The sequence below is a fragment of the Salinisphaera sp. PC39 genome (genome assembly GCF_040361335.1).
GTDB lineage: Bacteria > Pseudomonadota > Gammaproteobacteria > Nevskiales > Salinisphaeraceae > APNM01.
The window spans coordinates 168,047-223,235 of sequence record NZ_APNM01000004.1 but is presented as its reverse complement, the minus strand read 5'-3'; the positions used below and the strand labels follow the sequence as shown (position 1 = coordinate 223,235).

At 70.1% G+C, this 55,189-nt stretch carries 56 protein-coding genes (1 of these 56 only partly in view); 25 read left to right on the top strand and 31 right to left on the bottom strand.

The window, feature by feature from the left end; genetic code table 11:
- The 3 genes in view from PC39_RS06085 to PC39_RS06075 are tightly spaced (at most 28 nt apart) and all read right to left on the bottom strand, a layout consistent with a single transcriptional unit that may run on beyond the window.
- Nucleotides 1-679, bottom strand: the 5' portion of a protein-coding gene (locus PC39_RS06085; protein ID WP_353252472.1) for a DUF2157 domain-containing protein. 284 nt of this gene lie to the left of the window's left edge; the window shows 679 of its 963 coding nt (coding positions 1-679); the start codon lies at nt 677-679; its stop codon lies beyond the left edge, outside the window.
- Nucleotides 666-1,271 carry a hypothetical protein gene (locus PC39_RS06080; protein WP_353252471.1) on the bottom strand — a complete coding sequence of 202 codons (606 nt, stop codon included), beginning with the start codon at nt 1,269-1,271 and terminating at the stop codon, nt 666-668. Before PC39_RS06080 ends, PC39_RS06085 begins: the two co-directional genes overlap by 14 nt.
- Nucleotides 1,272-1,299: 28 nt before the next feature.
- Complete coding sequence (locus tag PC39_RS06075; RefSeq protein ID WP_353252470.1) at nt 1,300-2,487, bottom strand: M50 family metallopeptidase; 1,188 nt, start codon at nt 2,485-2,487, stop codon at nt 1,300-1,302.
- Nucleotides 2,488-2,982: 495 nt separating this feature from the next.
- Here PC39_RS06075 and PC39_RS06070 point away from each other — a divergent pair, with 495 nt between their 5' ends.
- Complete coding sequence (locus tag PC39_RS06070) at nt 2,983-3,375, top strand: hypothetical protein (protein WP_353252469.1); 393 nt, start codon at nt 2,983-2,985, stop codon at nt 3,373-3,375.
- A 207-nt stretch (nt 3,376-3,582) separates the two neighbouring features.
- On the top strand, nt 3,583-4,155 hold the full coding sequence (locus PC39_RS06065) for a YfaZ family outer membrane protein (RefSeq protein ID WP_353252468.1): 573 nt from the start codon (nt 3,583-3,585) through the stop codon (nt 4,153-4,155).
- Between the two features lie 37 nt (nt 4,156-4,192).
- Here the strand turns inward: PC39_RS06065 and PC39_RS06060 are convergent, their stop codons facing one another.
- Nucleotides 4,193-4,639, bottom strand: coding sequence for a hypothetical protein (locus tag PC39_RS06060; protein WP_353252467.1), 447 nt, complete (start codon nt 4,637-4,639; stop codon nt 4,193-4,195).
- A 72-nt stretch (nt 4,640-4,711) separates the two neighbouring features.
- Between PC39_RS06060 and PC39_RS06055 the strand changes: the two genes are divergently transcribed.
- The gene (locus PC39_RS06055) at nt 4,712-5,815 is read left to right on the top strand and encodes a PQQ-dependent sugar dehydrogenase (RefSeq protein WP_353252466.1); all 1,104 of its coding nucleotides are present in this window, start codon (nt 4,712-4,714) and stop codon (nt 5,813-5,815) included.
- 206 nt (nt 5,816-6,021) lie between these two features.
- On the opposite strand, the gene PC39_RS06050 is transcribed toward PC39_RS06055, so the two are convergent.
- Nucleotides 6,022-6,804, bottom strand: a complete 783-nt coding sequence (locus PC39_RS06050) for a helix-turn-helix transcriptional regulator (RefSeq protein ID WP_353252465.1) — start codon at nt 6,802-6,804, stop codon at nt 6,022-6,024.
- 80 nt (nt 6,805-6,884) lie between these two features.
- Between PC39_RS06050 and PC39_RS06045 the strand changes: the two genes are divergently transcribed.
- From PC39_RS06045 to moaC, 5 genes are all read left to right on the top strand, one after another.
- Nucleotides 6,885-7,382 (top strand): Mpo1 family 2-hydroxy fatty acid dioxygenase, encoded by a 498-nt coding sequence (locus PC39_RS06045; RefSeq protein WP_353252464.1) that lies wholly within the window; start codon nt 6,885-6,887, stop codon nt 7,380-7,382.
- Nucleotides 7,383-8,413: 1,031 nt separating this feature from the next.
- The gene (locus tag PC39_RS06040) at nt 8,414-9,766 is read left to right on the top strand and encodes a DNA recombination protein RmuC (RefSeq protein ID WP_353252463.1); all 1,353 of its coding nucleotides are present in this window, start codon (nt 8,414-8,416) and stop codon (nt 9,764-9,766) included.
- Nucleotides 9,753-10,622 (top strand): alpha/beta fold hydrolase, encoded by an 870-nt coding sequence (locus PC39_RS06035; RefSeq protein ID WP_353252462.1) that lies wholly within the window; start codon nt 9,753-9,755, stop codon nt 10,620-10,622. The genes PC39_RS06040 and PC39_RS06035 overlap by 14 nt, the downstream gene beginning before the upstream one ends.
- 40 nt (nt 10,623-10,662) lie before the next feature.
- On the top strand, nt 10,663-11,103 hold the full coding sequence (locus PC39_RS06030; RefSeq protein WP_353252461.1) for a molybdenum cofactor biosynthesis protein MoaE: 441 nt from the start codon (nt 10,663-10,665) through the stop codon (nt 11,101-11,103).
- Between the two features lie 7 nt (nt 11,104-11,110).
- Nucleotides 11,111-11,983, top strand: a complete 873-nt coding sequence (gene moaC, locus PC39_RS06025; RefSeq protein ID WP_353252460.1) for a cyclic pyranopterin monophosphate synthase MoaC — start codon at nt 11,111-11,113, stop codon at nt 11,981-11,983.
- 673 nt (nt 11,984-12,656) lie between these two features.
- Here the strand turns inward: moaC and apbC are convergent.
- Nucleotides 12,657-13,745, bottom strand: a complete 1,089-nt coding sequence (apbC, locus tag PC39_RS06020; protein ID WP_353252459.1) for an iron-sulfur cluster carrier protein ApbC — start codon at nt 13,743-13,745, stop codon at nt 12,657-12,659.
- Nucleotides 13,746-13,873: 128 nt separating this feature from the next.
- Between apbC and moeB the strand changes: the two genes are divergently transcribed.
- From moeB to PC39_RS06005, 3 genes are read left to right on the top strand one after another with little or no spacing between them, the layout of a single operon-like run.
- Nucleotides 13,874-15,034 carry a molybdopterin-synthase adenylyltransferase MoeB gene (gene moeB, locus PC39_RS06015; RefSeq protein ID WP_353252458.1) on the top strand — a complete coding sequence of 387 codons (1,161 nt, stop codon included), beginning with the start codon at nt 13,874-13,876 and terminating at the stop codon, nt 15,032-15,034.
- On the top strand, nt 15,015-15,644 hold the full coding sequence (mobA, locus tag PC39_RS06010; RefSeq protein ID WP_353252457.1) for a molybdenum cofactor guanylyltransferase MobA: 630 nt from the start codon (nt 15,015-15,017) through the stop codon (nt 15,642-15,644). The genes moeB and mobA overlap by 20 nt, the downstream gene beginning before the upstream one ends.
- A complete protein-coding gene (locus tag PC39_RS06005; protein ID WP_353252456.1) occupies nt 15,635-15,886 on the top strand; it encodes a MoaD/ThiS family protein in 252 nt (83 codons plus the stop codon). Before mobA ends, PC39_RS06005 begins: the two co-directional genes overlap by 10 nt.
- 84 nt (nt 15,887-15,970) lie before the next feature.
- Here the strand turns inward: PC39_RS06005 and moaA are convergent, their stop codons facing one another.
- Both moaA and PC39_RS05995 read right to left on the bottom strand, forming a co-directional pair.
- Nucleotides 15,971-17,008, bottom strand: a complete 1,038-nt coding sequence (gene moaA, locus PC39_RS06000; RefSeq protein ID WP_353252455.1) for a GTP 3',8-cyclase MoaA — start codon at nt 17,006-17,008, stop codon at nt 15,971-15,973.
- A 261-nt stretch (nt 17,009-17,269) separates the two neighbouring features.
- Complete coding sequence (locus PC39_RS05995; RefSeq protein ID WP_353252454.1) at nt 17,270-18,274, bottom strand: hypothetical protein; 1,005 nt, start codon at nt 18,272-18,274, stop codon at nt 17,270-17,272.
- 320 nt (nt 18,275-18,594) lie between these two features.
- On the opposite strand from PC39_RS05995, the gene PC39_RS05990 reads away from it, so the two are divergent.
- From PC39_RS05990 to PC39_RS05970, 5 genes are all read left to right on the top strand, one after another.
- Entirely contained in the window at nt 18,595-20,292 is a 1,698-nt protein-coding gene (locus PC39_RS05990) for a carbon starvation CstA family protein (protein WP_353252453.1), read from the top strand.
- Complete coding sequence (locus PC39_RS05985; protein ID WP_353252452.1) at nt 20,285-20,542, top strand: cory-CC-star protein; 258 nt, start codon at nt 20,285-20,287, stop codon at nt 20,540-20,542. The genes PC39_RS05990 and PC39_RS05985 overlap by 8 nt, the downstream gene beginning before the upstream one ends.
- 206 nt (nt 20,543-20,748) lie before the next feature.
- Nucleotides 20,749-21,693, top strand: coding sequence for an ArsA family ATPase (locus PC39_RS05980; protein WP_353252451.1), 945 nt, complete (start codon nt 20,749-20,751; stop codon nt 21,691-21,693).
- Entirely contained in the window at nt 21,686-23,470 is a 1,785-nt protein-coding gene (locus tag PC39_RS05975) for an AMP-binding protein (protein ID WP_353252450.1), read from the top strand. The genes PC39_RS05980 and PC39_RS05975 overlap by 8 nt, the downstream gene beginning before the upstream one ends.
- A 49-nt stretch (nt 23,471-23,519) precedes the next feature.
- The gene (locus tag PC39_RS05970) at nt 23,520-24,284 is read left to right on the top strand and encodes a VIT1/CCC1 transporter family protein (RefSeq protein WP_353252449.1); all 765 of its coding nucleotides are present in this window, start codon (nt 23,520-23,522) and stop codon (nt 24,282-24,284) included.
- Here the strand turns inward: PC39_RS05970 and PC39_RS05965 are convergent, their stop codons facing one another.
- The 11 genes from PC39_RS05965 to PC39_RS05915 form a co-directional block, all read right to left on the bottom strand.
- Nucleotides 24,285-24,680 carry a response regulator gene (locus PC39_RS05965; RefSeq protein ID WP_353252448.1) on the bottom strand — a complete coding sequence of 132 codons (396 nt, stop codon included), beginning with the start codon at nt 24,678-24,680 and terminating at the stop codon, nt 24,285-24,287.
- Between the two features lie 132 nt (nt 24,681-24,812).
- Nucleotides 24,813-25,208: a response regulator transcription factor gene (locus PC39_RS05960; RefSeq protein ID WP_353252447.1), complete on the bottom strand. Its 396-nt coding sequence runs from the start codon at nt 25,206-25,208 to the stop codon at nt 24,813-24,815.
- Nucleotides 25,205-26,365 (bottom strand): two-component system sensor histidine kinase NtrB, encoded by a 1,161-nt coding sequence (locus tag PC39_RS05955; protein ID WP_353252446.1) that lies wholly within the window; start codon nt 26,363-26,365, stop codon nt 25,205-25,207. Before PC39_RS05955 ends, PC39_RS05960 begins: the two co-directional genes overlap by 4 nt.
- 205 nt (nt 26,366-26,570) lie before the next feature.
- Complete coding sequence (locus tag PC39_RS05950) at nt 26,571-26,894, bottom strand: hypothetical protein (protein ID WP_353252445.1); 324 nt, start codon at nt 26,892-26,894, stop codon at nt 26,571-26,573.
- Between the two features lie 119 nt (nt 26,895-27,013).
- Nucleotides 27,014-28,195: a hypothetical protein gene (locus tag PC39_RS05945; protein ID WP_353252444.1), complete on the bottom strand. Its 1,182-nt coding sequence runs from the start codon at nt 28,193-28,195 to the stop codon at nt 27,014-27,016.
- A 107-nt stretch (nt 28,196-28,302) separates the two neighbouring features.
- On the bottom strand, nt 28,303-29,301 hold the full coding sequence (locus PC39_RS05940; protein ID WP_353252443.1) for a hypothetical protein: 999 nt from the start codon (nt 29,299-29,301) through the stop codon (nt 28,303-28,305).
- A gap of 34 nt (nt 29,302-29,335) precedes the next feature.
- Complete coding sequence (locus PC39_RS05935; protein ID WP_353252442.1) at nt 29,336-31,945, bottom strand: outer membrane beta-barrel protein; 2,610 nt, start codon at nt 31,943-31,945, stop codon at nt 29,336-29,338.
- Entirely contained in the window at nt 31,945-32,343 is a 399-nt protein-coding gene (locus PC39_RS05930) for a TraR/DksA family transcriptional regulator (protein WP_353252441.1), read from the bottom strand. The genes PC39_RS05935 and PC39_RS05930 overlap by 1 nt, the downstream gene beginning before the upstream one ends.
- 108 nt (nt 32,344-32,451) lie before the next feature.
- The gene (locus PC39_RS05925; RefSeq protein WP_353252440.1) at nt 32,452-32,889 is read right to left on the bottom strand and encodes a CBS domain-containing protein; all 438 of its coding nucleotides are present in this window, start codon (nt 32,887-32,889) and stop codon (nt 32,452-32,454) included.
- A gap of 62 nt (nt 32,890-32,951) precedes the next feature.
- Nucleotides 32,952-33,389 (bottom strand): host attachment protein, encoded by a 438-nt coding sequence (locus PC39_RS05920; protein ID WP_353252490.1) that lies wholly within the window; start codon nt 33,387-33,389, stop codon nt 32,952-32,954.
- Nucleotides 33,390-33,665: 276 nt separating this feature from the next.
- Nucleotides 33,666-34,121, bottom strand: coding sequence for a hypothetical protein (locus tag PC39_RS05915; protein ID WP_353252439.1), 456 nt, complete (start codon nt 34,119-34,121; stop codon nt 33,666-33,668).
- A 207-nt stretch (nt 34,122-34,328) separates the two neighbouring features.
- Here PC39_RS05915 and PC39_RS05910 point away from each other — a divergent pair, with 207 nt between their 5' ends.
- Nucleotides 34,329-35,108: a universal stress protein gene (locus tag PC39_RS05910; RefSeq protein WP_353252438.1), complete on the top strand. Its 780-nt coding sequence runs from the start codon at nt 34,329-34,331 to the stop codon at nt 35,106-35,108.
- 39 nt (nt 35,109-35,147) lie between these two features.
- Here the strand turns inward: PC39_RS05910 and PC39_RS05905 are convergent, their stop codons facing one another.
- A complete protein-coding gene (locus PC39_RS05905; protein ID WP_353252437.1) occupies nt 35,148-35,567 on the bottom strand; it encodes an Hsp20/alpha crystallin family protein in 420 nt (139 codons plus the stop codon).
- Between the two features lie 160 nt (nt 35,568-35,727).
- Between PC39_RS05905 and PC39_RS05900 the strand changes: the two genes are divergently transcribed.
- Both PC39_RS05900 and PC39_RS05895 read left to right on the top strand, forming a co-directional pair.
- On the top strand, nt 35,728-36,381 hold the full coding sequence (locus PC39_RS05900; protein WP_353252436.1) for a phosphoribosyltransferase: 654 nt from the start codon (nt 35,728-35,730) through the stop codon (nt 36,379-36,381).
- An 89-nt stretch (nt 36,382-36,470) separates the two neighbouring features.
- Nucleotides 36,471-37,721: an erythromycin esterase family protein gene (locus PC39_RS05895; RefSeq protein ID WP_502950854.1), complete on the top strand. Its 1,251-nt coding sequence runs from the start codon at nt 36,471-36,473 to the stop codon at nt 37,719-37,721.
- On the opposite strand, the gene PC39_RS05890 is transcribed toward PC39_RS05895, so the two are convergent.
- The 5 genes from PC39_RS05890 to PC39_RS05870 all read right to left on the bottom strand — a co-directional run bounded on the left by PC39_RS05890 (nt 37,703) and on the right by PC39_RS05870 (nt 44,840).
- Nucleotides 37,703-38,929 (bottom strand): cation:proton antiporter, encoded by a 1,227-nt coding sequence (locus PC39_RS05890; protein ID WP_353252434.1) that lies wholly within the window; start codon nt 38,927-38,929, stop codon nt 37,703-37,705. The genes PC39_RS05895 and PC39_RS05890 overlap by 19 nt on opposite strands.
- 97 nt (nt 38,930-39,026) lie before the next feature.
- Nucleotides 39,027-40,307, bottom strand: coding sequence for a TolC family protein (locus PC39_RS05885; RefSeq protein ID WP_353252433.1), 1,281 nt, complete (start codon nt 40,305-40,307; stop codon nt 39,027-39,029).
- Nucleotides 40,304-43,534: an efflux RND transporter permease subunit gene (locus PC39_RS05880; RefSeq protein ID WP_353252432.1), complete on the bottom strand. Its 3,231-nt coding sequence runs from the start codon at nt 43,532-43,534 to the stop codon at nt 40,304-40,306. Before PC39_RS05880 ends, PC39_RS05885 begins: the two co-directional genes overlap by 4 nt.
- Nucleotides 43,531-44,601 (bottom strand): efflux RND transporter periplasmic adaptor subunit, encoded by a 1,071-nt coding sequence (locus PC39_RS05875; protein WP_353252431.1) that lies wholly within the window; start codon nt 44,599-44,601, stop codon nt 43,531-43,533. The genes PC39_RS05880 and PC39_RS05875 overlap by 4 nt, the downstream gene beginning before the upstream one ends.
- 5 nt (nt 44,602-44,606) lie before the next feature.
- Nucleotides 44,607-44,840 carry a YgaP family membrane protein gene (locus tag PC39_RS05870; RefSeq protein ID WP_353252430.1) on the bottom strand — a complete coding sequence of 78 codons (234 nt, stop codon included), beginning with the start codon at nt 44,838-44,840 and terminating at the stop codon, nt 44,607-44,609.
- Between the two features lie 190 nt (nt 44,841-45,030).
- Here PC39_RS05870 and PC39_RS05865 point away from each other — a divergent pair, with 190 nt between their 5' ends.
- Together PC39_RS05865 and trxC are read left to right on the top strand one after the other, a co-directional pair.
- Nucleotides 45,031-46,305 (top strand): NAD(P)/FAD-dependent oxidoreductase, encoded by a 1,275-nt coding sequence (locus PC39_RS05865; protein ID WP_353252429.1) that lies wholly within the window; start codon nt 45,031-45,033, stop codon nt 46,303-46,305.
- An 11-nt stretch (nt 46,306-46,316) separates the two neighbouring features.
- Nucleotides 46,317-46,748: a thioredoxin TrxC gene (gene trxC, locus PC39_RS05860; RefSeq protein ID WP_353252428.1), complete on the top strand. Its 432-nt coding sequence runs from the start codon at nt 46,317-46,319 to the stop codon at nt 46,746-46,748.
- A 13-nt stretch (nt 46,749-46,761) separates the two neighbouring features.
- Here the strand turns inward: trxC and PC39_RS05855 are convergent, their stop codons facing one another.
- The 6 genes from PC39_RS05855 to PC39_RS05830 form a co-directional block, all read right to left on the bottom strand.
- The gene (locus PC39_RS05855; RefSeq protein ID WP_353252427.1) at nt 46,762-47,601 is read right to left on the bottom strand and encodes a universal stress protein; all 840 of its coding nucleotides are present in this window, start codon (nt 47,599-47,601) and stop codon (nt 46,762-46,764) included.
- Between the two features lie 43 nt (nt 47,602-47,644).
- The gene (locus tag PC39_RS05850; protein WP_353252426.1) at nt 47,645-48,373 is read right to left on the bottom strand and encodes a helix-turn-helix domain-containing protein; all 729 of its coding nucleotides are present in this window, start codon (nt 48,371-48,373) and stop codon (nt 47,645-47,647) included.
- Nucleotides 48,374-48,465: 92 nt separating this feature from the next.
- Nucleotides 48,466-48,873: a DNA-binding transcriptional response regulator gene (locus PC39_RS05845; protein WP_353252425.1), complete on the bottom strand. Its 408-nt coding sequence runs from the start codon at nt 48,871-48,873 to the stop codon at nt 48,466-48,468.
- Nucleotides 48,874-48,960: 87 nt separating this feature from the next.
- Complete coding sequence (locus PC39_RS05840) at nt 48,961-49,602, bottom strand: response regulator transcription factor (protein ID WP_353252424.1); 642 nt, start codon at nt 49,600-49,602, stop codon at nt 48,961-48,963.
- Nucleotides 49,603-49,699: 97 nt separating this feature from the next.
- Nucleotides 49,700-50,962, bottom strand: coding sequence for an MgtC/SapB family protein (locus tag PC39_RS05835; protein ID WP_353252423.1), 1,263 nt, complete (start codon nt 50,960-50,962; stop codon nt 49,700-49,702).
- Nucleotides 50,963-50,989: 27 nt separating this feature from the next.
- Nucleotides 50,990-51,421: a hypothetical protein gene (locus tag PC39_RS05830; protein WP_353252422.1), complete on the bottom strand. Its 432-nt coding sequence runs from the start codon at nt 51,419-51,421 to the stop codon at nt 50,990-50,992.
- Between the two features lie 150 nt (nt 51,422-51,571).
- Here PC39_RS05830 and PC39_RS05825 point away from each other — a divergent pair, with 150 nt between their 5' ends.
- From PC39_RS05825 to PC39_RS05810, 4 genes are all read left to right on the top strand, one after another.
- Nucleotides 51,572-52,018, top strand: coding sequence for a hypothetical protein (locus PC39_RS05825; protein ID WP_353252421.1), 447 nt, complete (start codon nt 51,572-51,574; stop codon nt 52,016-52,018).
- 34 nt (nt 52,019-52,052) lie between these two features.
- Nucleotides 52,053-52,970 carry a PPK2 family polyphosphate kinase gene (locus PC39_RS05820; RefSeq protein ID WP_353252420.1) on the top strand — a complete coding sequence of 306 codons (918 nt, stop codon included), beginning with the start codon at nt 52,053-52,055 and terminating at the stop codon, nt 52,968-52,970.
- Nucleotides 52,963-53,553 carry a pyridoxine/pyridoxamine 5'-phosphate oxidase gene (locus PC39_RS05815; RefSeq protein ID WP_353252419.1) on the top strand — a complete coding sequence of 197 codons (591 nt, stop codon included), beginning with the start codon at nt 52,963-52,965 and terminating at the stop codon, nt 53,551-53,553. Before PC39_RS05820 ends, PC39_RS05815 begins: the two co-directional genes overlap by 8 nt.
- A 106-nt stretch (nt 53,554-53,659) precedes the next feature.
- Nucleotides 53,660-54,943 carry an acyl-CoA dehydrogenase family protein gene (locus tag PC39_RS05810; protein ID WP_353252418.1) on the top strand — a complete coding sequence of 428 codons (1,284 nt, stop codon included), beginning with the start codon at nt 53,660-53,662 and terminating at the stop codon, nt 54,941-54,943.
- The last annotated feature ends 246 nt before the right edge of the window (nt 54,944-55,189 follow it).

The window sequence follows — 55,189 nt, the reverse complement described above, 5'->3', positions numbered from 1 at the left end:
ACAGCGCCGCCTGGGCCAGGGCGGCGCCGGCCGGATACCAGACCGTGGCGGCGCCGGCCAGGCCGTGCCGGTCCGCGTGCACCGCCAGCAGCAGGGCGGTGGCGCCCACGGTGAGGCCGGCGTGGGCCGGTGGTACCACCGCGATCAGGTCCAGGGCCAGGGTCGCGGCAGCGAGCGCGAACAGCGACGCCAGGAACCAGGGCAGGGTGCCGCCGTGCGTCCGACGCACCGCCATGAACTGCACGGCCATGGTCGCGGCCGTGATCAGGCCGGCCACGCGCGCGTCGCCGCCGCCGCCCAGCTCGGCGAAGGCGACCATCATGCCGGTGGGCTCCAGGGCCGCGGCGATCAGCAGCAGCGGGGCCGCGGCCCCGGCGTAGCGGGCGTCGCCCCGCGCCGCCAGCGCCAGCACGAAGGCCGCCACGCCGGGGCCCAGGGTGATGACGATGCGGGCGGCGGCATTGAGGTCCGGCCACTGGATCGCGGCCAGGGCCACCAGGCCGGCGAACACGAACAGCCCGCCCAGGTAGCCGAATACCCGCACCAGCACGCCGGTGCCGCCGGGTTCGGCGCCCGCCATGGCGTGCCGGATCTCGTCGGGCGTGAGGTCGTGCGCGGCGGCGAGCCGGGCGATCTCGGCCAGCGCCCGGCGCCGGGCGCCGTCGTCACGGTCCGTCATCGGTGACCCAGCCCAGGAATTGCACGCCGTAGTGGCGGATGTGGCCGTTCGGGGGATTGAGCGGCACCCGACGGCCGTTCTTGGCCAGGACGATACCGTCGCGTCCCCCGCCCATGCCGAACACGACGCCGAACAGCCCCGGATAATGGTTGTCGCCGGAACGGAACCTGTAGCCGTCGGGCGCCTGCGGGTCGTCATCGACGTGCAGCCCGGCGAGGGCCGCGACGGGGACGGTGCGTGTCTCGCCCTCGCCGGGCGGGTCCGCCGGCGGTGTGATCGTCACCTCGCGTGCGCGGCCGCTGGCGTGGTCATAGCGATAGAGGGTGGGATCGCGCGGATGCGTCCGGCCGTCGGTGCCGTGCCAGTGCGCCACCACCCGCCCGTCCTCGACAGCGTATTCGACGCGAAGGCCGCCAGGCCCGGCGGGGGACGCGACCGGCCGGGTCGCGGTGAACACCGCGTCGTGCGCCGGTGGCGCGACCAGCCAGCGGGGGATGGCCGTGGCCGCCAGGAAGAAGGCGGCCACCAGCAGCGGCAGCAACACGGCCGCCACCAGGAACGGGTTATCCACCAGGGCCTTCCTGACACTCATGCGCTTCTCCGTTGTTCGCCGACGGGCCCTATTCGAACGACTCGTCGTTGTACAGCGCCAGCCACTTGAGCACGTCCTCGCGCCGGACCAGGCCCTCGATGCCGCCCGCCGCGGAGACCACCGGCAACTGGTTGATCCCGCGCTCGCTGAGCCGGATCGCGGCCTCGCTGGCGGGCTCGTCGGCGCGGACGGTGACCAAGCGGTCGGTCGGCATCATCACGTCGCGCACGCGGGTATCGGCGCGCCGCTCGCGCGGCAGCCGGCGCACGTCCGTGAGCGTGATCAGGCCGGCGAGCCGGCCGTCCTCGACCACGGGAAAGGCACGCTGGTCGCCGTGCAACAGGTGCCGGTCGATCAGCTCGGCGACGGTGATGTCGGGCGCCACGGCGGTGAAATGCGTGCTCATCAGACGCCGCATGGCCACATCGGCCAGGCGCGAGCGCACTAGCACCTGGGTGTAGCTGCCGCGGGCGGCGTTGTTGAGGAACCAGCCGATCAGGGCCAGCCACAGGCCGCCCACCGCCCCGGTGCCGAAGAACGGCACCTGCACGCCCAGGATCATGGCGAAACCGGTGCCGATCAGCAGCCAGGCCACGAGCTGACCCATGCGGGTGGCGTGGCGCGTGGCCGCCTCCATGCGGCCGGTGAGCCCCCAGAGCGCCGCGCGCAGCACGCGACCGCCGTCCAGGGGGAAGCCGGGCACCAGGTTGAACAGGCCCAGCACCAGGTTCACCGGGGCCAGCCACATGCAGATGGTGGCGAACGGGCCCAGCGCCGCGAGGGTCTCGCGCGGCGCGGACGGGTCGATCAGGGCGGGGTCGACCGTGAGGTTGGCCAATACCGCGAACAGCAGACCCAGCAGAATGCTCGTGACGGGGCCGGCGATCGCCATCCAGAACTCCGCCTTCCAGTCGCCCGGCTCGTCCTCCAGGTGCGCCATGCCGCCGAACACGAACAGGGTGATCCGCGGCACGGTCATGCCGTAGGCCCGGCCGACCAGGGCGTGCGACATCTCGTGCACCAGGATCGAGACGAAGAACAGCACGGCGGCCGCGAGCGCGGTGCCCCAGACAGTGGCCGGCCCCCAGTCCGGGTGCCAGGTCGGCAGCAGGCCCAGACCCAGCGCGGCCATGATCAGGAAAAAGATGATGGCCAGGCTCCAGTCCAGGTAGATGTCGATGCCGGCCAGGCGTCCGACCCGCAAACCGCTCGTCATCGCGATCTCCTTTGATTGTCATCCGCCCATACGGGGGGTGTTCGCCGTCTCGTCCCGAAGGGTACCGTCGAGGTTTTAACCGATTATTCGTGATCCGCCCCGGATTCGACATTCACCGGATGGCTCTTGGCCGGCCTATTGTTTCACGGCGGCGCCGAGTCAGGGGAGCACATGCTTCGTTTTGCCGCCCCCGAAAACGGCTTCTTTGTGGTGCACGGCGCAATAATGGATTTCGCGTTCGTTCGCCGTCATCCGGCTGTAAAGGCCGGTGCCGTCCCACTCGGCTATAGTGCCGGTCTGCGCGATACCCGCGAAAGGCTGTCTTTCCGGGCTCCTACACATCGTAGGAGAAAGCAGGTATCCGTTGCCGACATGATTTTGGTACATAAATTGCTCGGGTATCGGCTAGTCTGTGGTCGGTTGCTGCTCCCCGCACAATCCGGGTGCGTGACGTAAGCCGTTCGGCGCCGACCCACATAGCCTGGAGTATTGGCCATGGAGCAAACCACGGACACGGAGGTCGGGCCACCGGGCGATGGCGCGTCGGACGCGCCGTCGACGGGCGAGCGTCTGGCCCGGCTTTACGGCCGGCTGCGCAGCGGTGGCCGGGCGCGTCATGTCTATGCACTCGCCTACGACTCGGAGAAGCTGGCGACCGGCGGCAACGCGGGACTGCAGGAGGAACTGCGGCGTTCGCCCGCCTGTTGCCGTCTGCTCGACCGGGTCTGGGGCGTCGCCAGCTCGGAGTCGGCCGACGAGCTCTATCGCCGGGTCATTCGCTACTTCGACGGCGACGACAGTATCCTGATCCTCCGGCTCACACCCGAGTACTGCGCCTGGCTGCCGGTGAACGCCGAGGCGCGTACCTGGCTGCGTCGCCATATGTGATCCCGCACGCCGCGGTTGCTTGCCGGCCGCCGGCATGGTCCAATCGGACGCCTGCGAGGGGATCGGTGGGCCGGCACGGTGTCTCCGCCAGGGGATGCGCCGCGGCCCGGCCCGGTCATGGGCGATGCCGCCGTTGCGCTGTTGCAATCCGGCCGGCGTGGCCCTTTAATGGCCGGCTTTTCCGACAACCACGCAGGTAAAACGACTATGTGGCAACGCATCCTGATCGCGGCGGCCCTCGCCGGCACCGCCGGCCATGCCGCGGCGATGGACCTCGACCTGAGCCTGAGCGACGAGACCGCCGAGATCGGCGTCGTCGGCAATCCCCAGACCGGCGCCAGCGACCGGGCCGAGGCCGGGGCGGCGCTGTTCTTCACCGACGACAGCGACTTCGTCGGCTCCGGCTTCTGGCATATCACCGGCCGTCTGCGCGAGGGCTTCGAGCCGCTGAAATTCGGTGCCGGCGTGAAAGTCTACGGCGCCGATCTCGACGCCGCCGACACCACCGTGGGGGCGCTCGCCCTGGGCGGCTCGTTGCGGTACGACATCCCGAACCTGCAGGTGCCGCTGGCCGCCACCGTGCAGGGCCACATGGCGCCCGACATCACCACGACCGGCCGCGGCGACGGCATGACCGAGCTGGTGGGCCGTGTCGAGGCGCGTTTCGCGCGCACCGCCTCCGCCTACGTGGGTTATCGCTATCTGCGCTTCGACGTCGAGCACGCCCGCGACGCGCGGCTCGACACCAACTTCCACGTCGGCCTGCGCATGCAGTTCTGACGAGTCCGGGGGGCGCCCGCGCCATCGGCGCGGGCGCTCAAGCCCCGGCGGGTCGGGGCGCCAGCCGGGCGAACACCCAGCCGCCCAGCGCGCCGCAGGCCGCCAGCGCCGCGAACCCGAACACGCCGCGCGCGGCCGCGATCGGCGTGATCTCGAACAGCCAAATCATGCTCTGGATGGCGACGGCCACGGCCGTGGCGCCCGCCAGGGCGTGCAGTGTCGTGCGTGCGCCCGGGCGTAGTCGCGCGAGCAGGCCGCTGACCACGAATGCCGCGAGGAAGCCGGCCGCCACGATGGCGGCGAAGTTGGGGCCGAAACCCACCAGGTCGGCGCCGGTGGCGCGCAGCCGCACCTCCGGCGGCATGGGCGCGTCCAGGGCCTGCAACGCCGCCAGATTGAACTGGGTCTGCACCACCGAGCCGAGCAGGGCGGTGGCGAGCACCGCCGCCGCGTAGGCCGCCGTCAATGCCAGTATCTTGCGCATGGAGGTCCCCCGCTCCGGTATGGTTTGTGTCTGGCAGGATCGATCGATTGCCGGACAGGGGGAACATAACCGATGGGACGGATCATGCGCAGCGCCGCCGTTGCCGCCGGACTCGCGCTGGCGTGCGTCGCGGCGGCCGCGGATCACCGGATCGAGACCGTGGCCGAGGGCCTGGACCACCCTTGGTCCCTGGCCTTCCTCCCGGACGGCCGCATGCTGGTCACCGAACGCGCCGGGCGCCTGCGGGTGATCGCCGACGGGGCGCTGCGGCCCGAGCCGGTGGCCGGGGTGCCGCCGGCCTACGTCGCCAGTCAGGGCGGGTTGTTCGAGGTACTGTCGGACCCGGATTTCGAGTCCAACGGCCGGCTCTATCTCACGCTGGCCCACGGCGGCCCCGACGCCAACGCCACGCGTCTGGTGCGCGCCCGGCTGGCGGACGGGCGTCTGCACGACGTCGAGGTGCTGTTCACCGCGAAGCCGCCCAAGGACACGCCGGTGCACTACGGCGGCCGCATGGCCTGGCTGCCCGACGGCACCCTGGCCCTGGGCCTGGGCGACGGCTTCGACTATCGCGAGGCGGCGCAGAGGCGGGACAGCCACCTGGGCACCATCGTGCGCCTGAACGCCGACGGCTCGGTGCCCGCCGACAATCCCTTCGTCGGCGAGCCCGCTGCCCGCGACGAAATCCTCAGCTACGGCCACCGCAACATCCAGGGGCTGGTGTACGACCGCGGCCGCGACGTCCTCTGGGCGCACGAGCACGGTCCCCGCGGCGGCGACGAACTCAACCGCATCCGCGCCGGCGCCAATTACGGCTGGCCATTGGCGACCCACGGCGTGGACTACAACGGTGCCCTGGTGAGCCCCTATACCTCGCGGCCGGGCACCGAGCCGCCGGTGGTCCACTGGACGCCCTCCATCGGCCCGTCCGGTATGGCCCTCTACCAGGGCGACCTGTTCCCCGAATGGCGGGGTGATCTGCTGGTGTCCACGCTGGTGGAGCAAAGCGTGCGCCGGCTGGTGATCGAGGACGGTGCCGTGGTCCGCCAGGAAATCCTGTTCCGGGATCTGGGCGAACGTATCCGCGACGTCCGTGTCGGCCCGGACGGTGCCGTCTGGCTGCTCACCGACGCCGCCGACGGCCGCGTGCTGCGGGTGACGCCGGCGGGGGAGTGACGGGCCGAGGCAGCCTTCTGTCGTGGGCAGCGATCCATGTAAGCCTTCTCCCCTCGGGGGAGAAGGTTCGGATGAGGGGCCGGACCATTCGTCAAGGGTTGTTCCCCAACCCTCACCCCGGCCCTCTCCCATGCTTGGGAGAGGGGGAAGGAGGTCTTTGCCATGCTCGGGGGAGGGGGCGAGTGAGGGTTGCCCCGTCCCTTCGCTCACGCCAGGCAGTTGTGCACCACCGTGCGTCCCGGATCCGCCAGTAGGGACGGCGCGATATCCAGCATGCGTTTCACGGTGCGGGTGAAATGGGCCTGGTCGTAGAAGCCGGCGGTCACCGCCAGGTCGCTCAGGGAGCGGCCCTCGTCCCAGAGCGCGGCCGCCTGCCGCAGCCGCCGCCATAGCAGGTACTGGCGGACCGGCAGACCGAGCTGGGCCTTGAACAGGGCCATGAAGCGGGATTCGGACACGCCCGCCACCGCGGCCAGCTCGGCCACCGGCGGCGGCTCCGCCAGGCGGTCCTCCAGGTGCGACAGGACCGTCCGTATCCGCGGGTCCAGGGCCGGCGGCCGCGGCCGGTAGTCGCACAGCGCCGCCAGGATCGCCTCGACCCGCGCGAAGGCCGTGCCGCAGTCCAGGGTGCCCGCGAGCATCGCACGCAGGTCCGGCTCGAACCCGGTCAGGCGCTCGCGGGGCGGGGCGATCACCGGCGCGTCCCCGAGCAGCGGCCGCAGGCAGGCGAAGGCCGCGCTTTCGGGGTCGATCAGGATATCCACCAGGGGCCGGCCGCCCGTATCCACCGCCGAACGGGCGTTGGGCGCGATCAGGGCGAGCCGGTAGTCGCGTGGCCCCACGCCGTCCACGTCGAGGCGGAAGGGGCCGTCCACGGCGATGTGCAGCGAGGCCGGGTGATGGCGGTGCTTGCCGTTGCGCAACGACGGCGTGGCGTACAGCAAGAGTCCGTCCCAGAGATAGGCCTGGCTGCGGGGCGGGTCGTTCATGCGCAATAGATTCGTACAAGATTCGTGTTCGCAATAGGCGCAGAATGCCATGGCATCGGCTTCAAGAGGAGACACGAGACATGCGCGACCTGACCGAGCTGATGCGGGAATACCGCAAGACCCACCAAAACGCCACCAACCGGCGTATCCACATGATCTGTGTGCCGTTCATCGTCGCCAGCACCATCGGCCTGGGCTGGCTGGCGGGGCCGGCGCTGTTCGGGCTCGGCGGCGAGGTCGGGCGCTGGCTGAACGCCGGCACCGTCGGCGCGGCCCTTACCCTGATCTTCTATGCCCGTCTCGGCATCCGGCCGCTGATCGCCATGGTGTGCTTCTTCGCGGTCGCCATCGCCGCGGTCTGGGCGGTGGACGTCTCGCCGGCGCCGCTCTGGGCGGTGGCTGCCGGTATCTGGGTGGCGGCCTGGGCGGCCCAGATCGTGGGTCACGAGATCGAGGGCGCCAAGCCGTCGTTCACCGACGACATGGTGTTCTTCCTGATCGGTCCGCTGTTCATTCTGGAGGAGCTGGGCCTGCGTCTGCGCGGGCCGCGTGTGGAGAGCGCCACCGCGCGCGTCTAGGAGGGTGTTTACAAAACGTGGCGAGCAAAGGCAGATCGTAGGCCGGGATAAGCGAAGCGTTTCCGGCATCTCCCTGTCGAATATCACGACGGCGGAAAGCGTCTCGGCAAATAGCCAGCCAGAAAATTAACCACAGAGGCGCACAGAGGAACGCAGAGGAAACTGATTGTTGTCCCGGAAGCCGTAAAGAAGCCTGCCCCGGACACGATCACGGGTTTCAAGCGGAAGAGGCGGATAGCCCGCCAAGGTCCGTTGCCAACCCGGCAATTTGGTCGCCGGGGTGCTGCGCGGTCGGTGCCGTGCCGAGTCAAGGCATTTGTTTTTATCCGCAGATGGACGCCGATTAACGCAGATTGGTTGGAGACGCTCTTTAATCTGCGTATATCTGCGTAATCTGCGGATTATTTCTTTCAGGAACCACCCGCCAAGGTCTGTTGCCAATCCGGCAATTCGGTCGCCGGGGCGCTGCGCGGTTGGCGCCGTGCCGAGCCAAGGCATTTGTTTTATCCGCGGATGGACGCCGATTAACGCAGATTGGTTGGAGACGCTCTTTAATCTGCGTATATCTGCGTCATCTGCGGATCGTTTCTTCCGGGAACCACCCGCCAAGGTCCGGTTCTGGCTCGGCGTTTCGGTCGTCGGAGCGCTGCGCGGTCGATGCCGTGCCGAGCCAAGGCATTTGTTTTATCCGCGGATGGACGCCGATTGACGCAGATTGGTTGGGTTGTTCTTTAATCCGCGTACATCGGCGTCATCTGCGGATTCTTTCTTCCGGGAAGCGCCTCGGCAAGCGGCCAGCAAGAACCTCTGCGCGCCTCCGTGCGCCTCTGTGGTTTCATGTCCCGCGCCGATCAAGCATGCAAGTGCTTGGTGGGCGAAGCCGGGACCGGATCTGCACCGGGCTCGGCGTGCTGAAAGATGACAGGATAGTCCTTTTCCGGCATCGGCCTATGGCGCGCCGATCGCCCTGGGCTTCGCGCCATCACCCTATCCCCTTATAGTAGGAGGTTTGCCGAACCCGAAGGCGCGAATTGAGCCCGGACCTCCTGCTGCATCCCCTTTTCTGGCTGGCCTTGGCGATCGCCGCGGCGCTGGGCGCCGCGGGCGCCTGGGTCTGGGCGCGGCCCGCGCGCGCCGACCTGGCGGCCAGGCTCGCGGCCGCCGAGCGCGAGGCGACGGCGGTCGGCGAGCGGGCCGAGGCCGTGGCGGCCGAGCGCGATGCGCTGCGCACCGAGAACGCCCGCCTGGAGGAGCGCCTGGCGGCCGAGCGCAAGCAGGCCGAGGAAAAGCTCCAGCTTCTGACCCGGGCGCGCGAGGACTTGACCCACCAGTTCAAGGCGCTGTCCCAGGACATCCTGGAAGAGAAGAGCAAGCGCTTCACCGAACAGAACAAGAGCAGCCTGGAGCAGTTGCTGAAGCCGCTCGGCGACAAGATCGGCAACTTCGAGAAGCAGGTGCGCGAGGCCTACGAGAAGGAAGGCAAGGAACGCTCGGCCCTGGCCCAGCAGGTGCGCCAGCTCGAAGAGCTCAACCGGCAGATCGCGGACGACGCGGTCAACCTGACCAAGGCCCTGAAGGGCGAGTCCAAGACCCAGGGCAACTGGGGCGAGATGATCCTGGAGACGGTGTTGGAGCGCTCGGGGCTGCTCAAGGGCCAGCACTACGACACCCAGTTCTCGGCCTCGGGCGAGGACGGCGGCCGGCGGGTGCCGGACGCCGTGATCCACCTGCCCGAGGAACGCAGCATCGTGGTGGATTCCAAGGTCTCGCTCACCGCCTACCTGCGCCTGCAGGAGGCCGAGGACGAGGGCGGCCGCCAGGCCGCGCTCAAGGAGCACCTGGAGTCCGTGCGCCGCCATCTCAAGCAGCTCTCCGACAAGGATTACCACGCGTTGCCGGAGGTGGCGACGCTGGACTACGTGTTCATGTTCGTGCCGTCCGAGGCGGCCTACGTGGAAGCCCTGCGCGGCGATTTCTCCCTGCAGCGCCACGCCCTGGAGTCCAACATCGCGATCGTGTCGCCGACCACGCTGATGCCCATGCTGCGCGCGATCGCCAACCTCTGGCGGCTGCAGAGCCAGGAGGAGAACGCCGCCGAGATCGCCCGCCGGGCCGGGCAGATGTACGACAAGTTCAAGTCGTTCCTGGACGACATGGACAAGCTGGAGCGGGGTCTCAAGAGCGCCACGGGCGCCTACGACGAGGCGCGGAAGAAACTGGTCTCGGGCCGCGGCAACCTGGTCAACCGGGCGGAGAAGCTCAAGGGTCTGGGCGCCTCGGCGGGCAAGCGCATCGGCCGCGACTGGCGCACGGCCGCGGCGATCGGCGCCGGCGAGGATGCCGCCGACAACGACGAGGAGACGGGAGACGATGGCGACGCATGACATCCAGACCCTGCGCCTGTCCGGCAACGGCCTGCGCTTCACCGCCCGCGCCTGCGGCGAGGGACCGCTGGTGCTGTGCCTGCACGGTTTCCCCGATTCCGCCCATACCTACGACGAGTTGCTGCCGCGGCTGGCGGACGCGGGTTACCGCGCGGTGGCGCCCTTCATGCGCGGCTACGCGCCCACCCAGGTTCCGGCGCGCGGCGACTATTCGCCCGCGACCCTGGGCCGTGACGTGCTGGGTCTGGCGGATGCCTTGCGGGCCCGACGCTTCCGGCTGATCGGGCACGACTGGGGCGCGGCGGCCGCCTACGCCGCCGCGGCGTTCGCGCCGGACCGCGTCGAGCGTCTGATGGCCGCCGGCCTGCCGCCGCTGCGGCGTTTCCTGCTGAACATGAACCCGGCCCAGATCCGCCGCTCCTGGTATATCGGCTTCTTCCAGTTGCCGTGGCTGTCCGAGGCCCGGCTGGCCCGCGACGACTGCGCCCTGGTGGAGCGCCTGTGGCGCGACTGGTCGCCGGGCTGGCACTTCGACGCCGACGACATCGCCCCGGTCAAGGCGATCCTGTCGCACGCCCCCTCGCGGCGGGCGGCCCTGCGCTACTACCGGTCGCTGCCGGCGGCCATCCTGAGCCCGCGGCGGCGCCAGGACCGGCGGCGCGCACTCGGCCGCATGGAGACACCGGCGCTGGTGGTGTCCGGCACGGCGGACGGCTGCATCGGATCGGAGATGTTCGCCGGCACGGAGGACTGTTTCACCGGCGATTGCCGGTTGGTCTATCTGGACGCCGGGCATTTCATGCACCGCGAGGTACCGGCGCAGTTCACGCGTCTGGCCCTCGATTTTCTGGCCTGATATGGACGCCCCGCGAAGCGGGTATTAGGCTTGTCGGGCCATGCCCGAGATCAGCGACCGACCCCTGGACCTGGACGCCCTGCTGGCGGCCACCGCCGACGACGAATGCGGCGCGCTGGTGGTGTTCGGCGGCACGGTGCGCCGCCACAACCACGAGCGCGAGGTCGCCGGCATCGAGTACAGCGCGCACGGCCCCCTGGCGGAGAAGACCCTGGCGGAGATCGAGGCCGAGACCGTCGAGCGCTTCGACGTGCGCCAGTGCCGCCTGGTGCACCGGGTGGGCGACCTGGCCGTGGGCGACGTGAGCGTCTACGCCGTGGTCCGGGGCATACACCGGGGCGAGTCATTCGACGCCGCCCGCCACGCCATCGAAGCCCTCAAGCACCGGGTCGCCGTCTGGAAGCACGAGCGCTACACCGACGGCAGCGACGCCTACCTCGAGGGGTGCAGCCTGGTATCCCATCAGGAACCTGAGTCTTGATCCCACAGTGAAGGACGTCGGCGGCAAACCCGAGACCCTGCGCACGGCCCGTGCGTCGGCGCGCCTGTACGTGCCGGCGCACTGCCTGGAGCTGATGCGCACGGGCGAGACCGAGAAGGGCGATCCCCTGGCCACGGCGCGCATCGCGGGCATCCTGGCCGCCAAGCGCACCGACGAGATCCTGCCGCTGTGCCATCCGCTGCCGCTGCAGCGGGCGGATGTCCGTTTCGAGTTGACCTCGGAGGCAGTGGACATCCGCACGGAGGTCGAGACCATCGGTCCCACCGGCGTGGAGATGGAGGCCCTGACCGCGGCCGCGGTGGCCGGCTTGACCCTCTACGACATGCTCAAGCCCTACGCCGAGCCGCCCGAGTTGACGCTGACCGGGATCAAGCTCGACGAGAAGACCGGCGGCAAGTCGGAATACCCGCGCCACCTGGACAGCCCCGTGCCCGCGGCCGTGATCGAGCTGCCCGGCGCGGAAGCCGGGGACGCCGTGGCCGGCGCCCTGTCGGCCGCCGGCTTCGGGCCGCTGGAGCGGATCGAGCCGGGCGGCGAGGGCGAGGCGCTGACGGCGGCGCTGGAGCGTCGGCTGGCGGGCGGACCCGGCCTGATCGTGACGGTCGGCGGCACCGGTCCGGCGGGCGAGACCGCCGCCAGGGTGTCGCCGTTTTTGACCACCGAGCTGCCGGGCCTGATGGAGACCGCCCGCGCTTTCGGCCAACGCCGCCGACCGCAGGCGATGCTGTCGCAGGGCGTGGCCGGCCTGGCCGGCGAGAGCCTGATCGTCACCCTGCCGGGCGACGCCACCGGCGCCGACGACAGCCTCGCGGCCCTGCTGCCGGGGCTGGTCCAGCTCTTCGCGATGCGCTCGGGCTGAAAGAGCGAGAATCCACCGATTTCACGGATTACACGGATTTCCTTTTTGAATTCCCCGTCTGTGTAATCGGTGTAATCCGCGGATCGCTTCGCTCTCCGGTGATGTCGCCACAGTCCCGCATGAAGAAAGCGATCCGCCGATGAACGCCGATTAACGCAGATAAAAAGACCGGCAATTCGTTCTTGCCGAATCTGCGTTAATCGGCGTCCATCGGCGGATTAATACTCTTCGCGGAATCCGGTCGTCGGACGACGGTTAAACAATCCACCGATTACACGGATTGCACAGACTGTTGGTCTTTAAATCGGCGCAATCGGTGTAATCCGTGGATTATGTTGTTCCCTGACGGTGTCGTCACGGCCCGAAGAAGGTGATCCGCAGATACACGCCGATGGACGCAGATGAGAAAAGGCTCTTGCTTCTGAATCGGCGTTAATCGGCGTTCATCTGCGGATTAGTACGCTTCGCGGAACGTGGTCGTTGAGCGACGGTTAAACCATCCACCGATTACACGGATTACACAGACTGTTGGTCTTTGAATCCGCGTAATCGGTGTAATCCGTGGATTTTTTGTTTCCGCATAAATCAGCGTTAATCGGCGTCCATCTGCGGATTAATACGCTTCCTGCTTGTCTGTAAACCTGTGCGATCCGTGTAATCGGTGGATTATCCCTCACTCCACCACGATCTTCGGGAACTTGCGGGCGTAGTCCTTGCCGCGGCGGGCCAGGGTGGCCGTCATGCGCAGGGCGATCTCGGTGTAGCGGCGGGCGGCGTCGCCCTCGGGGTCGGCGACCACGCTCGGACGGCCGCCGTCGGCGTGCTCGCGGATGTCCGCGGCCAGCGGCAGCGACCCCAGCAGCGGCACCCCGTAGTCGTCGGCCACCCGCTGGCCGCCGCCCTCGCCGAAGATGTGCTCCTCGTGGCCGCAGTGCGAGCACACGTGCAGGCTCATGTTCTCGACGATGCCCAGCACCGGGATGTTGACCTTGCGGAACATCTGCAGGCCCTTGCGGGCGTCCAGGGTGGCGATGTCCTGCGGGGTGGTCACGACCACGCCGCCGGCCACCGGCACCTTCTGCGCCAGGGTGAGCTGGATGTCGCCGGTGCCCGGGGGCATGTCCACGATCAGATAGTCCAGGTCGCCCCAGTTGGTGTCGTAGAGCAGTTGCTGCAGGGCCTTGGTGACCATCGGCCCGCGCCAGACCATGGGCTGCTCCTGGTCGATCAGGAAGCCGATCGAGATCGCCTGCAGGCCGTGGCCCTCCAGCGGCTCGAAGGTCTCGCCGTCATGCGATACCGGCTTGCCGCTGATGCCCAGCATGCGCGGCTGGCTGGGACCGTAGATGTCGGCGTCGAGCACGCCCACCCTGGCGCCCTCGGCGGCCAGCGCCAGCGCCAGGTTGGCCGCCACCGTGGACTTGCCCACGCCGCCCTTGGCGGAGGACACGGCGATGATGTTCTTCACCGACTTCAGCCGGGAGGCATCCTGGCTGACTTCGTGCGCGGTGATGCGGCTGGCTACGTTCACTTCGGCCCGGTCGACGCCGGGCAGGGCCTCCAGCGTGCGCGTCAGGTCGTCGGCTAGCCGCCGGCCGTAGCGCGCGGCCGGGAACCCCAGGGACAGGTCGACCGCGACACGGCCGCCGTCGATCCGCAGGTCGCGCAGCGTGCCGCGTTCCGCCAGGACCGGGCCGAGCAGGGGATCCTCGTGGGCCTCAATGGCCGCCTCGATCTCTTGCCGCGGGGTGTCGTCGCTCATGGTCGGTGTTCCAGCGTCGTCGGTATGGGTGTCGGCGGGCCCCATTGTACGCCCCCGCCGGCAGTGGCCGCCCCGCGGAACCGCGTGAGATAATGACCATCCGCCTACGCCCGGAGGGCGACCCCCGAATGTCCGTCCAGCAACGTCTGCAGGAACTGCGGGAGCACATCCCCGAGATTGCGCCGGCGGACGCGCGCGAGCTGCGGGACGCCGGGGCCGTGCTGATCGACGTGCGCGAGCGTCACGAGATCGCCCAGGGCACGCCGGAGGCGGCGCACGCCCTGGGGCGCGGCTACCTGGAGATGCGTATCGCCGAGGTCGCGCCCGAGCGCGGGCGCACGGTGTTGCTGATGTGCGCCAGCGGCAGCCGCTCGCTGCTGGCGGCCGACGACCTGCGGCGGCTGGGCTATACCGATGTGCGCTCCGTGGCCGGCGGTTTCGACCGCTGGAAGGACGAGGGCCTGCCGTACACCGTGCCCGAGCTCGCCGATCCCGACGCCAGCCAGCGCTATGCCCGCCAGGTCGTGCTGCCGGAGGTGGGCGAGGCCGGCCAGGCCGCCCTGGGGCGCGCCCGGGTGCTGCTGATCGGGGCCGGCGGCCTCGGCTCGCCCGCGGCCCTGTACCTGGCCGCCGCCGGCGTGGGCACCCTGGGGCTGGTGGACCACGACCGGGTCGACCGCAGCAACCTCCAGCGCCAGGTGCTGCACCGCGACGATCGCGTGGGCCTGTCCAAGACCGACTCCGCGCGCGCCACCCTGGAGGCGCTCAACCCCCGGGTCGCGGTACGCACCCATGCCCTTCGGCTGGCCGCGGACAACGTCGAGTCGGTGCTGGGCGATTACGACATCGTGGTCGACGGCAGCGACAATTTCCCCACCCGCTACCTGGTCAACGATGCCTGCGTGCGCCTGGGTCTGCCTAACGTGTACGGTGCGGTGCAGGGCTTCGAGGGCCGGGTCGCGGTGTTCGGCGCCGGCGGCCGCCCCTGCTACCGCTGCCTGCACCCCGAGCCGCCCGCGCCCGGCACCGCGCCGCCCTGCAGCGAGGCGGGCGTGCTGGGGGTGGTGCCGGGCGTGATCGGCCTGCTCCAGGCCAACGAGGCGCTCAAGCTGATCCTGGGCTTCGGCGAGCCGCTGGTCGGTCGCCTGCTGCTGTTCGATGCCGGCGCCACCCGCCTGCGCGAGGTCCGGCTGCGGCCCGACCCGGATTGCGCCTACTGCGCCCCGGGCCGCGAGTTCCCCGGCTACGTCGACTACGAGCGCTTCTGCGATGCCGTGGCCGGTACCTGAGCGGGACGCGATCACCGGCGTCGTGCTCGCCGGCGGCGAGGGCCGGCGCATGGGCGGCGTCGACAAGGGCTGGGTGGACCTGGCCGGCCGCCCGCTGGTCGAACGGGTCCTGGCGACGCTGCGGCCGCAGGCCGGCGCGTTGTTGATCAGCGCCAACCGCTCGCTGGCGGCCTATCGCGGGCTGGGGGTGCCGGTGGTGACGGACCGGCTGACCGGCGGGTTGGGCCCGCTGGCCGGCATCCACGCGGCGCTGGCGGCGACGGAGACCGACTACCTGCTGGCCGCGCCCTGCGACACCCCGTGCCTGCCGCCGGACCTGGGAACGCGCCTGGGCCGGGCGCTGGCCGCGGCCGACGCCGCGATCGCGGCGGTCGAGGTGGAGGGGCGGCTGCAGCCGCTGCACGCCCTGATACGGGCGGATCTCGCGGACGACCTGGCGGCGGCCCTGGCGGCCGGCGTGCGCAAACCCTCGGACTGGTACGGCCGGCACCCGTGGGTGCGGGTACCCTGCGATGATGTCGCGCCGGCCTTCGCCAACCTCAACACCCCGGCCGAGTGCGCGGCGCTGGCCGCGGAGATGGAACGGAACCGGAGCGGATCATGCGCGTGACCATCGAATGCCACGGTGTCTTCCGGAGCCTGTGCGGCGCCGAGTACACGGTCGAGATCGGGGGCGGTGCCGCGACCGTGGCCGACGCCCTCGCGGCGCTGGCCGACGCGGTGCCCGAGACCGCCGGGCATCTGCCGCGCACGGCCTGCGCGGCGGGCGACACGCTGGTCGATCGCGACACGCCGGTCGAAGACGGCGACCGTCTGGCGTTGATTCCGCCAGTGAGCGGCGGACAGAAATAAGGGGACGGTATACTTAATTCATAAATATTAAGTATACCGTCCCCTTATTTTTCGGTTGGACCTGATTCCGACGGTCAGCGGCGGTCAGCCGCCGATATAGGACATCTCCGCCTTGCCGCGGCGGGCCGCGGACTCGGCGGTGCGCTCCTCGGAATAGCGGTCGCGCCGGCGGCCCCAGATGCCCGCCAGGGTCTCGGCGACGGCGTCGTCGTCGGCCCCGTCGCGCAAGAGCTGCCGCAGGTCGTGGCCATGGCCGCCGAACAGGCAGGTGAACAGCTTGCCTTCGGCGGACAGGCGCGCCCGGGTGCAGCCGCCGCAGAAGGGTTGGGTCACCGAGGCGATCACGCCGATCTCGCCGGCGCCGTCGGCGTAGCGCCAGCGGTTGGCGGTCTCGCCGGGGTAGTTCGCGGGCAGCGGCAGCAGGGGCCAGCGCTCGCCGATGCGCTCGACGATCTCGCGCGCCGGCACCACGTCCTCGAAGCGCCAGCCGTTGCTGGTGCCGACGTCCATGTATTCGATGAAGCGCGGGATGCAGCCGCTGCCGCGGAAGTGCCCGGCCAGCGGCACGATCTGGTCGTCGTTGAGACCGCGCTGGACCACGGCATTGACCTTGACCGGCGTCAGGCCGGCGGCGCGGGCGTTGTCGATCGCCGCCAGGACGCGGTCCACCGGGAAACCGACATCGTTGATCCGCCGGAAGGTGGCGTCGTCGATCGCGTCCAGGCTGACGGTGATGCGGGTGACGCCGGCGTCGGCCAGGGCCCGCGCCCGGTCACGGTCGAGCAGGGCGCCGTTGGTGGTGAGCGCGATGTCCTCGATGCCGGGGATCGCCGCCAGGCGCGCGATCAGCGTCTCGATGTCCCGCCGCAGCAGGGGCTCGCCGCCGGTCAGGCGCAGCTTGCGCACGCCTAGTTGCGCGAACAGCCGGGTCAGGCGCTCGATCTCCTCGAAACTCAGGATCTCGCGGCGCGGCAGGAACTCGTGCGCGCTGCCGAACAGGTGACGCGGCATGCAATAGGTGCAGCGGAAGTTGCAACGGTCGGTCAGCGAGATCCGGAGATCGCGCAGCGGCCGGCCGAGGACGTCGGCGGGCGCCGTGCTGGCTGTGGCGTGCGTGGGCATTGCGCGGTGTGGCGGCAATGAATGCCCGCCCATGGTATCGCATTGCGCCGGGGTTGAAGAGTGATCCACGGATGACGCGGATGGCACGGATTGATTGATAAGAATTCCCTTGAAAACAATCCGCAGATGAACGCAGATTGACGCAGATTCATAAGAAAGAATTTCCAGTTCTTTTATCGGCGTCCATCGGCGTTCATCCGCGGATAAAATTCTTCAGTAGAAATCCGTGCCATCCGTGCAATCAGTGGATTCCTGAAAAAGTCAGGCGCGGATATGGATGCCGTGCGGGGCGTCGGTGGTCGGCGGCATCAGCTCGAACAGGGCGCGGTGTTCCGTGGTCAGGGTGGTGGTGAGCCCGTTGCGCTTGTCATTGATGCGCAGTTCGCACTGGCCGATCTTGGTGTTCAGGCAGTGCTTGTCGCCGCCCGGCGGGTTGTAGTAGCGGAAGCCGATCACACGTTCGCGCGGCGCCGAGATGCGGCCGATGAGCCGCACGTCCCGGTTCTCGGTGACGAAGTGCCACTCGAAGAAATCGATCGAGGCCGCCGCCCGCAGCATGCGCCAAGGGCCGTTCAGGCGATGCTCGCGGCCGTCGTGGCGCAGCACCAGCATGGTCAGGAACGGGGTCCACAGACCGCCCAGGCGCAGGCGGGCCGTGGCCATCTCCAGGAAGCTGTCCGGGGCGTTGTCGAAGCCGGCGACCTGGCCGAAGGCGTAGTGATCGGTGTGCTTCACGCCCCAGTTGTGATTCTGGCTGCCGGTCCAGTCCTCGACCGCCAGGGTTTCGCCGTCCACGGTCAGGCTGCCGGCGAAGCGGGCGAGGGGCCGCGGCACGAGGCTCTGGGCCTTGGCCAGGCGGCCGTCGTAGGCCCAGTCCGGCAGCAACAGCAACGGCTCGCCACCGCCTTCGTAGCGCAGGTCCCAGGCCAGGCGCCGGCCGCCGGTCGCCGCCTCGCCGGTCAGCGTGGTCCCGGTCAGGCGGGCGTCGCCGACGGTCACGTCCGGCCCGTCGCCGAAACGGCAGCCGGCCATCGGTTCCTCGCGCTTGACCACGCAGTGGTCGTTCGTCTCGCCGTCGAAGAACACGCCCCAGAGCTCGCCGATGGCGTCGTCCGGGCGGCCACGCGGCACGAAGACGGTGTAACGGATCCAGAACGCCAGCGGCCGCGTCGGGTGGTTGGCGCGCAGGTAGAAGCTCTCGTAATGCCCTCCGGTCATGCCCGGCCGGTAGCGGACCCGGTTGGCGCCTGCGGCGACATCGTTCATCGTCGGTGCTCCTCCCCTTGGCGTCGATCTTTTGGGCACAGTGCCGATTGCCGACGGCAAATGAAACCACAGAGGCGCACGGAGGCGCACAGAGGTCCATGTTTGTTGTCATGCCCGACCGACGCTTCGCGCCGGTCAGGGCATACGGCAAGTCGGCCACGAAGCCTGTATCCGAACCCCGGATAGCTGCTCGGCCATTTCCGGATCGGTGTCCGAACAATCTTCTCCTCGGTGCGCCTCTGTGCGCCTCCGTGGTTTATTGAACACCGGTGAATCTTGGCGCAGGCTAAGCGCCTTCGGCAGCGGCATGGAGGAGGTTGATGCCGGCGATCGCGATCGCGGTGGGGTGCCTGGTCGTGTTCTGGCTGGGTTACCGCTGGTATTCCCGCTATCTCGCGGAACGGGTCTACGCGCTCGATCCGGATTTCCGCACGCCCGCGCACGAGCTGCGCGACGGCGTGGATTTCGTGCCCACCAACCGCCACGTGCTGCTGGCCCATCATTTCACTTCCGTGGCCGGCGCGGCGCCGATCGTGGGGCCGGCGATCGCGGTCTACTGGGGCTGGCTGCCGGCACTGCTGTGGGTGGTGCTGGGCACGGTGTTCGCCGCCGGCGTGCACGACTTCGGCTCGATCGTGGTCTCGGCGCGCAACCGCGGCCGCAACATCGGCACTTTGGCCGGCAGCGTGATCGGGCCGCGGGCCTCCACCCTGTTCCTGCTGATCATCTTCTTCCTGGTGACCCTGGTGAACGCGGTATTCGCGGTGGTGATCGCGATCCTGTTCGAGAGCCATCCGGGGGTGGTGATCCCGGCGCTCGTGGTGATCCCGATCGCGGTGTTCATCGGCCAGTGGGCCTACCGCTGGCGGCGGCCGATCCTGGTGCCGTCGTTGCTCGGCCTGGCCCTGCTGTACGCCGCCATTCCGGTGGGCCAGGCCTTGCCGCTGCACCTGGACGGGCTCGCCGCATGGGCCGGCCTGGAGGTGCGCACCACCTGGATCCTGCTGATCTTCGCCTATACCTGGGTCGCCTCGCGGCTGCCGGTGTGGCTGCTGCTGCAGCCGCGCGACTACATCAACGGCCACCAGCTCATCGTGGCCCTGGCGCTGATCTTCCTGGGCGTGGCCGTGGGTTTCGACCGGATCGCGGCGCCGGCGGTCAACACCGATCTGGCGGCGGACGCGCCGCATTGGTTCCCGTTCCTGTTCGTGACCATCGCCTGCGGCGCGATCTCGGGGTTCCACAGCCTGGTCGCCTCCGGCACCACCTCCAAGCAGTTGGATCGCGAGACCGACGCGCGCTATGTCGGCTACGGCGGCGCCCTCGGCGAAGGCGCCCTGGCCGTGGCCGCGATCCTGGCCTGCACCGCGGGTCTGGGCGGCGCCGGCGAATGGGCCGCGCGCTACGCCGATTTCGGCGCGGCCTCCGGCGGCGGCCTGGGCAACTTCGTGGACGGGGTCGGGCACTTCCTGGGCAACCTCGGCATCCCGGCGTCGCTGGGCGCGATCTTCGCCGCGGTGGTGGTGATCACCTTCGCCGGCACCACCATGGACACCGGGGTGCGGCTGCAGCGCTATATCCTCCAGGAGATCGGCGAACTGGCGGGTTTCCGCGGCCTGGCCCGGCGCCTCAACCTGCTCACCACCCTGGCGGTGGTTATCCCGCTGGGGCTGGCGCTGGCGCCCGGCGGCGAGGGCAAGGGCTTTGCCTTCGGCCGGCTCTGGACCCTGTTCGGCACCACCAACCAGCTCACCGCCGGTCTGGCGCTGGCGGTGATCGGCGTGTGGGTCGCCCGGCGCGGGCGCAATCCGCTGGCGGCCCTGGTACCGCTGGTCTTCCTGCTGGCGATGACCGCCTGGGCCCTGTTCCTGAATCTGGGTACGTTCCACGACAAGGGCGATTGGCTACTGCTGGGCATGGACCTGGCGATCTTCGGCCTGGCCCTGTGGCTTATGGCCGAGGCGCTGGTGGCCCTCGGGCGTTTCCGGCGGACGCCGGACGGGGGCGGGGATGAGTGAGCGCGAGAGCGTCTGGCGCCGGATCGAGCGCTTCCACGACGAATTGTTCGTGGTGCCTTGGCGCGCGTCCCTGGCGCGCGAGACGCGGCGCGAGGAAGAGGTGCTGCTGGCGCTGCTGTTCCTGGAGGGCCTGGGCGTGCCGGGCCCGGCGGACTACTACGCCCTGGAACTGTACCCCGACCTGATCCAGGCCTTCCACGACTGGCACCGCCGCCAGGGCATCGACCGCTTTCCCGGCGTCTGCTGTTGAAGGGGGACATGATCCGCAGATTGACGCCGATGCACGCAGATTGCGAAGGCATCCCCGGTCCATGGGATTCTCCAACAGCTTCTTGGGACCGGCTATTCACGATTCGCTGAGGTGTGACTTGCAACGCCCAAAACCAACAAATCAGCGTCCATCTGCGTTCATCGGCGGATCGCCTTTCTTTCCAATCGGCTTATCGAGGATCGGGTTTGGAACGGGCTAGGCCGATACGGTTGTTCGGCGGCAAGGGCGGGGTCGGCAAGACCACGCTGGCCGCGGCCACCGCGCTGCACCTGGCGGAGGGGGGCGACGGCGACGTGCTGCTGGTGTCCACCGACCCCGCGCACTCCACGGCCGACCTGCTGGGCGTGGTCCTGGGCGGGGCGCCCACGCGGGTGCGCGATCGTCTGTGGGCGATGCAGATCGATCCCGAGGCCGACGCCGCCGCCTATGTCGCGGGCATCCGCGAGGACGCCGAGGACGCGGTGAGCCCGGAGGTTCTACCGTCCCTGGAACGGCATCTGAAGCTGGCGGCGCAGGCGCCCGGCACCGCCGAGGCGGCGCTGTTCGACCGTTTCGCCGGGATCATGGACTGGTGCCCGGACCGTTTCGCCCGGATCGTGTTCGACACCGCGCCCACCGGGCACACGCTGCGCCTGCTCACCCTGCCGGACATGCTCACCGCCTGGGTCGAGGGCCTGGCCGCGCAGCGGCGGCGGGTGACCCGGCTGCAGGGCATGTGGCGCAATCTCGCCGGGGTGTCGGAACCGGCGCGCGAGGACCGGGTGCTCGCGCGGCTGCGCCGTCGCGCGGAGCGCTTCGGCATCGCCCGCCGCCGCCTGCGGGACGAGGCCCTGTTCCACCCGGTGCTGGTGCCCGAGCGCCTGGCGGTGCTGGAGACCCGGCGTCTCTGCGACCAGCTCGACGATGCCGACGTGCCGGTGGGGGCGGTGCACGTGAACCGGCTGCTGCCGGCGGACGCCGGGGCGGGCGGTTTCCTGGCCGAGCGGGTGGCACAGCAGCGCCGCTACCTGGACGAGATCGAGACCGCCTTCGGCGGGCGCGGTCTGGTGCGCGTGCCGCAGATGGCGCGCGACGCCGAAGGCTACGACGATCTCGCGGCCCTGGCCGAACGGTTGCCCGCCGATGCCTGAGACCGGGGCGCCGCTGTATCGCCGTTTCGCCGATGCCGCATCGGCGTACCCGACGCGGCCGGCCTTCGCCTTCGGCGACGGCGACCGGACCTATGGCGAATTGCATGCCCGGGCCGAGGCCCTGGCCGCGGCCCTGATCGTTAAGCGTGGCATCGCCGCCGGCGAGCCGCTGGCCCTGGTCGGCGAGGACTGCGCGGACTGGCCGACCGCCAGCCTGGCGATCCAGGCAGCCGGGGCCGTCGAGGTGCCGGTGTCCGGCTTCGGCGATGCCGATGCCGCCAACGCCTTCCTGGAGAGCGAGGCGCCGCGCCTGGTTTTCGTCTCCGGCGACGGACTCGCCGGCGCCGGGGCAGCGGACAGCGTCCGGCTGGATGCCGGACACGGGGCCGGTGACGGCCTGGCCGCGCTACTGGAGTCCGGCCGCGCCGCGCTGGCCGCCGATCCCGACGTGGTCACGCGCCGGCAGGCCACGATCGGGCCGGACGACCCGGCCGCGATCATCCGTACCTCCGGCACCACCGGCCCGGCGAAACGGGCGCGGCTGTCCGGCCGCAACCTGGTCCATGCCTGTAGGCACCTGCCGGACCTTCTGGCCGTCGGCCCCGAGGATGTGTTCCTGTCCGTGTTGCCGCTGTGGCACCTGTACGGCCGGCTGGTGCTGTACACGGCGCTGGGCAGCGGCGCGCGGTTGGTGCAGGCGCCGCCGCGGGACCTGACGCGCCTGCTGCCCGTGGTGCGGCCCACGTTGCTGCCCGGCTTTCCCCTGATGTGGGAGCGGGTGCATCACCAGACCCTCGACCGCCTGGCGACCCTGGGTTGGCGCGGGCGGATCGTGCGCGCGGCGATCGCGCTGGCGCGCGTTTACCACGCCGGCCGCGACCGCGCCGCCCGGGGCGGCATCCCCGTGCGCGCGGCGGCTTGGGGCGCCGCGGCTTTGCTGTACCCGCTCTGGCGCGCCGCCGACGCGCTCCTGCTGCGGCGCCTGCGGGCGCCGTTCGGCGGGCGCCTGCGGGCCGCCATCATCGGCGACGCGCCGCTGCCGCGGGCGATCGATGTCGACCTGCGGGCCATGGGCTTCACCCTGCTGGAGGGCTACGGTTCGACCGAGCAGGGCGTGTCCACGATCCGTACGCCGCATCGCAATCGACCGGGCACGGTCGGTCGGGCGCTGCCCGATGTCATGTTGCGCCTGGTCGACGACGACGGTCGCGCCGTGACGCCGCCGGGACCGGGCGAGATCGCGGTGGCGGGGCCCCAGGTCTTTCCCGGCTACGCCGGCGACTCGCGGCCGGCCCGGTTCGCCGAGATCGACGGGCGCCGCTTCTACCTCACCGGCGATATCGGCTGCCTGGATGACGCCGGCGACCTGAGTTTCGTGGGTCGGCGCGCGAATCGCCTGAGGCTGCGCGGTCACGAGGCACCGGTGCAGCCGGAGCCGGTCGAGAGTACCGTCCTCGCCAGCCGCTACATCGCCCACGCGATGCTGGACAAGGGCCCCGACGGCTCGCCCTGGCTGCTGGTAGTGCCGGATTTCGCCCAGCGGGCATTGGCGCAGCCGGGCATGCCGCCGGGCGATCCCCGCTGGGTGGCCTTCTACCGGCGTCTGCTGCGCCGGCTGCTGCGGCGCCAGGAGCGGCAGCTACGGGTCCGGGTCGCCGGCTTCTGGCTGGCGGACGCACCCCTGGTGTCCGGCGAATCCCTGACGCCCACCCTCAAGCTCCGGCGCGGCCACATCCGTGCCCGCCTGCTGCCGCGGCTGTCGCCGCATCCGCTGTGATCCGTCGGGGCTGGGCTATCATGACCGCGGACGTTGCGGAAATGCGGACATGAGCGATTGGGACGAGCAAGACCGGCGGGCGCTGCATGCCTCGCACACCCCGGCGGCGGTGGCGCGCCGGCTCGACGGCAACACCACGCCCCGGTCCACCGGCGATGCCGTGCTCGGCGGTATCGACGGCTGCGTGACCACCCTGGCCGTGGTGGCGGGTGTCTACGGCGCCGGTATGAGCGCGACCGCGGCCTTCGTGCTGGGCTGCGCCAACCTGTTCGCGGATGGTTTCAGCATGGCGGTGAGCAATTACGAGGCGGTGCGCACCGAGCACGACCGGCGCGCGCGGCTGCGCGAGATCGAGCAACGCCACATCGACGCGGTGCCGGAGGGCGAGCGCGAGGAAATCCGCCAGATCTTCCGGGGCAAGGGCTTCGAGGGCGAGACCCTGGAGCGCGTGGTGGATGTCATCACCCGCGACCGCGAGGTCTGGGTCGAGACCATGCTCACCGAGGAGTATGGGCTGCAGCGCGAGGACCGGCACCCGCTGCGGGCGGCTTTGGTCACATTCGGCGCGTTCGTGGCGGTGGGCGCGGCGCCGTTGCTGGCCTTCCTGATCCCGGCGATCACGGTCGGGACGCGCTTCGCGGTCAGCGCCGCCCTGGGTGCGGCGATGTTCTTCGCCATCGGCATGCTCAAGGGCACCCGGCCCGGCGAGACTCGCGTGGGCGCCGGTTTCAAGACGCTGCTGACGGGCGGCGCGGCCGCCAGCCTGGCGTTCGCGGTGGGTCGCGGGCTGAACGCCCTGATGGGCGTGGGCTGATCAGGGCGCGTCCATCGCCCGTCGCAGCTTAAACAGCAGAACCGATCCCGGTAGCGGTTTTTCCGCGTAATCGGCGGCGCCGGCGCGCATGGCATGGACCGCGTCCGTCAGGTCCGGGTCGTAGGCGATCAGTACCACCGGTGGCCGGTCGCCGGCCGCCGTCACGCTCAGAAGCTTCAGCCCGAGCGCCTCCGGCGGACTGGCGTCGGCGACGATGCCGTCCGGACGCCGCTCCGCCAGGCGCGAGAGCAGTTCGGAAAGGGAATCGAAATCCGCGACCTCGTAGTCGGCCTCGATCAGCAGGCGCACCAGATAGGCGCGCGTGTACGCATGCGGCTCCAGTACGAAAACGTACCTCGGCGCCGCCGGTTCCGTAACGGTTCTGTCGGTTTGCACATGCCTCTCGATCTCATGACGCGGCCATGATGTGGTTGTGTTCGTTGTAACCGTCCCGCCTCATCCTCGGTCCGATGACGATGAGTTGGAATACGCAAATGTACCTATGCGGTCGGCCGGACGGACGCCGAGTCAATCGGGGTGGTCCGTGTCGCCGGACAGGGCCTGGCGGACGCGGTCCAGGAGGTCGTCGTCGTCGAAGGGTTTCTGGAGGAAGTCCACGGCGCCCTTGCGCATGGCGTCCACCGCCATGGGCACGTCGCCGTGGCCGGTGATGAAGATGATGGGCGTGGTCAGGCCGTCCGCCTCCATGCGTGCCTGGAGTTCCAGACCGCCGGTGCCCGGCATGCGCACGTCGCAGACCAGGCAGCCGGGACGGCCCCGGTCCAGCCCGGCCAGGAATGATTCGGCATCGGCGAATATCCGCACCGGCATGTCCACCGACTTGAACAGCAGCCGCAGGCTGTCGCGCACGGCGTCGTCGTCGTCGACCACGTAGACCAGGGGGCCGGTCTCGCCGCCGCTCATGACGTGTGCCCGGCGCCCGCGGGCAGGGCGGGCAGCACGAAGCGGGCGACGGTGCCGGCCGGTTCGTTCTTCTCGAAGGCGAGCCGGCCGCCGTGGGATTCCACGATCGAGCGGCAGATGGACACGCCCACGCCCAGCCCCTCCGGCTTGGTGGTCAGGAAGGGCTCGAACTGGCGCTCCACGACATGCGCCGGAATGCCGGGCCCGCTGTCGACGACCCCGATCTCGACGCAGTCGTCGGCGGTGAGACCGGATGTCACCACGATGGTGTCGTCGGCGCGCCACTCGCCCATGGCGTCGACCGCGTTGCGGATCAGGTTCAGGACCACCTGCTGGATCTGGATCGGGTCGACCTCGATCGGCGGCAGGCGTTCGGCCAGATCGGCGCGGATCACCAGTCCCTGAGCGCGGCTATCCACCTGCGCCAGGTGCAGCAGATCCCGGATCAACTCGTTGACATCCGTCACCTCGGTCTCGCTGTCGCGCTGCTTGACCAGGCGCCGCAGATGCCGGATGACTTCGCCCGCGCGGCGTGCCTGGACCCCGATCTTGCCCAGGGTGTCGGCGAGTTCGGCGTCGTCGCTCGTGCCGGCCCGCAGCATCCGTTCGCATGCCTGGGCATAGGAACTGATCGCGGTCAGCGGCTGGTTGATCTCGTGGGCGATGGCGGTGGTCATCTCGCCGATGGTGCCGAGCCGGGTGAGATGGGCGAGCCGTTCGCGCTGCTCGACCATCTCGTGCTCGGCGGCCTTGCGCTCGGTCAGGTCGCGCAGGATGCCGACGAAGCGTGCCGGGCCGGTGTCGTCGGCGATCTCGCCCACCGACAGATCGATCGGGAAGCAGGTGCCGTCCTTGCGCCGGGCGGTGACCTCGCGGCCGACGCCGATGATCCGCGGCTCGCGGGTGCGACGGTAGCGCTGGATGTAGCTGTCGTGCTCGGCCCGGTAGGGTTCGGGCATGAGCATCCGGACGTTGCGGTCCATGACCTCGGACGAGGTATACCCGAACAGCCGCTCGGCGGAATGGTTGAAGCCGACGATCAGACCGTCCCGGTCGATCAGGACAATGGCGTCGACCGCCGCGTCCAGCAGCGCCTGGAATTGGGCGCGCGCGCTGTATACCTCGCGCGCGAGCCGGTCGTCTTGGGGGTCGCTCATACCGTTCCCCCGGCCGGGTGCGTCCGCCGGCCGGGTCGTTGGGTTCTGCGGATGACGGCAAATATAACGCGCTCTCGGTCACGGCGCTAACGGTGGGCCGGCAGTGCCGCGCGCCTGGATGTCGCCCGGCTATTGCTGGTGCCTGCGGGAGCGGGAACCCCGTGCTTCACGCGCCGCCGCCGCGGCGCTGTCCCGGTCCGGGTGGTCAGCGTCCGGGACCGTTGCCTCCCGACGATTGGCGCTTGGCGCCGCCGCGCACGGCCGGCGGTTCTTCCGGCAGGGATACGCCGCGTTCCGCGGCGCGCTGTTGCATCCGCTCGTGATGTTCCCGGCGCAGGCGCTCGCGCTCCTGGGCGGTGGCCGCGTTGCGCATGCGCTGACGGTGTTCGGCCCGTTCCTGCTCGGTCATGAGTTGCCAGCCGTACACTTGGCCTTCGCCGCCGCCCTGCGGTCCCGGCTGCGCGTTGACGGCAATCGCCAGGCCGAGGCCGAGAATGCCGGCGACCGCGATGATCAAGACGTTTCTCATGGTGTCTTCTCCCGGAGTGGCGGGCCGGCCGGCCCTGCCCGGAGGCGGCGCCGGCCCGTCGGCTTCTGTCTGTCGGAACGATGGCGAAAGGGACCGTCCCTGGTCCCTCCCGGCATCACCTAGTGCGAGACGTCATCCAGCGAGTCGGCGGGAATCTCGTACTCGTGGATGTAGTTGATGACCGCGCGGGCGTCGTCGGCCGCCTGCGTGAAGCTGGCGATGCCGCCGTCATCCTCGAAGTCCTGACCGCCGAAGATCGCCTCCAGGACGTTGACCTCCTCGGCCTCGTAGCTGCCGTCGTCCTGTTTGATCAGCACGGTGACGGTCATGTCCCCGTACAGGTCGGAGCGGTCGTAATCGAAGCCCGAATAGTCGATGTAGGTATTGCCATCAGGACCGTTGATATCACCCTCCAGACCGAGGATGGCGGCGTAGTAGGCGATCATGTCGATAGTGATCGTGCCGGACTTGTCGGCCGCCGCCGCCAGCAGGGACGCAGCCGATTGATAGTCCGCCTCCGTCAGCTTGCCGTCGGAGAGATGCGCCAGGTCGCCGCTGAACGAGACACCCTCGATACTGCCGTCGCTTATCAGCGAGACGTACAGCGCGAGGTTTTCGAGCGGGGAGTCGACGGTCTTGGCGACGCCGTCGATGACGAACACCAGCCGGCCCGCGGGATCGAGGTAGATTTCCTCCGCTGCGTTCAGGTTGGCGATCACCTCGCTCGTGCGGCGGTCGAGGACGCTGGAGGGCGACCGGCCGACGTTGAGCCGTCCGAGTTCGACTTCCTGCACCTGATCCTCGTACTCGGTCGGCAATTCGCCGTCCTCGGTGAGCTGGATCACGGTGCCGTCGGCCAGGATCGGCTGGACGTAGCCGTTGTTATCGAGCACGGGCACGCCATTCTCGTCGCGGAGGATGACCCAGAGATCGCCATACAGGTCGCCCCGCTTCGATCCGGCGCCCGCCGGCTGGCCGGTGCCCGGCTTGCCGCCGCCGCCCGCCCAGTCCGGGCGGTCGGAGTCTTCCTCCTCGTCCTCGCCGTGGATCACTTCGTCCAATGTGCGGCCGCCCCAGGCGCCCTTGCCCTCGCCGTGGGCGCCTTGTCCGGCGCCGCCACCGCCACGGCGGGCACCTTCGCCGCCGTGCCCCTCTCCCTGGGCCGCGTGCGCCGTGCCGAGTACGCCGAACGCGCCGTCACCGACGGCGTCGAGCGCGGCACCGCCCATGATCAAGGCCGTCGCGCAGGCACCGGATATCCCGGCGCGGCGCACGATCGTCTCCAAGGTCTTGCTGGTCATGTCCTCGTCTCCAGAATGTTGTATTCCCATCGGCATGCCATGCATGCCGTATCTTGTTACGCCGGTCCGATAGTGACCGGGTTTCGCGCGCGCGTTTGTGATCCAGATCAATCGGGGACGGCGCGTGCCTGCCGGTGGTCGTTGACCAGCCGCACGAAGCCCTCGATCCCGGTCGCGGATGTCTCCGCGGGCGCGTCCGAGGCGCGGTAGGTGAAATCGGCGAATGCCGCGTGGCCCTCCGGCGAGACCGCGTTGATGCCGAGCACGTCGTTCAGCAGGACGACCTGGTCGACCGTGACCGGGTCGCTCGCCGCGCCGGCGAGGAACCGCGCGGCCTCGTCCCGGCCGACACCGTCCGCGACCATGGCATGGGTGTAGAGCACGAGGCTGACGCGCCGGGTTGCCGGGGCGGGCTGCTGCTGCCGTGGCGGCGTGCCGGCGGTGGCCAACACCGTTTCGAACTCGGCCCGTAGAACCGGCGTCGAGGCCAAAGCCTCCCCGAAAGGTGCCAGGGTCACGCGGCTGACGCGTCCGATACAGTCGCCGGGGAGCCGGCCCGTGGCGGTCAGGTTCGCGATCCGGCCGGTCTCCAGCACCGGCCGGACGTGACCGTTGGCATCCAGCACCGGGACACCGTCGGCATCGCGTGCCACCGCCCAGGAGGTTACCGCGGAGGCCGGTGCGGCCCCCGCCGCATGGGCGTCGTGGCCGTCATCCCCGCCGCCGTGGTCCGAATCCAGCGCGTCATCGCCGTGGCCGCTTCCGGCCCAGGGCGGACGACCGCGATCGAGGCTGGTCGGATCATGTCCGCCGCCCGCGTGATCCTCGTGTCCGTGCAGGACTCGATCCTCCAGGTGTCCGCTCGGACCGCCCCCGCCGGCATGGCGCGGCGAACCGCGACCGCCGCCGCGCATGCCGCCGCCACCGCTGTCATGTCCGCCGTCCTCGTGACTACCCTCGTCGTGGCCGCCGCCGCAGGAGCCGCCGGGATGATCGCCCGCGGCGTACGTGCCGACCGGCATCGCCAGGACCGGGATCAAGACCAGCGTGCCGGCTGCCGTGATCGCGGCGAGTCGGCTTTTGGCACTCCCTCTGATTCGCGTCATGTCGTCGTTCCTCTTCTGCGGACGGAGGGACGGCTCAGAACCGCAGTCCGAGTCCCAGCCGGAACAGGGTCTCGGCGTTGTCGAATGCCACCTCGTCCGTCTGGCTGTGGGCCGTCGTGAATCCATAGCTGTCGTAGTCGGTGTGGCTGTACTCCATGCGCATGAAAAGGTGGGCCAGTAGCGGCATCTCCGCCCCCAGGGCGATGCGGTCGCCGTCGATCTTGTCCTGCCGGTCCACCCAGTTGTCCGGGTTGTTGCCCTTGACGTACTCGGTGTCGAACTTCGTCTGGATTTTCCCGCGACGGACATAGACCAGGGTGCCGTCCTGGAAGGCCCAGCCCACGCGGACGGAGGCGCCACGGCCGCCTTTCTTGCGGACGCCGAAGTCGCGCCCGCCGGGATCGCGCACATGCCGCCAGTCGGAGCTGCCCGAGTCGTCCTCCAGCTCCACGCCGAGATAGAGGTTTTCCAGGGAGATGCCGTAGCCCGCGAAGTAGCCGGCGGAATAGCCCTGGGCGGCGAACGGCGCGTCCAGGTAGGTGGGGGACGGGGGGTTGGGTTGCCGGTGCACGGCATCCAGGTCCGTGACCAGCAGGCCGTAGCCGACGGCGGCGCCGGCGTAGAAGCCGTCCGGCGACTGCCGCCGCGACGGCGCGGCGCCGGGCCAGTGTTCGCCGGCGCGCCATCCGAAGCCGATGCGGAACAGCGTCTCGCGGTTGTCGAAGGTCTCGACGTCCGAGCCCGTGGCGATGTCGAAGTCCTCGTAGTCGGTGATGCTGTAGTCGAAACGCCAGAACGTCTCGTCGTTCACCGGTATCTCCAGGCCCAGGCCGTAACGCAGGCCGTCCAGGCGATCGGTCTGCTCGACGGCGGGCGTCGCGTCGTCCTCCTTGTAGTAGGTCTCGAATTCGCCGCGGGCATATCCGAGCCGGGTATACAGCAGCGACTGGTGCCCGGCGAGCCAGCCCAGGCGCAATCCGGCGCCGAAACCGTCGCCGCGCTCGTGCGAGAAGACGCGCCCGTCCGGCGTCTTCGCGTGCCGCCATTCCTCGCCGCCGACTTCGGCCTCCAGTTCCACGCCGGCATGGAAACGCTTGCCGCCGATGCCGTAGCCGATGAAGGGGCCCGCGACCGTGCCCAGGTCGCCGAAGTCGCCGTCGTCCGTCCCGCTGCCGCGGGCTCCTTCGGTGTGCGTGGCGAGGGCGCCGTGGCCTATCTGCATGCCCATGTAGAAGCCGTCGAAATCGGGCGTCGGGCGGATGGCCGCGGCCACCGCCTCGGCCAGCGTGGGGCTGTGACGGGGCGGCAGCGGGTAGAGCATCGCCCGCACGCCCAGCAGGACGCGGTTGCGGAAGTAGTCGGCCGATTCGACGCTGGAGTCGCGATGCCGGAAGTCATAGTCGGCCTCCAGCACCAGATGCCGCGTCATGCGGTATTGCATGCCGAGCCCGGCGTAGACGATCTCGTCGCGGCGGTCGATGCCCTGGTAGTCGGAGTCCGCGTAGCTGACGTAGGCGTCGGCCGCGAGGTTGGGCGTGAGCCGCCGGTCGAAGCCGACGGTATAGGCCGTGTTGAGATACGAGGAGGCGGGGGTCCCGGTAGCGGGATCGAAGACCGTGGTCTCCTCCAGGGTGCGGTCCACGCTCGCGGACAGGCGCGTGAGCGGCGTCGCCCACCAGTGCAGGCGCCCGCCGATATCGAAGGCGTCCACGTCCTGCAGCCGGCTGTCCTCGTAGTTCTGGTCCAGGCGCCCGGCCAGTATCTCGGCCCGGCCGCCGCGGAATTCGAACTCGGCGCCCGCGGCCAGCCGCTTGCCGGCGGAATCGCGGTCCACGCCCAGGTCGTCGACCGAGGCGTCGTAGCTGCGGACATCGCGGGCCGCCTGCAGGAACAGCGTCGTCCCCGGGCGCACCTCGACGTTGCCGCGCACGCCCACCGCGTGCTGCCGGCGGTCGCGATCGTCGTTGTTGATCCGGCCGTTGGTGGTCGGGACATCGTCGAAATCCAGCTTGGAGACGGTGCCTCCCAGACGGGCCGAAAAGGGACCGAGGCCCGCCTCGCCGCCGAGATGCGCGGTAGCGTTGTCGAACGTGGTCGGCTCCTTGCCGTCGACGTCGTCGGGCGAGAACCGCTCCTCGTGCCCGCGGCGCCATCCCGCCCCGCCGAACAGGTTGACGGCCTCGGAAACGTCATAGCGGCCGTCCGCCTCGGCCCAATAGTCCTCGTAATCCTCGTTCTCGAAAATATGATGGCGCGCCACCCGGGCGCCGGTGCGCGCGGCGAGCCGGTGCCGGGACCAGTCCGATTCGAGACCGAGCGTCGGCGAGAACAGCAGGAGGGTGTCGTCCTCCTCGTCGTCGGGTGCGGCGAACAGGTTGTCGTCGTAGCCGCCCCGCAAGGTCGCATCGGGATAGAGCAGGAACCCGCCGAGGGGAATGCCGGCATCGGTGGGCGCGGTATCCGGCTCCCCGGTCCCGGCCGGGCTGGCCGGGGTCCGCGCATCGTCCGCCATGCCGGTGCTCTTGCCGGCGTCGGGCGGCGTCTGCGCCCAGCCGGCACCGTGCCAGCCGGCGAGCCCGAGGAGCAGGGCCAGGGTCGCGGCGCCGGCCGTGCGCCGGGACGGGATTCGAATCGTTTGTCGCATCACAGTGTCGCCGCGTTTCCTGGTGTGTGGGTGCGCTCGTAACGCCGTTGGCAGTCGATGCAGCGCTTGGCCGTGGGATAGGCTCGCAATCGCTCGACCGGAATGGCCTCGTCGCAATCGATGCAGATGCCGTAGCGGCTCTCGGCGATGCGCATCAGCGCGGCGTCGATGTCGCGGATCTCCTCGACGTCGCGATCGATTTCGGCGAGATCCAGGTCCACGATCAGGTCCGCCAGCGCGGCGTCCTCCATGTCGGTGACCTGGCCCGCGATGTCCGCGTAATGTTCGTCGTCGTTGCGCAGCAGCGCATCCTGGATCTCGCCGCGCAGCGTGAGGAAACGATCGTTCAATAGCGCCTTGAACTCCCGGAGCTGTTGACGGGTGAGGGGACTGGTCATGGCGAGGCTTGCGTCGTTTGTCTGGAGCGCCAAAGTTAGTCTGGCGCGGGGGCGGGGCTATTGATCTGGATCAGTTCCCGACCGCGCCGCCTTCGCCCGCCGTCGCGGTCACCTGCGCCGGTAGGTCTCGCGCCAGAGTTCCTGGCCCAACACGGAGCGCAAGCGATCGGTGAGCTCGGCGTAGCATTCCAGGATGTCGTCGAGCGAGACCATGCCGACGAGGTGGCCGCGGGCGTCGACCACCGGCAGCCGGCGCGCGCCCAGCTCCGCCATTTTCACCAGGGCCTCGGAGAACCCTTCATCCTCTTCGATGACGCCCACGTCCTGCGTCATGACGTCGCCGATCGTGAGCTTGTCGTCGGACACGTCTCCGGCCAGAACCTCGATCACCAGATCGCGGTCGGTGACGATACCAACGGGCCGCCCGCCGTCGACGACCACGAGCGCGCCGACATGATGCGTGCGCATCGATCGGGCGGCCTCGCGGATCTCGGTGTCGCGACGGACGGTGACCGGGTCGCGGTTGCAGAAACTACCCACTTTCATGATCGATGTCTCCGCGTCGGCGTTGCAGTCGGCTCGTTTCAAGCGGCACGGCGGCCGTCGTTCTACAGAAAGTCGGGCAGGTGGGCCCGGATCGTCTCGGCGGAACGGGCGCTCAGGTCCTTGTCCACCTCGCCCGCCACCAATGTCCGCGTGGTGGTGTCGAGGGCGTCCCGCAATTGCCCCAGCAGGCGCGGCTCGGCGAGTAGGTACAGACGCGTGTAACGTCCCTCACGGCGGCCTTCGTCGAGAACGTCCGCAATCTCGGCCGCGAAATGCCGTGCCCGTTCGCGTGTGGGGTCTTGGCGCGGGACCATGGCGTGACGGCCGGGTCCGCGGCGGTCGAAACTGCGCCCGGGGGCGTCGGCCTGGATGTCGCCGCTGCGCTGGCGCACCGCGGTATCGGTCAGGGTCCGAATTTCATGCAGCGGCGCGTTGCGGCCGTCGGCCTCGAACAGCCGTGCCTTGCCGCCGCCCGCCGCCAATATCCAGATGTTTCCCATCACAATTCTCTCTCGTTGTATTCCGGGCCAGCCGAGACGGTTGTGATAGCCACGGCCGCTTTGGGGTGCCAGGGATGATCGTAGTTCGAGAATCGCCGTTATCGGTTGATTTGGGTCAATCCGGATTACACCGGGATCAAGTCCGGGACGGATTTCTCCGCGGTTACGGGGGTGGCTGTCGAGTCGGCTGGAACAACGGACGTGTCCGGCGGATGATCGCCATGAGAAAGCCCCGGGCGTACGGCCCGGGGCGGAGAGCAAGACCGGCGACGATCGTCAGTTGCCGCTGTTGCCGCCGGCGCCGCGCTGGTCCTGGTATTCCCACATGTGACGCATCATGTTGTGCATCTCGTTCATGCGGTTTTCCATGTGTTGCATGCGCTCCTGCTGGGTGGCGTTGGGACCGGGGCCGGACCGGTTGTCGAGATTGCGCATGCCCTGCTGGATGCGGTTGTGGTACTCGTTCATCAGGCGGCGGCGTTCGGCCGGATCGTCGGTCTGGTGAATCCGGTCGCGCAGCCGGTCCATGTCCTGCATGCGGTCGCGGGCCTGGTCGCCGGACTGCATGCCCTGGCCCTTGCCGCCCATCATGCCCTGACCCGATTGCATGCCGGCGCCCTTGCCGCCGCCCTGCTGGGCGAGTGCCAGGGGCGAGATCGCCATGATGCCCGCGAGCAACGGGATACCGAGCCAAAGAGAGAAACGGTTCCGGGTCTTACATTCCGTTTTCATGAATGCCTCCATTGTCATCGTGGTCGAAGGTATCCCTATCGCAGCATGAAATCCGGCATGCGATCCTGATCCAGATCAATCCGGACGGCGCCGGGCGGCGGCCTCGGGGGTGGGGGTGCGCGGCTGCCGTCCCGATCCGGGTCAAGCCGCGAATTGGATTATCCTGTACCCCGCGACGAGGCATCAGACGACCGCAGCAGGCAGATCATGGACCCGACCCCGGACAAGCGTATCGACCGCGTGCTGGTCGCCACCGACCTTTCCGCGCACGGTGACCGGGCGCTCGCCCGGGCGGCCGCGTTGGCACGGGGCTGCGGCGCGGCGCTCGCGGTGGTGCACGCGGTCGAGCGAGAGTCCGCCAAGGCCGGGGCCGAGAGCCTGATCCGCGAGCAACTCGCCGACCTGCCGGATTCGATCGCTTCCGAGGCAGCGGTGCGGCTGGGCGCGGGCGAGGCCCACGAGGTGATCGCGGCGGCCGCCGACGACCTGGAGGCCGATCTCGTGGTCCTGGGCCGGCATGCCGACGAGGGCATCGCCGACCTGTTCCGGGGCGGCACCGCCGAGCACGTGATCCGTCGAGTCCGCGGTGCCGTGCTGCTGGCGCAGGCGCCGGCGGCCCACGTCTATCGCCGGGTCCTGGTCGGTATGGATTTCTCGACCGCCTCCCGCCGCGCCCTGGCCGTCGTCTCCGGTCTGCTGCCCACGGCCGAAGTCACGCTGGTGCACGCCGGTCGGCCGGGCGCTGCTGACTGCGATCCCCTGGCGGAAACGTTTCCGGGCGTCGGACATGTCATCCGCGAGGGCGACAGCCGCAGCGTCCTGCGTCAGGAAGTCCGCGACCGGGAGGCCGACCTGTTGGTGATCGGCAGCCACGGCCGCGCCGGCATTGCCTATGCCCTGCTGGGCAGCGTGGCCGAGGATCTCCTGCGGGATCCGCCCTGCGACGTGCTGGTGGTCAAGCCCGTGCCGAAAACGGGTCCGGTGTGATATCGCCGGCACCGACGGTGGCCGGCGCCGGCGGCCGGGTCACTTGACCTCGATGCGGGTCTGTTTCTCGGGAGCGGGTTCCCGCTTGGGGACGCGAATCTCCACCACGCCGTCCTTGCTCTTGGCCTCGATGCGGTCGGCGTCCGCGTTCTCGGGCAGGCTGAAGCTGCGGGAGAAGCGCCCGTAGTAACGCTCGCGGCGGTGGTGGCGGGCGTCCTTCTCCTCGCTCTCCTGACGGCGCTCGCCCGCCAGGGTCAGCACGCCGTTCTCGGTGGTGACCGCAATATCCTGCTTTTCCACGCCGGGTAGCTCGGCGGTGATCAAATAGGCCTTGTCGGTCTCGCGGATATCCACCGCCGGGCTCCACTCCTCCTCGCCGGGGAAGCGCATCGCGCCGCGACCGGTGCGCCCGAACAGGCTGTCCATCTCGCGCAGCGGGTTCCAGGTCATCAAATCCATGGTTGTCTCCTTGATCGGTGCCGAACAAGACCGGCCGATGCCGGATGGCGCCAGTTTTCGGTACGAATGACGGCGGCGTATTGACCTGGATCAAGACGCCGTCGGCCGGCCTGCGAAACGATGGACGGCGATGGCTTGTCCATTGGGAGGCATGTCGGCCATGGAAAGCGTATTCGAGGACCGCGTCGACGCCGGGCGGCGCCTGGCCGCGCGGCTCGCCGCGTTCGGCGGCGCGGACACGCTGGTGCTCGGTCTGCCGCGCGGCGGCGTGCCGGTCGCCTATCAGGTGGCCCGGGCGCTCGGGGCGGAGCTGGATGTGCTGGTGGTACGCAAGATCGGTGTGCCGGGTCAGCCGGAGTTCGCCATGGGCGCGATCGCCAGCGGCGGTGTCGAGGTGCTGGACCACAAGCTCATCCGGGCGCTGGGCGTCGACCGGGCGCAGGTGGACGCGGTCGTCGAGACCGAGCGCGCGGAGCTGGCGCGGCGCGAGCGGGCCTACCGGGGCGACCGGCCACCGCCGCGCGTGGCGGGGCGCACGGTGCTGGTGGTCGACGACGGCCTGGCCACCGGCGCCAGCATGCGCGCCGCCTTGAGCGCGGTGCGATCCCTCGGTCCGGCACGCCTGGTGGTCGCCGTGCCGGTCGCGCCGCGGGGTATCGAGGACCAGTTCCGTGATCTGGCCGACGAGGTCGTGTGCGTGTCCCGGCCGGCCGACTTCCGGGCCGTGGGCGCGCATTACCGCCATTTCGGTCAGACCGGCGACGCCGAGGTGCAGTCGCTGCTGGCGGCGGCACGTGACGGGGAGGCTTCGTGACCGCCCGGGTGGTCACGCCGTTCACCGCGGTACGCGATGCCGCGCTGCGGCTGTCCGGCGGCCCGGCGGACTACGATGCCCTGCTGGCGATGGCCGAGGGACGCGACTTGATCCTGCTGGGCGAGGCGAGTCACGGCACTCGCGAGTTCTACCGCATGCGCGCCGAGATCACGCGCCGCCTGATCGCCGAGGCCGGGTTCGAAGCGGTGGCGGTGGAGGCCGATTGGCCGGATGCCTACCGCCTGAACCGGCACGTCCGCGGCGGCGACGCCGCCGGCACCCTGGCGGCATTCGATTCGTTCGAGCGTTTCCCGCGCTGGATGTGGCGCAACCGCGAGGTCTACGATTTCATCGTCTGGCTGCGGGATCGCAACGCCGCCCTGGCGGCCGGGCAGCGGACCGGTTTCTACGGTCTCGATCTGTACAGCCTGTACCGGTCCGCCGACGCCGTGATCGCCTATCTGGAAGAGCGGGATCCGGCACAGACGGCGGAGGCGCGCCGCCGCTATGCCTGTCTGGATCATGTCCGGGATCCCCAGCGCTACGGCTACGAGGCGGCGTTCCATCTGCGTCCGGACTGCCGCGAGGCGGTGACGCGCCAGCTCGCCGAGCTGCGGCGGCGTCCCGATTCGTCGCTATCGGAACCGGCGCGGCCGGAGGCCGCGGACGAGGCGTTCTGCGCCGAGCGCAACGCGGCGGTCGTGCACAATGCCGAGCAGTATTACCGCGCCATGTTCGGAACCACGGTGAATACCTGGAACCTGCGCGACGCACACATGGCCGAGACCCTGTTCGCCCTGCGTGAATACCTGCGCAAGCGCGGCGGCCGCGGCCGGATCGTGGTCTGGGCCCACAATTCGCATCTCGGCGACGCCCGTGCCACGGGCATGGGCCGGGCCGGCGAATGGAACCTGGGGCAACTCGTGCGCGAGCGGGCCGGGTCGGACGCGGCCCTCTTGGTGGGCTTCACCACCTATACCGGCTTCGTCTCCGCCGCCCACGATTGGGACGGCGAGGTGGAGCGCATGCGCGTGCGGCCCGCGCTGGAGGGCAGTGTCGAGCACCTGTTCGAGCGGACCCGGCTGGACCGTTTCTTCCTGCCGCTCACCGGCGAGGCCGGCGAGCATCTGCGCGAGGCGCGGCTGGAGCGGGCGATCGGCGTGATCTACCGGCCGCGGACCGAGCGCGCCAGCCACTATTTCGATACCTGCCTGACGGCGCAGTTCGACGCGGTGTTCCACCTCGACGAGACCGAGGCCGTGGAGCCGCTGTACGAGGCGCCCCGCTGGTCGGGCCGGGACGAGCGCGACGCGCCGGAGACCTATCCCTTCGGGCTCTGAGTCCGCTCCCGTTCCAGGATCGGGCGCAGCACGAGCGGCGCGGCGGTGCAGGTCAAGGCGCTGACCACCACCATGCCGGCGTAGACCGCGTCCGGCACGATCGCGGGGCCCAGAAGCTGTGCCTGATGCACGATCACCATGGCGATCTCGGCCCGGGGGATCATGCTCACCCCCAGCGCCGGGCCGGCGCCACGGCCGTCGAGCAGTGCGGCGACGCCGCCCGCGCCGAGCAGCTTGCCGGCCGCCGCGGCCACGAACAACACTGCGCCCAGGCCCAGGCCGGCGGTCAGGGCGCCGGGTTCGATGGCCATCCCGATGCCGATGAAGAAGAAGGGCGTGAAGAATTCGTAGAGCTTGTCGAAGCCGGCCTCGCTGCGGACCGCTTCCGGGTCGCGGCTGAACAGCAGGCCGGCGAACAGGGCCCCCACCGCCAGCGAGAATCCCAGCCAGCCGGCGAGCGCCGCGATGCAGAAGCCCAGGCCCGCGACCGTGAGCATGCGCCCGGGGGCGGGCTCCAGGCGGCGCGCCCAGGCGGTGATCCGGGGCTCCAGGTAGCGCGTGAACAGATAGCAGAACGCCAGAAATCCGATCAGCTTGAGCGCGAAGGCGCCGGCCGCCGAGGCCAGGGGACCGGCGAGATCGCCGCCCCCGCCGGCCAGCACCGGCATCACCGCGAACAGCAAGGCCATCAGGGCGACGCCGGAGATGTCGTCCAATTCGGCGACGTCGATCAGCAGCTTGCCGCGTTCCGATCCCAGCAAGCCGGCATCCTCCCACACGCTGACGGAGACGCCCACGCTGGTGGCGGTCATGGCCGCCGCGATCACCAGGGCGGCGATCAGGTCCAGGCCGAGCAGGGCGTGGGCGGCGGCGAAACCGAGCGCGGCGGAGGCGATGACATCCCCGATCCAGACCAGGCTGGCGGTGGGCAGCTTCTCGATCAGGCCGCGCAGGTCGCTACGCAGGCCGACGTGGAACAGCAGCGCCACCAGGCCGAGGTTGGCGAGCAGGTCGAAGGCGGGTTGCACGTCGTCGCGCAACAGGTGCCAGCGGGTGTCCGCCAGCCGCAACAGGAAACCGAGCAACAGGAACCCGACCAGGGCCGGCACCCCGACCCGGCGGAACAGCGCCTTGATCAGCGGCGCCAGGACGATGGTCAGGCCGACCAGCAGGACCATGAGGGCATGCAGGTTGGCGACCTCGGTCATGGGACTTTCCTCGCGGGACGGTGATCGGATCGGCGCGAACCGCGATCTTACATGCGTCCGCCGTTACGGGGCGTGGCGTGCCGTCCGGGTCTTTCCCTCAGCCGCCGTCGCCGGCGGCGGCGCGGATATAGCGCTCGGGGGCCGTGCCCAGGAGCACCTGCAGTCCCGACCAGGCCGCCTGGGCCGCGGCCCGCGCGCGGGCGACCTGGTATGCCGCCGCCAGCCAGTCGCGCTGGTGGCGCAGCAGTTCCTCCAACGCCATCGCCCCGAGGCGGTGCTTTTCCTCGGCCAGATCCAGTACCTCGCGGCGCTGGGCCACTTCCTCGCCCAGCGCGGCGGCGTCGGCGACGGCGGCGTGGTAGGCGCTCTCCAGGACGCGGATGCGATGGGCGGCTTCCCGCTCGGCGGCGCGCGCGTCGGCGGCCGCGGCCTCGCCGGCGCGCGTGCCGGCGGCGCTGCGCCTTCGTGCCGACCAGTCCAGGGGGATGCTGGCCTGGATACCCAGCGCCCAGTCGTCCGGCGATTCGCCGCCGCCCTCGTACTGCGATGCCTCGGCGGTCACGTCCAGGCGCGGCAGCAGGGCGCGGCGGGCCGCGCGGGCGTCCGCGCGCGCCGCGCGCGCCCGGCTTTCGGCCATGCGCACGGGTAGGGTGTCGCCGGCGGCGGCCGGATCCCAGGCGGGCACCATGATCTCGTCGGCGGTGACCTCGGCATCGCGGCCGGCGGCCTCGGCCAGCCGCGCCCGTGCCTCGGCCACGGCGCCCTCCAGGCGGGCGGCTTCCGCGCGGTGGGCGGCCAACTCGCTGGCGACGACGCGGGCGTCGAGCTTGGCGGCCTGGCCCAGCTCGATCTGGGCCATCACCCGCCGCTCCATGCGTTCCAGCGCCGCCGCGCGCGTGCTCAGCGCCCGCGCCTGTCGGCGCAGGGCCTGCAGGTCGGCGTAGGCGGTGGCCACGCGATGCAGGGTTAGCAGGGTCTCCTGGCGCCGCAGCAGACGCGCGGCCTCGAGATCGCCCCGCGCGCGCTCGCGGGACGCCGCGATCACCCCGAAGACATCCACCGGCAGGCGGTAACGCACGCCGTAGCGGGCGAATTCGCGATCCGCGGGCAGGGCGGCGAAGTCGTAGGGCACGAACGGGCCCACGATGCGTCGGTCCTCGAAGCGCGTGGCGCTGGCGAACGCCTCGCCGCCGCCGAGATAGCGCGCGGTTTCCGCGCCCAGCGTGGCCTCGGCGGCCTCGACGCGCCGCTCGCGCGCGGCCACCGCCGGATGCGCCAGGGCGTCCTCCAGCAGGACGGCCAGCGGTTGTGCCTGTGCCGAGGCGGTCGCCACCAGCCCCGCCACCAGGCCCGCAAGGCGGATCGCGACCCGGCTCATGCGGCGTCCCCCGGCCGGCGCTTGTAGTGGTAGGCGTAGTACACGACGGGGATCACCAACAGGGTCAGCAGGGTGGACACGAAGATGCCGAAGATCAGCGAGACCGACAGGCCGCTGAAGATCGGATCGTCCAGGATGAAGGTCGCGCCCAGCATGGCCGCGACCGCGGTCAGGGCGATCGGCCGCGCGCGCACCGCGGCGGCGTCCACCACCGCCCGCTCCAGGCTCTCGCCCTCGCGCAGCCGCTGCTGCACGAAATCCACCAAGAGGATGGAGTTGCGCACGATGATCCCGGCCAACGCGATCATGCCGATCATGGAGGTGGCGGTGAACTGCTTCCCGAGCAGGGCGTGGCCCGGCAGGATGCCGATCAGGGTCAGCGGGATCGGCGCCATGATGATCAGCGGCACGCCGTAGGAGCGGAACTGGGCGACCACCAGCAGGTAGATCAGCACCAGGCCGACGGAATAGGCCAGGCCCATGTCGCGGAAGGTCTCGTAGGTGATCTGCCACTCGCCGTCCCATTTCATGCTCCAGGCATAGGGGTTGTCCGGCTGGCCGAGGAAGTGCTGGTCCAGGATGTGACCGCCGGCGACCCCGGTCTCGCCCAGGGTCGAGGCGATGGCGGCCATGCCGTACAGCGGGCTGTCCAGGCGACCGGCGGCGTCGCCGGTGACGAACACCACCGGCAGCAGGTCCTTGTGGTAGATGGTCTGGTCGCGGGTGGTCCGCTCGAAGCGGGCGACCTCGCTGATCGGCACCAGCCCGCCGCCCGCGGCCCGCACGCGCAGGGCGCCGAGCACGTCCGGGTCGGCCTTGCCGCCTTCGGTAAGCTCCAGCCGGATGGGCAGGGGGTACTTGGTGTCCTCGCGGTGCAGGTAACCGGCGTCGCCGCCGCGCAGGGCGGTGGCCAGGGTGTCGGCCACGGCGGCCTGGCTCACGCCCAGGCGGGCCGCGCGCCGGCGGTCGACCGCGACCACCAGCTTGGGCTGGGGCGCCTCGACGAAGGTGTCGACGTCGACCACGTCGTCGGTGTTCTCGAAGACCCCGCGCACGGTCTCGGCGACCCGCTGCTGGCCGGCGTAGTCGGGCCCGTAGATCTCGGCGACCAGCGGCGCCAGTACCGGCGGACCGGGCGGCACCTCCACGATCTTGACGTTGGCGCCGTGCCGCTCGCCGATGGCCTGCAGCGGCCCGCGCACGGCGCGGGCGATGTCGTGGCTGGGCCGGTCGCGCTCGCCCTTGTCCACCAGATTGACCTGGATGTCGCCCTGGTGGGGCTCGCCGCGGAGATAGTACTGGCGCACCAGGCCGTTGAAATTGATCGGCGAGGCGGTGCCGGCATAGGTCTGCCAGTCGGTGACCTCGGGTATGCCCGCCAGATACGCCGCGAGTTCACCGAGGACGCGGTCGGTGGTCTCCAGCGGCGTGCCCTCGGGCATGTCCACCACCACCTGGAACTCGGATTTGTTGTCGAAGGGCAGCATCTTCATCACCACCCACTGCATGCCCACCAGTGCGAACGAGGCGCCGATCAGTCCGATCAGGCCGGCCAGCAGCAGCACCCGCGGGCCGCGGCCCGCGCGGCCGCGCAGGAACGGACCCATCAGGGCCTGGAGGATACGGCGCAGGCGCGAGTCGGCGGCTTCCGGGTCCGCCTCGTGGCCGTGCTCGACGTTGCGGAACACCCGGCGGTAAAGCCAGGGCGTGAACACGAAGGCCACGATCAGGGAGATCAGCATGCCCATGCTGGCGTTGATCGGGATCGGCGCCATGTACGGGCCCATCAGTCCGGAAACGAAGGCCATGGGCAGCAGGGCCGCGATCACGGTGAAGGTGGCCAGGATGGTGGGGCCGCCGACCTCGTCCACCGCCGGGGGGATCGCCTCGGTCAGCGATTTGCCGCCGATCTGCATGTGGCGGTGGATGTTCTCGACCACCACGATGGCGTCGTCCACCAGGATGCCGATGGCGAAGATCAGGGCGAACAGCGACACCCGGTTGAGGGTGAAGCCCCAGGCCCAGGAGGCGAACAGGGTGATCGCCAGGGTTACCACCACGGCCGCGCCGACCACCACGGCCTCGCGCCAGCCCAGCGAGATCAGCACCAGCAGCACCACGGCGGTCGTGGCGAAGATCAGTTTCTCGATCAGCGTGACCGCCTTGTCGTTGGCGGTCTTGCCGTAGTCGCGGGTGACCGTGGCATGCACCGATTCCGGGACCACCGTGCCGTGGAGCTGCTCGAAGCGCTCGAACACGGCGTCGGCGATGTCGACGGCGTTCTCGCCGGGCTTCTTGGCGATCGCCAGGGTCACGGCCGGCTGCGAGGGTGTCGCCGGCAGATCCTTGGTCTCGCCGCCGGCGCCGACGCCGAAGCGCACATAATGGGCGGGTTGGTCGGGCCCGTAGCGGACTTCGGCGACGTCGCGCAGGAACACCGGCGCGCCCTGCCGGCTGCCGACCACCAGATCGGCCAGCTCCCCCGGCGCCGACAGGAAGGTGCCGGCCTGGACCAGGACCGCCTCGCCGCCGTCGACCACGGTGCCGGCGTCGCGGGAGACATTGGCCGCCGCCAGGGAACGTTTCAGGGCCGCCAGGTCGATGCCGTGGCCGGCCAGGCGCTGCGGGTCCAGGAGTACATGGGCCACGCGTTCGGGCGCGCCGATGGGGATGATGTCGCGGGTGCCCGGCACCCGTTGCAATTCGGTGGCGGCGCTGTGCGCCACCCGCGCCAGCTCGTGGGCGCCGATGGCCGGGTCCTCGCTCCAGAGGGTGATCGCGGCGATGGGGACGTCGTCGATGCCCTTGGGCTTGATAATGGGCTGGCCCACGCCGATATCCGGCGGCATCCAGTCCTGTTCGGAGTAGAAGGCGTTGTAGAGACGCACGATGGTGTCGCGGCGTTTCTCGCCCACCTCGAACTGGACCGTGAGCATGGCCATGCCGGTCCGCGAGGCGGACATGACGTGCTCGACCCCCTCGATCTCGGCCAGGATCTGTTCGGCCGGGGTGGTCACCATGGTGGCCACCTCGCGCGCCGAGGCGCCGGGGTAGGGGATGAACACGTTGGCGAAGGTGACATCGATCTGCGGCTCTTCCTCGCGCGGGGTCACCAGTACGGCGAAAAGCCCGGCGAGCAGCCCGACCAGCGCCAGCAGCGGCGTGATCTCGGTGGTCAGGAAGCGCGCCGCGATACGTCCGGAGATGCCCATGCGGCGTTCGCTCATCGGGCCGCCGCCTGCTTGGCGCGGGCGATGCCGGCGGCGATCGGGTCGAGAGCGACGCGTTCGCCCTCGGACACGCCGGCCAGAACCGGCAGGCGGCCGTCGGCGCGCGGTTCGTCCAGGCGCACCTGCCGCAGCGTGACGCGGCCGTCCTCGCCGACCACGTACACGGCCACCACTTCGCTGCGGCGGACCACGGCTGTCGCCGGCAGTAGCAGGCGTCGCGTCTCGCCGCGCACGAAGGCGATCTTCACCAGCGTGCCCGGAAACACGCCATGGTCGCCCTCGGGCAGGCGCACCAGCACGCGGAAGGTATGGGTCTGCGGGTCGGCGCCCGGCGGGATGCGCAACGAGGCCGCGGGCACGCTGGCGCCGTCCGGCAGGATCGCGCGCGCGCTGCGGTGCTCGCGCAGCGCCGCGATGTAGGACTGCGGGATGTCCACGACCGCGCGCAGGTGTTCCAGCGAGAGCCCGGTCATCAACGGTTGGCCGACGGTGGCGGTCTCGCCGAGCTCGACGTGGCGTTCCAGCACCACGCCGCTATAGGGCGCGCGCACCACGGTATGCTCCAGGGCCTCTTGCGCCCCGCGCACGTCCGCCTCGGCCGCCGACACCCGCGCCTTGGCCGACTCGTACGCGGCCACCGCGTTCTCGAGTTGGGCCTTGGCGATCAACTCTTTCTCGTACAGGGCGCGGGCCCGGCGGTAGGTCTCGGCCACCTCGGCGAGACGCGCGCGGGCCTCGTCGAGCCCGGCCTGCGCCGCGCGCAGCCTTGCCTGCTGGGAGGTGTCGCGGAAGCGCGCGATCACTTCGCCCTGCTCGACATAGTCGCCGACGTCGAACGGCAGCTCGGTGACCCGGGCATTGACCTCGGAGGCCACCGTGGAACGGTTCAGGGCTTCCAGGTTGCCGTCGAAGGCGACCTCGTCGACCACCGTTTCCGGCGCCAGGGTGACGGTTTCCAGCCCGGTTGCCGGCACCGTGGTGCCGCGGTCGGCGGGCGGTGACTCGCCGCAGCCCGCGGCCAGGGCGGCGGTCGCCGCGGCGAGGATCAGGGCGGGCACTCGCATCGCGATCAGCCGGTCCGGCCGCCCCGGAAGGCGGCGCCCGGCGCCACGCCCAGGCGCGCCAGGATGCGGGCCATGGGGCAGAAGCCGGTGAACGAGGCCTGCAGCATGTTGGCGCCGACGAAGGCGGTCAGCCACAGCCAGTAGGTGCTGTGGAAGTAGGCCAGCAGCAGCGATATCAGCACCATGATGCCGGCCACCCGGAACACCAGCGTGTCGATGTTGACGTTGCTCGAGGTCATTTCGCGATCCTCCGTGCTAGATGGCCGGGCCGGCCGTGCCGTGACGGCGCGTCGGCTCCGGAGTCGGCTATGAGCCATTGCGATCGATTCTGCCGCGTGTCCGGATGCCGCCTTTTGATCTGGATCAATACGCCCGGCCCGCCGGGGGTGCAGGCTCGTCGTCAACGACCGTCGGATCGGAGAACGGACAATGGCGCATATCGTGGTGGTGGGGGCCGGTATCGGCGGCTTCTCGGTGGCCTACGAGCTCCAGGCGGAACTGGAGGGCGGTCACGAGGTGACCCTGGTCAATCCCGTGCCGGCGTTCCAGTTCACGCCCTCGAACCCCTGGGTCGCCCTGGGCTGGCGCGAGCCGGGCCGGGTCCAGGTGCCGATCGCGGAGCATGCCGCGCGCAAGGGCATCCGTTTCCGACAGGGGACCGTGACCGGCATCGATCCGGCCGCCCGCCGGCTGGATTTCGACGCCGGCGACCCGATGAACTATGACTACCTGGTGATCGCCACCGGCCCGGAATTGGCCTTCGACGAAGTGCCGGGGCTGGGTCCCGAGGCCCATAGCCACTCCGTGTGCACCACGCCGCACGCCGTCGATGCCCACGAGGCTTACGAGCGTTTCCTGAAGGAGCCCGGCCCGGTGGTGGTGGGCGCCGTGCAGGGGGCGAGCTGCTTCGGTCCGGCCTATGAGTTCGCGCTGATGCTGGACACCGATCTGCGCCGCCGCCGGCTGCGCGACAAGGTGCCGATCACGTTCGTCACCAGCGAGCCGTATATCGGCCACATGGGGCTCGGCGGCGTCGGCGATTCCAAGGGGCTGCTCGAATCCGAGCTGCGCCAGCGCCATATCCGCTGGGTGACCAGCGCCCGCGTCGACGAGGTGGCCGCGGACGAGGTCCGGATCACGCCCCTGGACGACGAGGGCGAGCCCAAGACGCCGCAGACCCTGCCCAGCCGCTACACCATGTTCATTCCGCCGTTCCGCGGCATGCCGGCCTGGCGCGGGGTGGAGGGGTTGAGCAACCCGCGCGGGTTCATCCTGGTGGACGACCAGCAGCGCAATCCCGCCTGGCAGGATATCTATGCCACCGGCGTGTGCATCGCCATCCCGCCGGTGGAGCCCACGCCGGTGCCCACCGGCGCGCCCAAGACCGGTTACATGATCGAATCCATGAACGCGGCCATCGTCAAGAACATCGCGGCCGCCATCGACGGCGACCCGGTCACCGCCCAGGCCACCTGGAACGCCCTCTGCCTGGCCGACATGGGCGACTCCGGGTTCGCCTTCGTGGCCCAGCCGCAGATCCCGCCCCGCAACCTGACTTGGTCGAAGAGCGGGAAATGGGTCCACTGGGCCAAGATCGCGTTCGAGAAGTACTACCTGCACAAGATGCGCAGCGGCCGCACCGAGCCCTTCTACGAACGCTACCTGCTGCGTCTGATGGGTCTCGTACGGCTGGTCGGCAAATGACGGGGACGGCGATGACCAGCGTGGAAACCGTCTGCCCGGCCTGCGGGCGAGTGAACCGGGTGCCCGCCGAACGGCTGGACGCCGGCGGCAAGTGCGGCGCCTGCCGCGAGCCGCTGTTTTCCGGCCGGGTGCTGGCGCTGGAGGACGGCGGTTTCGACCGTTACCTGGCGCGCGAGCAACTGCCGCTGGTGGTCGATTTCTGGGCCGCCTGGTGCGGGCCCTGCAAGGCCATGGCGCCGGTGTTCGAGGCGGTCGCGGCGGCCACCGGCCCGGCGGCCCGCTTCGTCAAGGTCAACGTCGAGGCCGCGCCCGGGGCCGCGGCCCGCTACGGCATCCGCAGCATCCCGACGCTGATGGTGTTCAAGGGCGGGCGCCCCGTGGCGAATGCGGCAGGCGCGATGTCCGCCGAACAGCTTCGGCGCTGGGTCGCCGAGAATATCTGACGGCGACCCCGGCTCAATATTTCACGAACAGCAGCGAGCAGGGCGCGTGCTGCAACACGCGCTCCGAGGTGGTGCCCAGCATCGGTCTCAGGAAACGATGCACGCCGGAAGACCCGAGCACGAGCAGGGCATTCGGATTCTCGCCGGCGGCGTCCGTGATTGCCCGGGAGGCGCGGTCCGCCCACAGCAGGCGATGCTCGACCCGCGGCAGACCCTCGACGTTGAAGCCCTCCAGGAAATCCTCGAAGGCGTTCTCGATCCGGTTGCCGGCCGACTGCCGGGCCTCGACGCGCTCGCGCTCGTCCATGGCGACGGTCACCGGATCGCCGTCGGCGGGCGGGTGCGCCGCCCGCACGATGCGCAGGCGCGCGCTGTAACAGCGGGCGAGCTCGATCGCGGCCTTGAGGGCCTCCGCGCTGGCGCGCCGCTCGTCCACGGCGCAGATGACGGTCTCCAGCTCGGCGGGGGTGTGCGGCTTGGCGATCCAGACCGGGCGCCGGGCGTTGCGGGCGATCGCCTCGGCCTCCACGCCGGTGTGGCGGACATCCTCGCGCGCCTCCGGTCCCGCCGGCATGAAGATCATGGCGGCGTCGTCCTCTTCCGCGCAGCGCAGCACGGCGTCGGCGAGGTTGCCGTCGACGATGTGGCGCGCGGCGACCGGCGCGCCGAGGGCGTCCAGCCGCCCGGCCACCGAGTCCAGCAGACCCTCCGCCTCGCCGGGTTCGCGCGACAGACGGCGGGTGAGCAGGGCCGGGCTGTGGCCGGTATGCGCGGCCAGTGCCGCGAGCTGGTGCTCGGCCTCGTGGCCGTCCGCCGGGAATACCGGGAACAGAATCCGTCCGGTCAGGATCATCGCGCTACTCCGGGGACCTCGGAAAACCGCGTCCCCTTGGAGATTAATTGGACAGCGAGGGTTCCGCGATCTCCCGGAGTCCGTCGATATCGACGACGCGCACCGAGCGTCCCCGGCATTCGATCAGGCCCTCGCGGCGGAAGCGGGTCATCAGGCGGCTGACGGTCTCGGTGGCCAGGCGCAGGTAGTTGGCGATGTCGCGGCGCGCCATCGGCAGCCGCGCCTCGGCACCGTCGCCGCCGATCTCCAGGATGAAAGCGGCCATGCGCACTTCCGCCGGGTAGTCGCCGGCCAGGGTCTCGGCATGCACCAAGTCCCGGCTCAGGCTCCGGAACAGGTCCGTCTGCAGCGACGGGGCGTGCAGGGACAGGGTGAGCAGGCGGTCGAACGGCAGGGCGCACACCGTGGCATCCTCCATCGCCTCCACGTGGCAGCGTTGGCGGCCGCTCTCGATGCCGTCGAAGCCGATCAGGCTGCCGGGATAGTGGAAGCCGCGCACGCGCTCGTTGCCGTCGAGGTCGACGTTGTAGCTCTTGAAGCTGCCCCCGGTCACCACGTAAAGCGCGCTGAAGCGGTCGTCGCGCCAGTACAGGTGCTCGCCCGCCGCGAACCGGGCACGGTCGCCGGCGATCTCGTCGCGGGCGCGGGGCTCGAGGGAGTCGAGGGCGCAGGCGGCGATGCACTTGTCGCGCACGCGGCAATCCATGCAGGCGTTGCGGCGTACCGCGGTCTCGGCCAGAGGGCGGGACTGGGCCAGGATCTGCTGCTGCATTGTTCTCCCCGTCGTTGGCAATGCTGGACGCCAGTGTCCGGCAACGGCGTTGCGGGGAAAATTCGGAATCGCCGTAACCGGTGTACGGGGTACTACGTATGCCGGCTGCGGCGGCCCGTCATGGCGCGGCGCAGCCGCCGGTGCCATTCGCCGCGGCCGACGGTGGTCTCCAGATAATCGGCGGCACCGGCACGCATCCAGGCGACCACCTCGGCCACGTCCGGATCGCCGCCGTAGAGTACGACCGGTATCGTGGGCGGGAGACCGGCGATGGTCGGCACCGTTGCCAGGTCCGAGTGGAGCAGCACCAGGTCCGGACGCAGGGCGTCGATCTCGCCGATATCCGCCACGGGATGGACGGCGTAGCCGAGCGCGGCCAGGGCCGCGCCCGCGTCGGGCGTGGCGTCCGCCGCCGCCAGCAACGCGAGCCGTGCCGTGCCGGCCGTGTCGCCGGCGAGGCCTTGCGGCTCCGATCTGGGTAGATATTCCGCCGGGATCAATGTCGCTCCGGGAAACCGATCTTCGCGGCCATGTTACGGCCGGACGATCGCGGCCGGAATACGCAAATCTACTTACGGATCGCCGGTCTATGACGCCTGCGTCAGATCGCCTTCCTCGGCCAGCCGCAGCAGATCGGTGAGGGTGCGTGCCTCCATCTTGGCCAGCACGCGCGACCGGTGCAGCTCGACCGTGCGCGGACTGATCCCGAGTTCGATCGCGATCACCTTGTTGGCGGTACCTTCGATCAGATAGCCCATGATTTCCCGCTCGCGCTCGGTGAGCGACTCGTGACGTTCCCGGATCTCGTCGCGCCGGCGGTTGCCGGCACAGCGGTGACGATGCGTGTCCAGGGCTTCCTGGACCCGCTGCAGCAGCAGATCCTCGTTGAAGGGCTTCTGCAGGAAGTCCACGGCTCCCTCGCGCATGGCCGAGACCGCCATCGGCACGTCGCCGTGGCCGCTGATGAATACGATCGGGATGTCGCTGCCCAGCTCGGTCAGGCGCTCCTGGAGCTGGAGGCCGCTCATGCCCGGCATGCGTACGTCGCATACCAGGCAGCCCGGCCGGCCGGGCTGCAAATCGTCCAGGAAGCTCAGGGCGTTGGGGTAGGCGCGTGCCTCCAGGGAGATCGACTTGAACAGCAGCATCAACGATTCGCGTACCGCCTCGTCATCGTCCACCACGTGGACGATGCCGGCATCGTCGCCCTGTTGCGAAGAGGTTGCCATGACGTGAGGTGGGTCCGGACTTCCGTTATCGGAATATTCTGCCCCGCCCGCCGTCGGTCGCGCCACCCCGGCCGACGTCGGGACAAACGGACCGGTGTCAGATCAAATAGGTCGTGGCGATACCCGCCGCGCCGGCCAGCGCCAGGGGCAGGGCGGTCGAGCGCCACATCCGCGGGCCGCCGATCGCGGCCGCGATCACGCCCTTGGTCAGGGTGTTCACCGCGGCCGAAAGCACGATGGCGCGCCGGGCCACCTCGGCGTCCAGGTCGCCGCCGGCGGCCCGTGCCAGCGCCAGCGTGATGGCGTCGACATCGCTCAGGGCCGCGATCGCCGCCACCAGATACACCCCTTCGTCGCCGAAATGGATCCGGCCGTAATGGCTGAGCAGCATGACGCCGGCCAGGAGCACGCCGAACTGAAGCGCGGTGCGCAACTCGAACGGGTTGGCGAGGGTCCGCGCGACATCGCCGGGGCTGTCGCTCCGGCCCGGGCGGCGCCACAGCAGCGCCGCCGCCGCGACCGCCGCCATGACGACCAGGGGCGCGGTCAGCGCCGGGGTCAGCGACGGGCGCACCAGCGCCGTCTCCACCCAGATGCGCGGGAACATCATCGCGCAGGCGAGCAGGATGCCGGCGCTGAGCGGCGCGTGCAGACCGGCCGCCCGCCGGTGCAGACGGGCGAAACTGAGCGTCAGCGCGGTGGACGAGGCAAGACCGCCCAGGGCCGCGGTGAGCATCAGGCCGCGGCCGGGGCCGGCCAGGCGCATGGCGAAGTAGCCGGTGGAGGACAGGGCCGCGATCAGGACCACCAGCCACCAGATCTCGTAGGGATTGAGAACGCCGCCGGGGCCGTAGCCGCGATCCGGGATCAGCGGCAGTGCCACCAGCGAGATCAGGAGCAGCTTGAACACCGCCCGCAGCTCGTCCTCCGATATGCGCTGCAGGGCCGCGTGCAGGCGCGGCTTGGAGCCCAGTATCAGACCGGATACCACCGCCGCGGCGGTCGCGACCTCGGCATGTCCGGCGACGGCGAGCGCGCCCAGCAGGAAGGTGAGCAGGGCCGCGACCAGCGTGGTGATGCCGGCATCGCGGTCGCGCAGCGATTCCAGGGCGTGCGCCACCAGCAGGATCGCGGCCAGTGCCGCGAACGCCACCGGCAGTGTCGCGGGGCCGGCGCTGCGCCCGAGCATCTGCGCCAGCCCGCCCAGGAGGCCGATAAGCGCGAACGTGCGGATGCCGGCGATGCGCCGGCCCTCGGCGGCCTCGCGTTCGTGCCAGCCCCGTTCCAGGCCCACGAGCAGGCCCAGGGCCAGGGCGATGCCCAGTGCCCAGAGGTCCGTCAACGCCGTCGTGCTATCCATCACGGCGGCATGGTGCCGCAGCTCCGGTCAGCTTGCGAGCGCCGTGGGGCCGTTCGGGGGTGCCGGGGCGTCGGCGAGCAGGCGGCCGACGAGCCGGGCCGCGCTCTCCAGGCGGTTCCGGTCCGCCTCCTGCCAGGCGCGACCGCCGCGCTCGCGCAGCACCAAGCGGCCGACCGGCCCGTCGGCGCCGGGGATGGCGGCCGACACCGACCACGGCAGGGCGTAGGCCGCTGCCGGTGGATCGCCCGCGGCGCACCGGCCGGTGATCACGCTCTGGCCGCGGCGTTCGTCCACTACCTCGACCAGCGCGACGTCGAACTCGCGTGCAATCCATTGCGCGAGCCGGTCGAGCGGTGTGGCCAGGCGCATCTCGCGCACCCTGGAAACCGTGCTCTGCGGGCCATCGGTGCGATGCAGGACGGCGGGATAGGGCAGCGCGTGCATGGGGATGGTGAACATGATGGCTCTCCTTGCGTCCTCCCGCCTACTGAAACCCGCGACATGCCCGACTGCATTGATATGGATCAAATTCCGAGAATCTGACCTGCATCAAGGCCGGTCGCGGGGAGACGCGCGAGACTGCCCGCAAACCCAACAGGATCGCGTTCGATGACCAATCGGGAAGCATGCCGTCTGCGGGATATCGCCACCGGACTGGCCGAAACCCATCGGCGGGCTGCTGCGGCCTACCGCGAGATGGCGGGGCACGCCGACAGTACGCTGGCGCACTGCCTGCTGGAGTGCCTGGCCAAGCGCGAGGATCAGCTCGCGGGGGAGGTCGCGGTGCTGGCGGGCCGCGTCGATCCCGGAGCGCGCGTGCCGCGACCGGTGCCCGCCCCGCCGGAGGTGCCGCCCGTTACCGGCGAACGGCTCGATGTCGATGCCGTGATCGCGAAGGCGACCCGGCTCGAGAAGGCGATCGAGACCCTGTTGCATGCCGTGGCCTCGCCGCCCGTGCACGAGCCCGCGCTGCTGGCCGAGTTGTTCGCGATCCATCGCCGCGAACTGCTCGGCCTGGGAGCCGAGGCTAGCCGGCTGCGGCAGTCCCTGGAATGATGGGGATACGTTCATATCGAGGAGCCGGACAGCGATGACGGAACGCGCCAGCGCGGACACGTCGGCGGTCGTCCATCGTATCGAGGGCGGCGACTCGCCCGATCTCGCGGCCCTGCCGACCGCGGTGCCCGCGCCCTACGCCGACCGCGCCGATTACCGCGCGCGCATGCGGCAGTACCGGCGGCGCTTGCGGCGCCTCCAGCGCAAGCTTTACGCCGACGGCGGGCATGCGTTGCTGGTCGTGGTGCAGGGTATGGACGCGGCCGGCAAGAACGGCCTGATACGGCGCGTGTTCGGCGGCATCGATCCGGCCGGCCTGCATGTGTGGTCGTTCCGCGGCCCGGATGCGTCGGAGCTGCGCGAGGACTGGCTGCGCCGCTACCAGCGGCGGTTGCCGGTGCGCGGCGAGATCGGCGTGTTCAACCGTTCCTACTACGAGATCGCCCTGAGCGCGCGCGTGCATCCGGAATGGCTGGCGGCGCGGGGCGACGATCCGGCGGGAGCCGAGGACGACGGCTACTGGTCGGCCTACTATCGCGATATTCGCGATTTCGAGCGTTATCTCGCGAACAATCGCATCGCGTTGGTGAAGCTGATGCCGCACGTCTCCGCGACCCAGCAGCGGCGCCGTCTGGCGGCGCGCCTGGAAAGCCGCGCCAAGCAGTGGAAGCTGACCGCGGCCGACTGCGAGGATGCCGCCCGCTGGCACGATTTCGAGGCGGCCTACACGGATTGCATCCGGGCCACCGCGACGCCGGCCGCGCCGTGGTATGTGCTGCCGGGCGACGACAAGCGCACCGCCCGCCTGCTCGCCGCGGACGCGGTGGTCACGGCGTTGGAGGCGCTGGCGCTGGACTGGCCGTCGCCGGACAGCGCGCGCGCCGCCGAGTTGGCCCGGATCGAGGCCCATCTTGAGGCCGGCACCGACGAGAGGGGACATCGCCATGGATGAGTGCTACCACGAGGCGATCGAGAAACTGCGCGACCGCATGCGCGAGGCCGATCATCGCGGCCAGCCGGACGCCAACGCCTGCGCGCTGGCGACGTCGGGGGACCGCGGCCTGCCCGCCGTGCGCATGGTCTACCTGCAGTTCACCGACGACCACGAGCCGATATTCTTCGTCAACGGCAACAGCGGCAAGGGCCGGGACCTGGAGGTCAACCCGCATGCCGCGGTGTGTTTCTTCTGGCCGCAATTGCAGGAGCAGGCGATCCTGGAAGGCGGCGTGACGCCGTTGCCGGAGGCGGAGGCGGACCGTTATTGGCGCCAGCGCTCGCGCGACAGCGCGCTGGCGGCCTGGGTCTCGCGCCAGGACCTGCCCCAGGGCGACACCGAGGAAGTGCGTCGCAAGGTGCGGGAGGTCAAGCGGCAATTCGATTTCGAGAGCGTGCCGCGTCCGCGGCAGTGGGTGGCCTACCGGCTCGACGCCGAGCGCATCGAATTCTGGGTCTCCAGTTGGCGCCGCCTCAGCGGGCGCCAGCTCTATCGCCGCGACGCCGACGGCCGTTGGACCACGGCCACGCAGGAGCCGTAGTCGGGGGCTCGTTGCGCGCCGCCGCGGCGACACGTTTTGATCCAGGTCAAGGTCGCGATGCCGCGCCGGGCATAGGCTGGCGGCCGAATATTCCAGTGGAGCACTCATGACCGCGTTCTTCGACGAGACGCCGCGCATGCGCGAGTACCGGGAACGCCTGACGGCGTTCATGGACCATTATGTCCTGCCGGAGATGCCGCGCTGGCATCGCGAGGTCGAGGCCGGCTACCGGCCGCCGCCGCTGATCGAGGAGCTCAAGCCGCTGGCGAAGGACGAGGGCCTGTGGAACCTGTTCCTGCCGGGCCTGAAGGACGACGAGCCGGGATCGCGCCTGAGCAACTTCGAGTATGCGCCCCTGGCCGAGATGATGGGCCGCGTGCCCTGGTCCTCCGAGGTGTTCAACTGCAGCGCGCCCGATACCGGCAACATGGAGTTGCTGCACCTGTTCGCGACGCCCGAGCAGCGCGAGCGGTGGCTGGAGCCGCTGCTGGCGGGCGAGATCCGCTCCTGCTTCGCCATGACCGAGCCCGACGTCGCCTCCTCGGACGCCACCAACATCGCCACCGGCATCGTCCGTGACGGCGATGACTACGTGATCAACGGCCGCAAGTGGTTCATCTCCGGGGCGGCCGATCCCCGCTGCCGTCTCGCGATCGTGATGGGCGTGACCGACCCCGACGCCGAGAGCCACCGCCGCCAGAGCATGGTCCTGGTGCCGATGGACACGCCCGGCGTCGAGGTCGTGCGCAACATCCCGGTGATGAACCACGAGTCCGTCGAGGGGCATTGCGAGATGGTGTTCCGCAACGTGCGCGTGCCCGCCGCCAACCTGCTGGGCGAGGAGGGCGCCGGCTTCGCGCTGGCCCAGGCCCGACTGGGGCCCGGCCGGGTGCACCATTGCATGCGCACCATCGGCCAGTGCGAGGTGGCGCTGGAGTTGGCCTGCGAGCGTGCCCTGGAGCGCAAGGCCTTCGGCCGGCACCTGCACGAGCACGACAACGTCAGCGAGTGGATCGCCCGCTCCCGCAACGAGATCGATCAGGCGCGGCTGTTGGTGATGAAGACCGCCTGGTTGCTCGACCGCGGTGGCAACAAGGCGGCGCGCAAGGAAGTCGCCATGATCAAGGCGGTGGTGCCCGAACTCCAGAACCGCGTGGTCAATCGCGCCATGCAGGTGTTCGGCGCCATGGGCCTGTCCGCGGACACGCCGCTGGCGGCCTTCTGGACCCTGGGCCGGGTGCTGCGCATCGCCGACGGCCCGGACGAGGTGCATCTGCGTACCATCGCCCGCCAGGAGATACGCGCCGCGCGCGAACGCTTCGGCACCGGCGAATCCTTCCTCATGGCCCCGGAGAAGCTGGCCCGCGCCCGCGGCGTCGGCGGGGGCTGAGTCCGGCGCCACGTTCTCGGTTTTCCTGCGTTCCGGCGCCGACCAACCTGCCCTCGCTCGTGACGTTGTGCAGAGGTTTCGTTCCCTCTGTGCGCCTCCGTGGTCCATGTTCTTGCCGGCCGCTTGCCGAGGCGCCGCTTTCCACCGTCATGATCCTCGGCAGGGGGATGCCCGCTTATCCCGGTTCACAGGCTTTGGTTGGCGGAGCTGAAACCACAGAGGCGCACGGAGGCGCACAGAGGTTCT

Coding starts and splice junctions, on each gene's coding strand:
- PC39_RS05900 (WP_353252436.1), top strand. CDS start 35,728: ATGGAAAGCGTATTCGAGGACCGCGTCGACGCCGGGCGGCGCCTGGCC.
- PC39_RS05880 (WP_353252432.1), bottom strand. CDS start 43,534: ATGAGCGAACGCCGCATGGGCATCTCCGGACGTATCGCGGCGCGCTTC.
- PC39_RS05840 (WP_353252424.1), bottom strand. CDS start 49,602: ATGGCAACCTCTTCGCAACAGGGCGACGATGCCGGCATCGTCCACGTG.
- PC39_RS06065 (WP_353252468.1), top strand. CDS start 3,583: ATGTGGCAACGCATCCTGATCGCGGCGGCCCTCGCCGGCACCGCCGGC.
- PC39_RS05815 (WP_353252419.1), top strand. CDS start 52,963: ATGGATGAGTGCTACCACGAGGCGATCGAGAAACTGCGCGACCGCATG.
- PC39_RS05875 (WP_353252431.1), bottom strand. CDS start 44,601: ATGCGAGTGCCCGCCCTGATCCTCGCCGCGGCGACCGCCGCCCTGGCC.
- moeB (WP_353252458.1), top strand. CDS start 13,874: ATGTCCGTCCAGCAACGTCTGCAGGAACTGCGGGAGCACATCCCCGAG.
- PC39_RS05920 (WP_353252490.1), bottom strand. CDS start 33,389: ATGGGAAACATCTGGATATTGGCGGCGGGCGGCGGCAAGGCACGGCTG.
- PC39_RS05940 (WP_353252443.1), bottom strand. CDS start 29,301: ATGACGCGAATCAGAGGGAGTGCCAAAAGCCGACTCGCCGCGATCACG.
- PC39_RS05950 (WP_353252445.1), bottom strand. CDS start 26,894: ATGAGAAACGTCTTGATCATCGCGGTCGCCGGCATTCTCGGCCTCGGC.
- PC39_RS06075 (WP_353252470.1), bottom strand. CDS start 2,487: ATGACGAGCGGTTTGCGGGTCGGACGCCTGGCCGGCATCGACATCTAC.
- PC39_RS05960 (WP_353252447.1), bottom strand. CDS start 25,208: ATGAGCGGCGGCGAGACCGGCCCCCTGGTCTACGTGGTCGACGACGAC.
- PC39_RS05835 (WP_353252423.1), bottom strand. CDS start 50,962: ATGGATAGCACGACGGCGTTGACGGACCTCTGGGCACTGGGCATCGCC.
- PC39_RS06080 (WP_353252471.1), bottom strand. CDS start 1,271: ATGAGTGTCAGGAAGGCCCTGGTGGATAACCCGTTCCTGGTGGCGGCC.
- PC39_RS05905 (WP_353252437.1), bottom strand. CDS start 35,567: ATGGATTTGATGACCTGGAACCCGCTGCGCGAGATGGACAGCCTGTTC.
- PC39_RS05945 (WP_353252444.1), bottom strand. CDS start 28,195: ATGACCAGCAAGACCTTGGAGACGATCGTGCGCCGCGCCGGGATATCC.
- trxC (WP_353252428.1), top strand. CDS start 46,317: ATGACCAGCGTGGAAACCGTCTGCCCGGCCTGCGGGCGAGTGAACCGG.
- PC39_RS06035 (WP_353252462.1), top strand. CDS start 9,753: ATGGCGACGCATGACATCCAGACCCTGCGCCTGTCCGGCAACGGCCTG.
- PC39_RS05865 (WP_353252429.1), top strand. CDS start 45,031: ATGGCGCATATCGTGGTGGTGGGGGCCGGTATCGGCGGCTTCTCGGTG.
- PC39_RS05990 (WP_353252453.1), top strand. CDS start 18,595: ATGCCGGCGATCGCGATCGCGGTGGGGTGCCTGGTCGTGTTCTGGCTG.
- PC39_RS05930 (WP_353252441.1), bottom strand. CDS start 32,343: ATGACCAGTCCCCTCACCCGTCAACAGCTCCGGGAGTTCAAGGCGCTA.
- PC39_RS05895 (WP_502950854.1), top strand. CDS start 36,471: ATGGCCGAGGGACGCGACTTGATCCTGCTGGGCGAGGCGAGTCACGGC.
- PC39_RS06055 (WP_353252466.1), top strand. CDS start 4,712: ATGGGACGGATCATGCGCAGCGCCGCCGTTGCCGCCGGACTCGCGCTG.
- PC39_RS05830 (WP_353252422.1), bottom strand. CDS start 51,421: ATGTTCACCATCCCCATGCACGCGCTGCCCTATCCCGCCGTCCTGCAT.
- PC39_RS05890 (WP_353252434.1), bottom strand. CDS start 38,929: ATGACCGAGGTCGCCAACCTGCATGCCCTCATGGTCCTGCTGGTCGGC.
- PC39_RS06045 (WP_353252464.1), top strand. CDS start 6,885: ATGCGCGACCTGACCGAGCTGATGCGGGAATACCGCAAGACCCACCAA.
- PC39_RS05995 (WP_353252454.1), bottom strand. CDS start 18,274: ATGAACGATGTCGCCGCAGGCGCCAACCGGGTCCGCTACCGGCCGGGC.
- PC39_RS05870 (WP_353252430.1), bottom strand. CDS start 44,840: ATGACCTCGAGCAACGTCAACATCGACACGCTGGTGTTCCGGGTGGCC.
- PC39_RS06030 (WP_353252461.1), top strand. CDS start 10,663: ATGCCCGAGATCAGCGACCGACCCCTGGACCTGGACGCCCTGCTGGCG.
- PC39_RS05935 (WP_353252442.1), bottom strand. CDS start 31,945: ATGCGACAAACGATTCGAATCCCGTCCCGGCGCACGGCCGGCGCCGCG.
- mobA (WP_353252457.1), top strand. CDS start 15,015: ATGCCGTGGCCGGTACCTGAGCGGGACGCGATCACCGGCGTCGTGCTC.
- PC39_RS05955 (WP_353252446.1), bottom strand. CDS start 26,365: ATGAGCGACCCCCAAGACGACCGGCTCGCGCGCGAGGTATACAGCGCG.
- PC39_RS06070 (WP_353252469.1), top strand. CDS start 2,983: ATGGAGCAAACCACGGACACGGAGGTCGGGCCACCGGGCGATGGCGCG.
- PC39_RS05925 (WP_353252440.1), bottom strand. CDS start 32,889: ATGAAAGTGGGTAGTTTCTGCAACCGCGACCCGGTCACCGTCCGTCGC.
- PC39_RS06005 (WP_353252456.1), top strand. CDS start 15,635: ATGCGCGTGACCATCGAATGCCACGGTGTCTTCCGGAGCCTGTGCGGC.
- PC39_RS06050 (WP_353252465.1), bottom strand. CDS start 6,804: ATGAACGACCCGCCCCGCAGCCAGGCCTATCTCTGGGACGGACTCTTG.
- moaA (WP_353252455.1), bottom strand. CDS start 17,008: ATGCCCACGCACGCCACAGCCAGCACGGCGCCCGCCGACGTCCTCGGC.
- PC39_RS05850 (WP_353252426.1), bottom strand. CDS start 48,373: ATGCAGCAGCAGATCCTGGCCCAGTCCCGCCCTCTGGCCGAGACCGCG.
- apbC (WP_353252459.1), bottom strand. CDS start 13,745: ATGAGCGACGACACCCCGCGGCAAGAGATCGAGGCGGCCATTGAGGCC.
- PC39_RS05855 (WP_353252427.1), bottom strand. CDS start 47,601: ATGATCCTGACCGGACGGATTCTGTTCCCGGTATTCCCGGCGGACGGC.
- PC39_RS05915 (WP_353252439.1), bottom strand. CDS start 34,121: ATGAAAACGGAATGTAAGACCCGGAACCGTTTCTCTCTTTGGCTCGGT.
- PC39_RS05820 (WP_353252420.1), top strand. CDS start 52,053: ATGACGGAACGCGCCAGCGCGGACACGTCGGCGGTCGTCCATCGTATC.
- PC39_RS05825 (WP_353252421.1), top strand. CDS start 51,572: ATGACCAATCGGGAAGCATGCCGTCTGCGGGATATCGCCACCGGACTG.
- PC39_RS05885 (WP_353252433.1), bottom strand. CDS start 40,307: ATGAGCCGGGTCGCGATCCGCCTTGCGGGCCTGGTGGCGGGGCTGGTG.
- PC39_RS05810 (WP_353252418.1), top strand. CDS start 53,660: ATGACCGCGTTCTTCGACGAGACGCCGCGCATGCGCGAGTACCGGGAA.
- PC39_RS05985 (WP_353252452.1), top strand. CDS start 20,285: ATGAGTGAGCGCGAGAGCGTCTGGCGCCGGATCGAGCGCTTCCACGAC.
- PC39_RS05975 (WP_353252450.1), top strand. CDS start 21,686: ATGCCTGAGACCGGGGCGCCGCTGTATCGCCGTTTCGCCGATGCCGCA.
- PC39_RS05970 (WP_353252449.1), top strand. CDS start 23,520: ATGAGCGATTGGGACGAGCAAGACCGGCGGGCGCTGCATGCCTCGCAC.
- PC39_RS05910 (WP_353252438.1), top strand. CDS start 34,329: ATGGACCCGACCCCGGACAAGCGTATCGACCGCGTGCTGGTCGCCACC.
- PC39_RS06060 (WP_353252467.1), bottom strand. CDS start 4,639: ATGCGCAAGATACTGGCATTGACGGCGGCCTACGCGGCGGCGGTGCTC.